Source organism: Acinetobacter sp. Marseille-Q1623 (assembly GCF_902809895.1).
Lineage (GTDB): Bacteria > Pseudomonadota > Gammaproteobacteria > Pseudomonadales > Moraxellaceae > Acinetobacter > Acinetobacter piscicola_A.
Genome location: NZ_CADDWG010000002.1, coordinates 1 through 57515, shown reverse-complemented (window position 1 = coordinate 57515; position 57515 = coordinate 1). Strand labels below are relative to the sequence as shown.

Sequence of the window (57515 nt, the reverse complement as noted above, 5' to 3'; positions counted from 1 at the left end):
CGCAACTGTATCGTGATGGTCGTTTAGGTTCAATTGGTGGTGGTGCAGATGAAATCATGCTCGGCATTATTTGTAAATTGATGGATATTTTGCCGTCAAAGCGTAAATAAGGAGAATGCGTATGACACTTTCAGCCGCTCTCACTTCACAACAATTTGATGACAGTATTGAATTGGAACAAGAGGGAAGTATTTTAAGCGTGTGGCTCAACCGACCAGAAAGTCGTAATGCCATGAGTTTAAATATGGTCAAAACTATTCAACAAGTGTTTAAAGCCATTGAAAATGATCTTTCGATCCGTGCGGTGATTCTACGTGGTAAAGGTGGACATTTTTGCGCAGGGGGTGACATCAAAGACATGGCGCAACTGCGTGGCGAAGCTGCCAGTGCAGGTTCAAACCAACCTTATGCAGATTTTAACCGTCAATTTGGCTATATGATTGAACAGGTTGATCAAGCACCACAAACAGTGGTGGCTGTGCTTGAAGGTGCGGTTTTGGGTGGTGGTTTTGGTTTGGCATGTGTGTCTGATATCGCCATTAGTCTTACTGATGCAAAGTTTGGTTTGCCCGAAACAGGTTTGGGCGTCATTCCTGCACAGATTGCGCCTTTTGTGGTGAAACGCATCGGTTTAACGCAAGCACGTCGTTTGGCATTATTGGGCAATCGCTTTGAAGGACAGACAGCGCTTAAAGTGGGGGTGGTGCATGAAGTGGCAGATCATCTTGCCGATTTAGAAATTTTATTGGCTGAAACCATTCAGCAAATCAAACGCATAGCACCGCATGCTTCTCGTGTTACCAAAGCTTTATTGCATCGTACATTGAATGAGCCACTCAACAGTTTGTTGGATGATGCCGCGCAACAATTTGCCAATGCGGTAGGTAGTGAAGAAGGCATGGAAGGTACCATGGCATTTATTCAAAAACGCAATCCAAGTTGGTTTGATGGTGGGTAATTCACATCCAAACTTATAGAACAAAATATAAAACCAAGAATAGGGAAAACGAGAATGGCATTTTCAAAAGTATTGGTGGCGAATCGTGGTGAAATTGCTGTTCGCGTAATGAAAACAGCACGGGCAATGGGCTATGAAACTGTAGCGGTGTATTCCGATGCAGACCGTCATGCACGTCATGTGCAAGTTGCCGATGAAGCTGTATATATCGGTGCATCTAAGGTTTCAGAATCTTATCTGTCGATTCAAAATATTATCGAAGCCTGTAAAAAAACTGGTGCTGATGCAGTGCATCCTGGTTATGGATTTCTATCTGAAAATACAGAATTTGCAGCCGCATGTGCTGAAAATGGCATCACCTTTATTGGACCTCCTGCGCCTGCAATTGAATTGATGGGCAGTAAGCGTCTTTCAAAAATCGCGATGATTCAAGCAGGTGTGCCATGCGTCCCCGGTTATGAAGGTGATCAGCAAGAGATTGAATATTTAGAACAACAAGCCAATCAAATTGGTTATCCATTGATGGTCAAAGCCTCGGCAGGCGGTGGCGGACGAGGCATGCGTTTGGTGCAAAGTGCTGCTGATATTGTCGAAGCATTGAAAACCGCACGTTCTGAAGCAGAAAATGCCTTTGGTTCAGGTGAGCTCATTCTTGAAAAAGCGGTAATCGCACCACGTCATGTGGAAATTCAAGTCTTTGGTGATACGCATGGTAATTATGTCTATCTCTTTGAACGTGATTGCTCGATTCAACGTCGTCATCAAAAAGTTGTTGAAGAAGCACCGTGTCCTGTCATGACTGAAACTTTACGTCAGCAAATGGGCGAGGCAGCCGTTGCCGCAGCGCGTTCATGTGATTATGTCGGTGCAGGAACAGTTGAGTTTTTACTTGACCAATCAGGTGAATTTTATTTCTTAGAAATGAATACCCGTTTGCAAGTAGAACATCCTGTGACTGAGTTAGTAACAGGCTTAGACTTAGTAGAGTGGCAACTCCGAGTTGCTAATGGTGAGACATTGCCCTTACAACAATCTGAGTTGACGTTGACAGGTCATGCGATAGAAGTGCGTTTATATGCCGAAGATCCACGTCAGGACTTTTTACCACAAACAGGGCAAGTACAGCGTTGGTTGCCTGCGCATTTACCGAATGTCCGAATTGATCATGGTTTATTGAGCCAAGATGAAATCAGCCCATTCTATGATCCGATGGTGGCAAAAGTCATTGCTTATGGAAAAACTCGTCAGGATGCGATTCGTCTTTTGGCACGAGCAGTCAATGATTGTGTGTTGTTGGGGGTAAATAGCAATAAGCAATTTTTGGTGAATTTATTAAAGCATCCCATTATTGTCCAAGGCGATACCAATACCGCTTTTATCCAAGAACATTTCCAAGATGATGTAAGCTTACATAAGCAAACTTTGGTCTTAGAGCATTTGGCGGTGAGCGCAGCATTATTCACCAATGCCTCAAGCAATCGTAGTTGGAATACAGGGATCGCTTTGTCGTTGCCATTAAAGCTCAAACATGATGATCAACAATTACAGCTTTTGGTGAAACGTGATCAAAATCAGGTTGAAGTTGAAATTTGCGGTCAGATTTTTACAATCCAAGTTCTTGAGCAAACTGCACAAAAATTGTTTTACACTACAAATGGTGTACGCCGTTCAATTGACTATGTTTTGGATGGTCATCGTCTGTACTTAGATGCAGTCAATGGCAATATTAGTATTGAAAATGTTACTTATGCTGCACCTGAAACCTCTGATGTGGCAGGGGATGGCAAGATCCGTGCGCCGATGGATGGTTCAATGATTAATATTTTGGTGAATGTTGGTGATACGGTAACAAAAGGTCAGACTTTAATTGTATTAGAAGCGATGAAAATTCAGCAACAGATTAAATCAGATGGTGATGGTGTTGTTGAGGAAATCATTGCACAAATTGGCCAACAGGTGAAAAAGCGCCAAGTTTTACTAAATATTGCATTTGCTACACAATAAAGATTGATCGAAGCGCAAAATAAAAGCCATTTCACTTGAAATGGCTTTTAAAAATAATTTATGAACTATGTGCTGCAATATTATTGCTCGCTGTTTTTAGATTATAAAGTAATTGTCCTAATAAAATATCTTTTGCGGCTAAAGTGACTAAAACCATGGGATGTTTTGCAGCAGGGACAGCAGTTAAAACTGCTTTACCATTTTCTGCATCAAGCGTAATACTATTACAACCGACCAATTCGATTTCACCTAAAAAAGCGCTGACCATGGCTAAAATAGAACTACTGACAGCTGCAAGTTTGCTTGAGTTATAGGTGTTTTTGCGATACACCGAGCATAATTCAAAACCATCGGTTGAACATGCCATAATGAAATCAATTCCTTTTACATTCATTAAAACATCATGAATTTCGGCTTTGGTAAAATCGATTAATTCATCTGGCGCACTACGTTGTTCAGCGATATTCAGCATTCTATTCTCTCTATAAATATTTAATTTCTAACGTGGTAATAACGGTTTCAAGTAACATGAGCACATCATCTTTTTGGCGAGCATCGACAAAAAATAATGGATAATTCAAATTGTTTTCGATGAGCCAAGTGCGGTATTTGTGGCTAGAGATGTCTGTATTTTTATCTAAATGACTAATACCAATCACAATGTTATCATCATATTTTTTGAAAATATCGACATAATATTGAAGTTCTTCAAGGCTGTTAGGGTTGCTATGATCAATCAAAATAATGGTGCCTATCGCACCTTGACAGATGACGCCCCACATAAAGTCAAAGCGACCTTGCCCAGGTGTGCCATATAACCCAATTTTGTTCCCATCTTCAAGGGTAATCTCACCATAATCAATACCTACGGTAGTATTAAGTTTCTGATGGCGTTCTTGGTCAGTATTATATGCTTCGGTCGCTAAAACAGGAATTTCAGATAATGCTTTGATCGCTTCGGTTTTTCCTGCCCCCATTGAACCTGCAAAAACAATTTTATATTTTTGAATAATCATCGGTGATGTTCCTAAAAGCCGAATCGACGTTTTAATTTACCGAAAAAGCTACGTAAACCCTTCACGTCTTGTTGCTGAGTTTCATTCTTTGTTGTTTGATCAAATTGGCATGCCTTAGCATTGACCAGCTCAGCATTATGTATTGCCAGATTGGCATTGATGAAACGTTGGACAATTTGGATATCGATTCCCAATTTATTTGCCACGTGTTGTACTTCCGCGCCTTGAATAAAACAGGCCGAAAGCTGCAAAATTAATTTACGGTCTGCACGTGTAGGCTGAGGCCAAAATTTAAGCTTGAAATGTGCGGATGCGTGAGGAAGTATACATAAGTCTGTCGAATTCCACAGTAATTCAAAGAGCCAATTTTCTAAATTCAGTTGTTGTTTGCGTGAAACAGCCGAAAAATCCTCAATCGTTGCGGATGCATATTGCAATGAGCCATCGGTATGTGGAAGCATCCGCTTTGGGTTAATCCAAGCAACATGCATATGATGATCAATCACTGCTAAGCTACCAAGCTGATCGAAAAGATGTACTTTTCTTTGTAAATCATGATAAATTTCAGCAATATATTGCACATTTAAAAGAGGAAAATCATGCCGTAAAGGTACTAGAGTTTCGTTTGTTTCTAAAGGCGCTTCCACAACAATATTGTGTCGATCTAAAACATGAGTTTGAATCCAATTCTTTAAAATCTGTGAATCTTGTACAGGTAAAAATAAAGTATTGTCTTGAATTGAGCCTTGGGTCAAATTATCTTTAGATATTTTTAAATATGCTAAATTATTGGAAAAAATAATTTTCTGGATGTTTTCAGTTTCAAAAAAAAATTCATGAATAAAGACAAGGTGAATCTCAGGGTCATTCATTTTACCCCAATGGATGTCAATAGATGATGGAATGACTTCACGTAATTTTGCTTTTAGTTTTTCAGTTGTAATTAAGCCAAGACCTGAAATTGCGATATTGATACGAGCTTTATTCATAATATCACTTTAAGGAAAAGTTAAAAAACGTACAATATCTTGAAATCTAAAATAGTGATAAAACCGTTTACCAACAAATATTCTCATTTAAATAAATATAAACTTATTTAAGAGAATAGTTTCTTTTCTAACCGTTTAACCAACCAAAGCATTGTTAATGTGTCAATGTTTTATTTTGTGTTTTAAGTCACGTTTCTTTGCAGTATGTGATCTTAAGCTACATTTATTTAAAAATCAAAGATATAATATGTATTTATTATATTGAATATAGTATTTAAAGCAATAAAATTTACTGACTATTTTTTTATTTTTCAGTTTAACTGAGTAATGTCTTTTTTTATTTTAGATAAACTCAATATTTTAAAATATTCCAAAATATTTTTGCCGCAAACACAACCAATTTTTGAAAAAATACAATTGTAAAATAAATATAACAACTGCAATGCTGAAATAGACAATATTGCAGTTGTATATTTCTGAAGTCCTGTAAAAAGAATTCAATTAAGCAAATGCGAATTGTAGTGCTTCAAATAAAATCCAAAGTACCACCAATGCAACAATTGGTTCACAGACTTTTGCCCAAGTTGGATTGATTGCTGTCACAGGTTTTACAGCTAAAACTTCAGCTTGAGTGTGCTCTTTTTGCGTATTTACCATTTGATTAAACTCCTTCATTGTCTCATCTAATGATAGCTCTTCTTGCATGATCGGTTTAGAACCTATGAGCACTTTTAGGTTATTGGTTGACCAAACCCAATCTTCGGCTTGACCTGAGAGATGTTCTATTTGACCTAAGATTAATTCACGTAGACCTCTTTTTCCAAAACTACCCGTTTCATCTAACTGTTTTAACTCTTTGAGTTGTAACTCCAAAATTTCAATTGTGGCATGTTCTAGGTCAGGTTTCGTGAGTTGTGATTGATTATGTGAGGATGTTGTCAAATGCCGTGCAATTTCTTGCAGATATAAATGATCCACATTTTGAATTTCTTGATAGACCACATCCTCTTTTTGTTCCCAAAGATTAACTAATTTTCCTAAAGTTAATGCATTAATTTCTAATAAATAATTCTTTCTTTCTTCAGGAGGATACTGGTTTAAAAGCTGAGGCTTTTGAATCTTAATCTGCTCAGCAAAGTATTGTACGAGATCAAAAGCCATCGAATGCTCCTTTATTCTATTCTAAAATTCTTAAACTTGGTTTTTTCTTTGGTGTTTCGTCCGTTGTTTCGGATGTCTCTGTAGTATTTGATTTTAAAGCATCTTCATTAATTTGCACATTGGCATATTCGTCAGGATCAAAGAATAAACCTTGTCCATTTTCGCGAGCATACAAACCTAATACTGCATTCATGGGTACATAAATATCTTTAGGCACACCACCAAAACGTGCGGAGAATGTGACGGCATCATTGCTCATATTAAGCATATGTACAGCGTGTGGCACGATATTCAGGACAATTTGACCATCTTGTACAAATTGAGTTGGGACATCGGTATAGGGTTGTGTTGCATCCACTAACAGATAAGGTGTTAGATGATTATCACAAATCCACTCATAAATCGCACGTGCAAGATATGGGCGAGTAGGGGTTAAGTTTAATTCTGGTTCAGACATGAGAAATTTACTCTATTCTTTGGCTAAAAATTCTTGAAAGCGATTCTTTTCTTGAAGGGTCATGGACTTCAAAAAACTAGGTCGATTAAAAATTCTTTGGCAATATAATAAAATTGGACGGCATTGCTGCTTTGGTAACTCAATTCCCATTTGTCTTAACCGTATGAAAATTGGTGCTAACATGCAATCTAAAATTGTAAAGTGTTCAGACATAAAATATGGAAAATGCTGAAACAGAGGCGTTAATGAAATCAATGTATCACGCAATTGTTTTTGTGCTTTTTTCTGTGCATCTATATTTAAGGTGTCTGGATGGCGCAGCATAATGTCTGCGAGTTTGAGCCAATCTTGCTCAAAACGCCAAATATATTGACGTTGTTCAGAACGCGGAGCCGGCGCATCTGCATACAATTTATTTTGACGATAACGGTCATCAATATATTCAGAAATAATCGCCGTATTAAACAGTTTTAAATCATTTTCGATGAGCATGGGCAATTGATTATAAGGATTTAAGCTGGCTAAATCTTCATCATCCTCGTCAACAATAATCAGATTATGTTTAATTTGTTTTTCGGTCAGAACAAAGCGTACCCAATGCGAGCGAAAATCATCTGCATGACTATAAAGTGTAATCCCTTGCAATTGTGTGTTTTCGAGGTTCATATTCCAAAAACTGAGCGACGTGAATGAGATAGGATACTAAAAATAAGCAATAAAATCATCTGCCGTTGAGCGCTTTAAGTCTAGTATCAGTCTACAAGTTTGGATTTATAAAAATAGGAATGTAGAAAATGTTAAATAAAATCATGCGCAGACATTTATATTTTAGCTGGATTGTGACATTTCTACTGAGTGCGTGTAGTGGTGTTTCAAGCTCAAAACCAGCTGAAATGACACAAGTCGCAAGACCAACTACAGCAGATATGATGGATAATGTAAAACAAAAATATGAACTTACCGATGCTTGTGCAGGAATTGAAAATTGTACTGTAGCAGTGCCATGTGAAGAGAATCCTCATGCCGATGCATGTTATTCTAGCCCAGCACAACCTGAGTTCCCTGGTGGAGATGCACATGTAAGCAATGATTAATTTTAATTTATTTGTCAAAAAAGAATGTAATGGACTCGATAAAAATATTCATTTTTTTATTTATTTTGATTGGATGTATTGGGCTTGGGACAGCCAATATCTATTTCAATCAAGCTTTCTGGCGCAGTGAGGAGTTGTGGTTAGATGACGATGATTTTGATGAAGATGTTGAGCGCTGGATGCAATATGGCACTCTTGCTTACAAAACTTGTATTTTTAGTTTTATCGTTGCGGGTATTTTAGGTGTCGTATATTGGTATGTCGGTTAGATGACTAAATTAGAAATAAAATTAGAAAATTTGTACTGCATTTAAGAGAAAATAGCGAATGCAATTGATCACATTAGCCAAGTTACTGTTTTTAATTGCTGTAGTTTTCATGGGAGTCGGCTTTTATACTGCATTGGCTGCTGCATACCAATCTGATGCCAATTTTGGTGAGGAATATCCACAAGATCAGTGGAAAGAACTATTCTGTAAAATAATGATCTTTCTGAGCCTAATCTGCTTGCTTTGTAGTTTAGGACTCTTTGTGTACCAAATTTTGACAGATTTAAATATAATTTAAGCCATAAAAAAACCTCGGCATAAGCCGAGGTTTTTTGTCCGATTCGGTAAACGAATTAACGTTTAGAGAATTGAGGACGTTTACGCGCTTTACGTAAACCAAGTTTCTTACGTTCAACTTCACGAGCATCACGAGTAACGAAACCAGCTTGACGAAGAGCAGGTTTTAAAGTTTCGTCAGCAGCGATCAATGCACGAGTAATACCGTGACGGATTGCGCCAGCTTGACCACCGATACCACCACCAGCAACAGTGATGTAAAGGTCATATTTGTTAGTCGCTTCTAAAAGCTCAAGTGGTTGGTTAACAACCATACGTGCAGTTTCACGACCAAAGTACTGTTCAAGAGTACGGTTATTGATTACGAGTTTACCAGTACCAGCTGATAGGAAAACACGTGCAGTTGCGGTCTTACGGCGACCTGTACCATAATTAGTAGCCATGTGCTGTATCCCTTAGATGTCCAAAACTTGTGGCTGTTGAGCAGTATGTGGATGCTCAGTACCAGCGTACACTTTCATCTTCTTGATCATTGCATAACCAAGAGGACCTTTTGGCAACATGCCTTTTACAGCACGTTCAAAGATTTCTTCTGGTTTGTGAGCAACTAATTTTTCGAAATTAGTTTCACGGATACCACCAGGGAAACCAGTGTGGCGATAGTATTTCTTATCAAGTGATTTTTTACCAGTCACTTGTACTTGTTCAGCATTGATCACAACGATGTAGTCACCAGTGTCAACGTGAGGAGTATAAGAAGTTTTGTGTTTACCGCGTAAACGACGAGCGATTTCAGTCGCAAGGCGACCTAAAGTTTTGCCAGAAGCATCAACAACGTACCAGTCGTGTTGAACTTCAGCAGGCTTAGCGCTGAGAGTTTTCATTAAACCACTACCTATTATAGTTGGTTTGGACTATGGAATCTGTCCAAACAAAAGGAGCGCGAATTCTACCTGAAACTTGAAGAATCCACAATCGAAATCTAATATTTCAAGCGCATTATTATATTGAGTGCTGATTAAAAATGCAAAGTTTAGTTCAAGGTATTTTGTACATGGTCATTGTGAAAGAATATGTCTGGCATCCTTTAGTAAGGATGAATATTTTTGGATAAAATATTGAGCTGAATTAAAACATTAGACTGACATTCAAATCAATACGTTGCTAGTCATAGTGATCTAGATGGAATAGATCAATAAAGTAAAATTTTCAAATGAAAATACTTTTCCCGCTTATAATAAAGCAAATGCAATGGGTGTAATGAAAAATGCTTCCTTTATATATCACTAGTGGTGAGCCTGCAGGCATTGGTCCTGATATTTGTCTGAGTCTTGCAGAGCGTGTTGATGAGCGACCAATTGTAGTATTGGCGGATATCAATATGTTGCGTGATCGTGCCGAAATTTTAAAACAAGAGATACAGATCATTGAATATATGGGGCAAAAAGATTCATCCACGCAAGGTCAACTCTATGTTGAGCATGTGCCTTTATATGAAGATGTTGTACTCGGACAATTAAATCCTAAAAATTCAGCCTATGTATTAGAACAATTACATCGTTCAGCCTATTACGCTCTACAAGGTCAAAGCGTTGGGGTAGCCACTGCGCCTGTACAAAAGTCAGTGATCAATGATGCTGGGATTCATTTCAGTGGTCATACTGAGTATTATCAAGAATGTGCAGAAGTTGACCGTGTCGTGATGATGTTAGCCACTAAAACATTACGTGTGGCATTGGCAACAACCCATTTAGCACTGCGTGACGTTGCAGATGCGATTACCAAAGAAAGATTACATCAAGTAATCGACATTTTGATTCATGATTTAAAAACCAAATTTAAAATTGAACATCCTAATATTCTGGTGTGTGGGCTTAATCCCCATGCAGGTGAGGGCGGGTATTTAGGGCATGAAGAAATAGATACGATTAACCCTGTGCTTGAAAGCTATCGGGTACAGGGTGTCAACATGAGTTTAAGTCTACCTGCTGATACTTTATTTACCCCTGAGCATTTAAAAGATGCTGATGCAGTATTGGCAATGTATCACGATCAGGGTTTACCTGTGTTAAAATCACAAGGATTCGGTGAAGCGATTAATATTACTTTAGGCTTACCATTTATTCGTACCTCTGTCGATCACGGTACAGCACTCTCCCTTGCAGGCACAGGACAGGCAAAAAGTTCTAGCTTAAATGTTGCTGTTGACCTTGCACTTGATTTGGCAAGACACTAATTCACGTTGGAAAATATTTTATGTATCAAATTAATGCCTTAAACCCAAAAGATGAAGGGCATCACACGCGGAAGCGTTTTGGACAAAACTTTTTACACGACCAACGTGTGATTGCCAAAATTGTACGTTCTGTTGCACCGCGTTCAGGGGACAATATTGTTGAAATTGGTCCCGGCCTTGCGGCATTAACATCGCCTTTGATTGGTGAATGCGATGCTTTGACTGTGGTTGAGCTTGACCGTGATTTGGCGGCAGGTTTACCAGGTCGAGTACCGCATCCTGAACGGTTGACCATTATTGAAACTGATGCTTTGAAATATGATTTCACTGAACTTTTTCAGGAAAATCGTCCTTTACGCGTGGTGGGGAATCTCCCTTATAATATTTCAACTCCGCTTTTATTCCATCTCTTAGAGTTTGGTGACAAAGTCAAAGACATGCATTTTATGCTGCAAAAAGAAGTGGTTGATCGTATTACTGCTTCGCCAAATACGAAAGAATATGGACGTTTGTCTGTCATGATTCAGTATTTCTGTAAGCCAACATTTTTATTTGAAGTGCCGCCAGGTTCATTCAATCCACCACCTAAAGTCACCTCTGCGGTATTTCGTTTGGAACCTTATGCCAATAAACCAATTGTGGCGAAAAATGAAAAAGCATTGGCTCGTTTAGTTTCTCATGTCTTTACTCAGCGCCGTAAAACTTTACGTAATAGTTTAAAAGGTATGCTTGTTGAAAATGGTTTTGAAAATGCAGGTGTAGATCCAATGGCGCGCCCTGAAACTTTAACATTGGCACAATTCGTTGCTTTGTCTGATCAAATGGTGGCTTAACTGATGACCCGTGCAATTCGATATAACTATGTGATTGGTGATGTACAAGGCTGTTTTGAAGCTTTGAAAATGTTGCTAAAAGAAATCCAATTTGATTCAGATCAAGATTTTATTTGGTTCGCAGGTGATCTGATTGCACGTGGTGAAAACTCAGTGGGTGCGATTCGTTTTATCAAAAAATTGTGTGAGCGTGGTGCAGCTGCAACAGTATTGGGAAATCATGATCTAAATCTTTTGGCTGTTGCACGTGGCATTAAAAAACTCAAAGATAAAGATCGTATTGACGATGTGATTCATGCGCTTGAAAGTGATGAGTTGATTGAATGGTTACGACGACAACCTTTGTGTTTATTTCCGAATGATCAGACCATTTTAACTCATGCAGGAATTCCACATATTTGGGATGCAGCTCAAACAGCTCAATATGCCAAAGAAGTTGAGGCGGTAATTTCGCATGAGGATTTTGCTGTTTTAGATGCGTTCTTACAAGAGATGTATGGCACTGAACCTGATGTCTGGTCAGAGGATTTACAAGGTCAAGCTCGCCTACGTTGTATCACCAATTATTTGACTCGTATGCGTTTAACTGACGTACAAGGACGTTTAGAGTTTAGTTTTAAAGATGCTTTGGATGAGCCGATGCCTAAAGGTTTTCAACCTTGGTTTGACTATGCGTCAAAGGCTGCGCAAACACATCAAATCATTTTTGGGCATTGGGCTGCATTACAAGGTAAAACCATCAGTCAACCCAATCAGAAACAGATTCAAAATGTAGATGGTGGTTGTGTTTGGGGACATCAATTAATTGCTTATCGTTTGGAAGATCAACAAAGCTTTAAAGTTGATAATCCAATGTTTTAACCACAATTAATCAGATCAAAATGAAGCCATCTTTTGAGATGGCTTCATTTTATTTTTAAGTATGATTATTCAACACGTACCCAAGTTTGACTACGTCCTAAAACAGATGTTCCTAAGTAACCTCTTAAGCGTAACATTTTACCAGTTTGGTTTAATTTGGCTTTTAGGCGATATATTTTTCCTGTTAAAGGATCAATGATTTTACCCTGATCATAATCTTTGTCTTGAATATGTTTTAACCCTGTAATGAGGTTTAAACCTAATACAGGTTTATTGGTATAGGGTGCAGGACAGTTCACACATAATTCTTTTGGTGTATAACCAGGTCGAGGTGTAATTTTAATAATCGTTCCCGTATAAGCACCACTACTGTCTTTTTTAAATGCAATTTGTGCTTTGGCTTCACCTGACTGATCATCAATTTGTTGCCATATGCCTGTAATATCCTGTGCAAAGAGGCTAGAGTGGGTGCAAAGTCCGATTAATAGTGCAGCAATTTTTATTTGAATTTTCATCTTACTTTCCTTGATATAAAAATTCATTGATGTAAATATCCCACGATATTTCAGCAATTTTTTGTGTATATTTCAAGTGTTGAAAGTACACTAAAATATATTGAAGTTGCCAATGAAAGTACGAAATGAATATAGGATGAAGAATTGATATAAAAGGTAGTCACTATTATTTTGAGTTGAATAATATGAAAGTAAACGATCCATATAAACATCCTTGTTTATATGGATTTGAAAAATAATACTTAATTGCTTTTGCTGCTTGATAGAACCTGCAATATTAATTTACACGTATCCATGTTTGACTACGTCCAATGGTCGAAAAGCCATAATAGCCACGAATATTCAACTTACTTCCATTTTGTGAAAGCTTTGCTTTTAGGCTGTATAAACGACCACTGTTTGGATCTAAAATTTTGCCATTTTCATATTCATAGTCATTGATACGTTTTAAGTTGGTAATTGCTTTCAGACCTAAAATAGGCTTGTTGGTATAGGGTGCAGGGCAGTTGACGCATATTTCTTTAGGTTGATAACCGACACGTGGCGTCACTTTGGTAATGATGCCGTAATATGTGCCATTTTGATCTTTTTTAATTTCTACAATGCCTTTAGGCGAGCCTGTTTTATCGTCAATGCTTTGCCAAGACCCTGTAATATCTTGTGCAAAAATTGTGCTGCTTAGACAAGTTAGAAGACACGCTGCAATCCAATTTACTGTATTTTTCATGATATTTTTCTCTTTTACATTGTATTTTCAATTGTTGAATAAAGACACAATTTATAGGGTGAGTTTGCCATATTTATTAAATATTGAGCAATTACTATTTAAAAAATATGATTTATTTCACAATATTTTATCAAAAGTGACATTTTTTGTTAATTTATAAAAATGAAAACGAACGTAAAAAAAGAGATTGTATAGAAACAATCTCTTTTAAATGAATTATTCATTATTGAATAAATAAGATAAAACTAGGTAGCCAAATGGCAGTGAAGACTGCATTGACTGCCATACCAAAGGCAGCATATCGACCAGCAACTGCGCCACGTTGCCAAGCTTGCGCTGTTCCAATCGCGTGTGCAGCCAAGCCAAGCGCTAAGCCAGATGCACGCTCATCATTGATATTGCGAAGGATAATTGAGGAAAATGCAGCCCCAATCACCCCAGATAAAATCACAATCAAAATCACCATGGACACAGGTGAGTGCAAGAGTGTGGCAATATTAATTGCAATCGGTGTGGTCACTGCACGTGTTGCAAATGCCATGACAGTGGGTTCAGACATGTGGAGTAAATAAGCCAACCCCATAGGTAAAGCTACGGCACTGATACTCGCAAAAACCAAAATGCCCACGACAGATTTAATCGGTAAGTCATCATAACGCATGGCTGCTAAAGGGATGGCAAGTGCAACAGTGACATAACCTAAGAGATGGCTGAAAATCCCATTCATTTGTGTATTGTATTGTTCATACGGTATTTTAAAGAGCATTAAAATACCAATGACAAAGAACATGGCAATCACCAATAAAGGGACTTGTGGAAATTTTTTGTTGATTGGTTTAGCTGCCAAATAGGCGGTAAGCGTAATCAAAAATCCTGTTAAAATACTGAGCATTGTCATCTCCTTATAACCATTTTTTTGCCATTTTTGCATAGACCCAAAGTGGAATAAGGGTACTGACAAACATGACTAATAAAAATAAAGGGATTTCTTTGCCCATGCTCACAAGCATCAGTAATGAACCTGCACAAATGGGTAGAAAAGCAAAACCACTTTCCTTCATGAGTTTGTTGTTGGTGTCAACTAAGCGAGATGGAATTTTTTTAAATCGACGCCAAATGATGAGAATCAGTAAAAGACTCAGTAAGCCTGTGAGGTTGCCGAGTTCAGGATGATTAAATTGCCTCATGATCCACACTGAGGCTTCTCGAAAGAAAATGATCAGGGCGATGGTGGCGATCCATGCGAGCCAATCTATATTTTTGAACAAGTCCATGGTATTTTTTAATCAACTTAATTTATCTTTCACGTTTTAACTCATTCAGTGCTTAATTTCAAATTCTTCTAAAGGTCTTGCAAACTGTTGTGCTTTATCACCTAAAATTTGATCGATCGGTAAATGCGCTTGTTTAATGAGTTGCTCAAGTTTATAAGGTGCAATATTTACTTCTAAAAGTAATTGACCATTTTCATCGTAATTTTCAGATTGAATTACATTCAAGGCATAAAGTTGATTACGTAATTTGCCATATTCAGGTTTCAGGACAAGTTGAAAGTTTTGGAGCTGTCCCATTAAACATTCTTGTACCGCTTTACGCAGTAAGTCTAAACCTTGTCCTGTATGTGCAGAGACATACACTCGGTCAGGTTGGTGAGGTCGCGCATAAATGATTTTGGCATCTTCACCCGATTGGTCAATTTTGTTATACACTTTTAAAATAGGGACATCGACGCCAATTTCTTTGAGTACAATTTCTACCGCCTCAATTTGCTCAAGCATATCAGGGCTACTCGAATCAATCACATGCAGCAGTAGACTGGCTTGTAAGGTTTCTTCGAGGGTCGCTTTAAAAGATTCAACGAGGGCATGAGCAAGATTACGGACAAAACCTACGGTATCAGCAAGGACTAATGTCCCGATGCCATCCCAATCTAAGCGTCGGAGTGTCGGGTCAAGGGTGGCAAATAATTGGTCTGCAGCATAGACATCGCTATTTGCTAGAATATTGAATAATGTCGATTTTCCTGCATTGGTATAGCCGACCAAAGACACGGTTGGAATAGCTGCTTTTTGTCGTGCTGCTCGTCCTTGGCTACGTGTTTTACGCACTTTTTCTAAACGATCTTTGAGTTGATCCATACGAATACGTAATAAACGGCGATCTGTTTCTAAAATGGTTTCACCTGGACCACGCAGTCCAATGCCCCCTTTTTGACTGTCAAGGTTACTGTGGCGGCGGACAAGGCGAGATGAAAGGTGATCAAGCTGAGCCAATTCAACTTGGAGTTTGCCTTCATGGGTACGGGCACGTTGTGCAAAAATATCTAAGATCAGACCTGTGCGGTCAATCACACGACATTTTAAAATATTTTCTAAATTACGTTCTTGTGCAGGGGAAAGGGCATGATCAAAAATGACCAATTCAACGTCTAAAGCTTCAACTTGTGCTGCAATTTCTTCAGCTTTGCCTGAGCCGATAAAGAACTTAGGGTCGGGTTTAATACGTTGTACATGCAAATGTTCTAAAATTTCTGCACCTGCGGATTTGGCTAATAATCGAAATTCCTCATGATCGATATCATCTAAAATTTGTACGGCGACACTGACTAAGATTGTTCGTTCATTGATTGGTGTTCGATTTGCATATTCCACAGATATTTAGACTCTCAAATAGATTGATTTCAATCCATTCTAAAGTAATTTCTGATAAAAAATGCAGTTATTGTCAAAGAAGTGCAATAAAAATTTTAGAGAGTAGAACCAAACTGCCACAATATAAAACAACATAACCCAGTAGTTTTCTAAATGAAAATTTGAGGTCAAGATGCTGTGAAATAGTGCTATTTTTACTGAGTTGCATTTGCTTTTTATGCCTTCTTTTTGATCACTTAATGGTTGAATTTTAGAATAAACAGGTGTAGATAAAAATGAGCTTAAGTTATCTAATTGTTGTGTTTATATGATCAATGCAACTTCTTGTATATGTGGTATACAATACGTACAAATGAATTTGATTAATACTGATTTTAGTGAGCAACTATGCCGCAACAACAGACAAATATGACCTTACCGTCAGACGCAACTAAGAAATTAAATCTATTTTCGAAAACTTTTTTATATAGCAAAAAACTCATCAAAGGCACAGCAGTTGTCTCAGAAGGTTTCTATTTGGTTTTTCGCCATCAACTCTATAAAGATCCCAATAATTCGAATAATACACGTTATGTGCAGTATTTCTGTCGCCGTCTTGCCGAGGTTTTTAATGTCGATGTTCATGTGCATGGGACAATTCCACGCGAGCCTGCTTTATGGGTAAGTAATCATATTTCATGGTTAGATATCGCCGTTTTAGGCTCAGGTGCACGGGTGTTCTTTTTGGCAAAGGCTGAAATTGAAAATTGGCCGATTTTGGGCACTTTGGCAAAAGGGGGCGGCACACTCTTTATTAAGCGTGGTTCAGGCGATTCGATTCGTATTCGTGAACAGATCGCAAAATTTTTAAGTCAAAATGTGCCTGTGTTATTTTTCCCTGAAGCGACCACAACAGATGGTACACGAGTAAAGAAAGTGCATGGACGTATTTTGGGCGCAGCGATTGAAGCGCAAAAACCTGTGCAAGCTTGTGTGATTTGTTATGTAAATCAACAAGGTCAATTAGACACAGTTGTGCCCTTTATTGGCGAAGAAACATTTATCGATAATGTTCAAGCTGTGTTAGAAATGCCAAAAGTGACCGCACATTTGCGTGCGTTACCGTTGATTTCTACGGAAGGGCATACGGTGGAAACTTTGACGAAATTGGTTCAGGAAAAGATGCAAGAAGGTTTGGCTCAGTTGCAAAAAGAAGTGTTGGGTTAGTTTTTAGCGCATGCGATTAAAAAATCTGATTGATTCCTCAATCAGATTTTTTTCTAGTACATCTTTTATTTTTACATGAAGCCTTCAATTGGCAACCATGAAATAATTTTCACACCTGCTTTTTGCCACCATTTCATTTTCGGTTCTTTACGAATGGTCCGAATTTCGGTCGGTGTGGTACGAACCCAGTGAATTTTTTGTTGCGAGTTCAGCACCAATTTATAGGCATATTTAGTCAGGTTTTTATCCATGGTTGAATGTACAGCCTGTGCTAAGGATGGACTATTTAAAATCACGCCAATTTCAGTATTTAAGTTGGCAGAACGTGGATCAAAATTAAAAGAACCAATAAAGACTTGTTTATCATCTAATGCCATGAGTTTGGCGTGTAGGCTAGAACGACTTAAACCTTTTAAACTCACTTTGGTTTCTTTGGAGAGCTTTTTAATATTTTCATCGAGTTCTTGTTCAGGAATTGCAGGTAAAAACTCATATAACTCCACACCATTTTTCAGTAAGTTTTCTCGATATTTTGCATAGAATGCATGGACTAAAGCAACATCATTGGCTTTAAATGAATTGGTGAGTACACGAACTTGTACGCCTTTTTGTGCCAATTCAATCAGGCGCTCTTCACCTTCTTTTTGTGGCACGAAATAAGCAGAAACAAGATCTACACTTTGTTCAGGTTTTTCTAAATGCGTCAGCATTTGAAAGTTGAGATGTTCTTCTTTTTTTGCTTTAGATTTAATTTTGTCAGGAGCATCTTTAATGACTTCTGCTTTGACCCAATCGAGCTGAATGTGGTGATTTAACCAATTGTCAAAATCATGAGAATGTGAACTGAGGTTCATATAATTTTGCGTGGTGATTTCTTCATAATGTTGGGTCAGTTGTTGTTTGAGTCCTTCATAACGCAAGGTATATTTTTTGTGGCTAACAATGTCACGCACAGGAAAAGCATATTCGTGGTTCCAATATTCATCAAAAGAGTGATTAATATCTTCAACCGCTTTACCGACTAACATGACATCAACATCAGAGAACTGATAATTGTCGCTGATATTGTAATATTGGTTACTCATATTTCGCCCACCAATCAAACTAATTTGTTGGTCGGCAGTAAAGGTTTTATTGTGCATACGGCGATTGATACGTTTTAAATCGATCACCATGTCAAGTGGGCGAAATGAACGAAAGCGGTAGGGGTTAAACAGTTTGACATCAATATTAGGGTGTTGATCGAGTGCTAAATAAATCGCTTCCATGTTTTGTGCGTTATTATCATCGACCAATAAGCGAACTTTGACTCCCCGATCCGCAGCTTGAATGATTTTATACAGTGCCAATGAACCGATCTTGTCATTGTCCCAAATATAATATTGTAAATCTAAAGTTTTTTCAGCTTTATCAATAAGATGAATACGTGCGGCAATCGCATCAAAAGGGTCATATAAAACATGAAAACCTGTGAGATCAGGATTTTGTGCTTTTAAAGGGTTAATGAGTTGTGCCAAAGTCGTTTGATCTGTCGGCGTGTCTTTAGCATAAACGGGAGTGATAGGGTGTTGCTGTGTAGGTAGGGTATTACACGCAGGCAAACCACATACGATAATGGCAGAAAGTAGCACCATTTTTGTATTAAAAATCTTGAGTTTGTGATGCTGTTGGTACTTTTGTCGTATCGGATTTGTGGTTTGCGTCATAATTTAATCTAAGAATTCACAGAGCTAGAGTATAATTGCCAATGTTGAAAAGATAAATAAAGTTAATCGGCGTTAGTCGCCTTTTTGAGATTCAGTATGTGGATGACAGATTCAATCATTTTTTACTTTTTCCTCTGCTTTGCCTTGGTTGCAATTTGGGGTGTGGCACAGGCTTGGATTAGTCAATCACGTACCGAAACGATTCATCCCTTTAAATCTTTCGTCCATTTGCTCGCATTCTACCTATCTTATTTATTATTTCCGTTGTTCTTTTTTAGTTTGTATGCAGGTTGGGTTGAATATTTCTCATTGCATGAAAGTATTTTTGTTTTCTTGTTATCGAGTTTATTGATTTATGCACGTTTTATTGAACCACATTTGGTTCGTGTTGATTATCAACATTATAAATTAAGTCCTGATCAGGCTTTTCAACGACCTTTTAAAGTGGCATTGATTGCAGACTTACATATTGGTTTATTTTCAGGACATGAGCGTCAACTCAAAATTATTGTTAAAAAAATTAATGCAGAGCAGCCTGATATTGTCGTAGTTGCAGGTGATTGGACGTATGAGCCTGAAAATAAACTCGCTGAAGAATTGGCTGTTTTGAAAGAGATTCAAGCCCCTATTTATTCAGTCAATGGTAATCATGATGAGCAATATCCTGGCCCACCGATTCAAGATTTATTAGCCCATGCTTTACAGGTGAATAATGTCATTGATATTGAAGGGCAGATGGTTGAGTTTGACGATTTTCGTTTGATTGGGGTAGGGGATTTGTGGGCAGGTAAAACCGATATGCGCAGTATGCCGTTATTACCACAAGATAAACCTTGGCTGATTTTGTCACATAACCCTGATACGGTTGATATGGTGCCCAAGTTACCCACACGTCCTTTAATGCTAGCAGGGCATACGCATGGGGGACAGGTGCAATTACCTTGGCTGACCAGTTATATCATGAAAAAAGTATCGATTTTGGGGCATAAAAGAGGTTTGTATCAGCATGAAAATGCAGCTGTGTTTGTCAGTGTTGGTACGGGGATGGTGGGCGTGCCTTTTCGTTTTTGTGTGCCGCCAACCATTGATATTATTGAGTTGAGTTAATATCTAAAGTTTTAGCAGAGAATGTTTGGATCAGGATTATCCTCCGAAATTTGTCGCAGAATATTTTGTTGTGTAAAGACTAAAAAGCAGCAACAACATGGAAGTTAGGACGTTCGGTGTTGACTTAAATAGATCATTTAAAAGCTAAGTTATTTGTTATTCATGATCTTAGTTGAAAAAAATTAAAGTAAATAAAAAGCCTGCATAGTTGCAGGCTTTTTATTTGGAGTAATGCGATTAGATTTGGTTATTTACATCATCATTTTTTGTTTCACGAATTGCTAAGAATGCAAGCAGTGAAAGAATCGATGCGGCCGTTAAATAATAACCCACCGCATATAAACCATAGGTTGTTGCTAGTTTCGTTGCAATCAATGGGGCAAAAGATGCACCAAAAATACCTGCAAGGTTAAAGGTCAAAGCTGAACCTGTGTAACGTACTGAAGTGGGGAAAATTTCAGACAGTACCGTACCGATTGGACCATAGGTTAAACCCATGATGGCAAGACCTGTACATAAGAAGATAAATACGACAAATGTATTACCAGATTCCAACATGCTTGAAAACACTAAACCAAATAATGCAGAAACAACACATACACCAATAGACGTTGCCTTACGACCAAATTTTTCTGCCAATACTGCAGAAAGAGGAATGAAAGCAGCAAAGCAAAGTGTTGCAAGTAATTGAAGTTCTAGGAATTCTGCACGAGAATAACCGAGTTTAGTCGTACCCCAGTTTAAAGCAAATACTGTCGTTAAGTAGAACACAACAAAGGTACAAATCGCAGCGATTGTACCAAGAATGAGCATTCCCCAGTGTTTAGTTAACACTTCTTTAAATGGAATGTTCACTTCTTTTTGTTTATTTAACACTTTTTGGAAGGCAGGTGTTTCATGTAACTTCAAGCGAATCCAAAGACCGACGATTACCAATGCAGCACTGGCAATAAATGGAATACGCCAACCCCATTGCATAAACTCAGCTTCAGACATGAAAGCGCCAAGGGTTAAGAATGAGCCTGTTGCAAGAATAAAACCAATCGGTGCGCCGAGTTGAGGGAACATACCGTACCATGCACGTTTACCTTCAGGGGCATTTTCAGTGGCAAGTAGTACTGCACCTGACCATTCACCGCCAAGGCCAAGCCCTTGTCCTAAACGACAAAGTGCAAGTAGTAACGGTGCCATGATTCCAATTTGATGATAGGTTGGCAGTAAACCGATACAGACGGTTGAAATACCCATGGTCAGGAGGGCTGCAACTAATGTTGCTTTACGACCAATACGGTCGCCTAAATGTCCAAATAAAGCCGCACCAATTGGACGTGCAATAAAGGCAATGGCGAAAGTCGCAAGAGACTGAATCGTTGCTGTGGTCGGATCTGTACTTGCAGGGAAGAACAAATGAGGGAAGATGATGACTGCCGCAGTTGCATAAATATAAAAGTCAAAAAACTCGATTGTTGTGCCTACGAGGCTGGCAAAGAGTACACGAGTTTTTGAATTTGTCTGAACTTCGTCAGTCAGAGTCGTATTAGATGACGCCATGGTGAACCTTACACTTTTAAAAGTAAAAACTAGTTTTCTAAAGCGTAATCTTTTTAAAAAAGGCGTAATTTCTTAAAAAAACAACGAGATTAATCCAAATTTACTCGATCAGGGTCACTGATATATGAATATTTAAGGATTAAATGACGTAAAGATAGATGGCAAAGAAATGTGATCCTGCCCCGATCAAAACAAAAATATGCCAAATGGCATGGGTGTATCTTACTCTTTTTAAGGCATAAAACAATGCACCAATCGTATAAGCAAGCCCACCAATGACCAATAATTTGAGTGCGCCGCTATTTAAAAAGCGTTGCATATCATCCATCACCAGTACAGCGAGCCATCCCATTGCCAAATAAGCAATGAGCGAAATTTTCTGAAAACGATGAATGAAAAATAACTTGAAGAGTGTACCAATGGCTGCAATAACCCAAAGTGCAATTAAAAGGTAATGGGCTTTAGCTGTCGGAATAGCGATTGCAAGAAAAGGGGTATAGGTTCCAGCAATCAAATAATAAATCGCCGTATGATCGAGTTTTTTATACCATTGACGCTTTTTCTCATCGACAGAAAAATGGTAAATCGCAGAACTAGAAAATAGCAATACCATGCTGAGACCATAGACCAACAAGCCTAAAAATTGCCATGCAGGTAAATAACTGCCTTTGATGAGCATAAAAATAGTTGCAATGGCAGCACAGACAGCCCCAATCGCATGGCTAATGGCATTAATACGTTCTTCTTGTGGTGCATAGGTCTGAATCAAATTTGCATTCATACGTATCATTTTTTTAAAAATACATCTGTATAGTAATGGAGTTTTACCTTTAAAGTAAGAACATTTAAAATGACAACTTGTATCTATATGAGTTTGTACTATGTCACACGTGGCTTTGATGTCTGAGCAGGAACAAAAATTTATCAATGCTGTACAGCAAGCCATTGAAAAGCAAAGTTTTGAACGTTTAATTTTGAGTCAATATAAAGGTGAGTTAGCGCAGCTTGAAAAAATGACTTTTCGTATTATTTCATTACAAGATCAGTCAATGATGAGTTGTCTATATCGTTATAAAACCCAAGATGTCACGAAAAATTATGCAATAGATGAAAGTTTTACGGTCATTCAAGAATTATTTTCACAATGCAAACAGGCGAACCTATTTAGCACCGAACAAGAAATTCAACTGAAAAAAAATAAGAAAAAAGCCTTATTAACTTATAGTAAAGTTGCACCGCAAGTGAAGCAACAGGAACAACAACATGACCGATCAAAGCATCGTTATGTCGATCAGGACAGCTATTTTTTACAGCCTTTAGGCATTACCGACAGCAAAGCACAAATTATTCCGAGCATGGCACGAAAATGGAAACAGATTAATAAATTTGTTGAAATTTTTGCAGGTGCTTTGGATAAAATTGATCATCAAGATCAAGCCTTACAAGTGGTCGACTTCGGCTCAGGTAAAGGTTATTTAACCTTTGCACTCTATGATTATTTAGCAAAAAATCAGTTTATTCCTCAGGTTACAGGCGTTGAACTTAATCCTAAAATGGTCGAGTTTTGTCAAAAAGTTGCGACTGAGGCAAATTTCCAACATTTGGATTTTTTCCAAGGTGATGTACGTACTTATGCACCTAAAAAACTAGATGTCATGATTGCGTTACATGCCTGTGATGTTGCAACTGACTTTGCCATTCATACTGGCATTCGTTTAAATGCACAGATGATCATGTGCGCACCTTGTTGTCATAAAGAATTACGTCCTCAGTTAAAAAGTCCGAAAGTACTTGCACCGATGTTGCAATTTGGCATTCATGCAGGGCAACAAGCGGAAATGTTGACGGATACCATTCGTGCATTATTGCTCAATGCTTATGGCTATGACACCAAAGTCTTTGAATTTGTGGCTTTGGAACACACCAGTAAAAATAAAATGATTTTAGCAACCAAACGTAAAAAATTTACTGCGCCCGATAAGGATGTTTTGGCACAGATTGCGGCATTAAAACAGATGTATGGTATTCAACAACAGTCTTTAGAACTTTTACTGAATGACCAATGGGACCAACAAGGGATTGGTTGTAAGTGTTAATGGGATGAAAAAGATGAGTGACTCCATGCATCTTTTATTTAAAAGTTTAATCATGAAATAGTGGAGAGTTGATGTCAGATTATGTCATTCGTAGTGGTTCTTGGGCACTTTTAGCCACTGAGGCGAAAATGGTTCGTACGGATGTTTTTATCCAAGAACAAAATATTGCTGAACATGATGAATGGGATGCTGAAGATGACACCTCTCTACATTTCGTGATGTATGATCAAGAACAAGCCATTGCCACTGCACGATTGCTTAAAAATAACAGCATTGGGCGCGTTGCTGTGCTCAAAAATTACCGAGGACAGGGCATAGGGCAGCAGTTGATGCAGTATATTATTATGGTTGCAGCGACAGAACAGCGTGCTTTTCTAAAACTATCTGCACAGGTTCATGCGATTGGTTTTTACGAAAAATTAGGTTTTCAAGTCAAAGGTGAACGTTATTTAGATTGCGGAATTCCTCATGTTGATATGTTTTTGATGACTTGATGATAAGTTTTAAAATTGACACACTATGCAAAAATTCGAATCTGTTTTTCAAATATGAACAAGGAGAATAGCCGTGATAAAAGCCATTCTTTTTGATTTAGACCAGACTTTATTGGATCGAACGTACTCGCTCAGGCAGTTTATTAATTGGCAAGTTAATTTTTTTCAGCTTGTCCCACAGGCAAAAAAGTCTGAGTTTATTGAAAAATTTATACAATTGGATGCAAATGGTACGGTCTGGAAGGATGTGGTTTATCGGCAATTAATACAAGAATTTGCCATTAAAACATATACCGAACAGTTGCTATTACGATCTTATATACAAGATTTTAATAAATTTTGTTGCAGCTTCGCAGATGTGGACAGTGTTATTTTAAAACTACATCAAGCAGGGTATCTCTTAGGTTTAATTTCAAATGGTCAATCGCCATTTCAAGAACATAATTTTCAGGCTTTAGGATTAGCAGAATTTTTTTCGACAGTGTTGGTGTCTGACGCAGTTGCTTTGCGTAAACCTGATGCGGCAATTTTTCACTTGGCATGTGAAAAACTCAAAGTACAAGCAGAACAATGTATTTTCATTGGTGATAATGAAAATGCAGATATTCGAGGTGCGAATGCAGTGGGAATGAAAAGCATTTTTTTCAATCCTGACGCCAAGATTGTTTCAGCAGATGCCGATGCAAATTTAAATGACTATGCAAATTTGTGGGAGATTATTCAGAAAATACAATCAAAAGGTTTTATATCTAAAATCGATATAAAACCTAAGTGTTAATGCTTATTCATGTGTGTGATGTTCACTTGTTTCATCATGCTGCATATTCTTCATTTCAGCATCAGACATGTGGTGTGAACTTGCTGTTTGATTTTTTTGTTCAGCATTTGCCAAAGCTTCTTGAGACATTACAGGTGCGCTTTTAAAAGAAGTTTGATTGGTTTCTTGCTGCTTACTTGGCATATAATCAGGCTCATTTTGTATGGCAAGATAAAAAATTACAAGAAACAGCACACTTAAAATAAAAGCAACTAAAAGCCCTTTCCAACCTTTTTTTTCATCAGCTACTTTTTGAGACTCAACAGCATTTGACATGGGAGTATTCCAAATTGAAAAAATGAGAATCTATGTAATGTTATAACACAAAAAAGTTTAATCTCCGATATTTTTCATGTAAAAGTCTTAATAAAATTATGGTTATATAAAGTACAAATTAAATATTTAGAGCAAAGAAAAGAGGCACATTTGCCTCTATTTCTCTAAATCGATGGTGTTAAATATCAGTCAATTTTACCACTTGCAGCTTTGTCTTTGAGCATTTGTGGTGCTTTAAAACGTTCGCCATATTTGGCTTCAAGTTCATTGGCACGAGCTAAGGCTTTGTCTAAACCGTATTGATTTAAGAACTGAATTGCACCACCAGTCCATGGCGCAAAACCGATGCCGAAAATCGAACCGATGTTGGCATCGACTACTGACTCCAATACGTTTTCTTCGTAGCAACGTAAAGTATCGAGTGACTGAACAAACAAAATACGGTCAATCATTTCTTGTTCAGAAATATCAACGTCTTTTTTCCAATGGCTTAAACCCTCCCAAAGATGTTTTTTACCGCCTTCTGGATAATCATAGAAACCTGCACCTGCCGCTTTACCTTTACGGTTAAACTCATGGATCATGGTTTTCAAGACATCTTCAGAAGGAGAGTGTGGCAAGTCTTTGCCTGCCGCTTGGAGTGCCTTACGGGTTTCATTGGTGACATGTTCAGATAACGTCAATGCAACTTCATCTTGAATGGCGAGTGGACCAACAGGCATACCTGCTTTAAGTGCTGCCATTTCAATACGTGCAGGATGTACACCTTCAGCAAGTAAGCGTAGACCTTCATTGACAAATGTACCGAAGACTCGACTGGTGAAGAAGCCACGGCTATCGTTCACTACGATCGGCGTTTTGCCAATTTGCTGAACGTAATCGTAGGCTTTGGCCAATGTTTCAGCAGAGGTATTTTTCCCTTTGATGATTTCAACCAATTGCATTTTGTCGACTGGGCTAAAGAAGTGTAAACCGATAAAGTTTTTATCGTCTTTAGACGCTTTTGCTAGACCTGTAATTGGCAATGTCGAGGTATTTGAAGCAAATATACCACTATCCGCGAGGAAAGCTTCCGCTTCTTGGGTGACTTTAGCTTTAAGTTCTTGATTTTCAAAAACAGCTTCAATGATCAAATCACAGCCTTGTAGATCGGCTGCATCAGCAGTTGCAGTGATTAGGCTTAAGACTTGGTCACGTTTCTCGGCGGTCATACGACCTTGTGAAACTTTTTTGTCCAAAAGTTTTTGGCTGTAAGCTTTGCCTTTTTCTGCATTTTCAACAGAAACGTCTTTGAGTACCACAGCAATGCCTTTGGTCGCCGTTGAGTAGGCAATACCTGCACCCATCATCCCTGCACCCAATACACCGACTTTAGTCGCTTGCCATTTTGCGACATCTTTCGGACGGCTCGCACCTGCTTTAATAGCATTTAGACCATGCCAAAACGTACCGATCATGTTTTTCGCCACTTGACCTGTTGCAAGGTAAGTGAAATAACGTGATTCGATGGTGAGCGCTGTATCAACATCGACCTGAGCACCTTCAACCGCTGCTGCCATGATCGCTTCAGGCGCAGGGTAGCAACCTTTGGTTTTGTCACGCAGCATTGCAGGGGCAATCGCAAGAATCTGTGCCACTGCTGGGGTTTTAGGATCACCACCTGGGATTTTATAGCCTTTTACATCAAATGGTTGTTGTGATTTTGGATTGGCTTTGACCCATGCGATGGATTTTTCCAGCAACTCATCAAGTGAGTCCGCAGTGTCATGAATCAGACCTAAAGATTTGGCTTTATCGACACCAAATTGTTTGCCTTCCATGAGGAATGGGAATGCATTTTGTAGACCTAACAGGCGTACCATACGCACGATGCCGCCACCGCCTGGGAGTAAACCTAAAGTCACTTCAGGTAGACCAAACTTAGACTTCGGATCATTCAATGCAATACGGGCATGACAGCCAAGTGCGATTTCCCAGCCACCGCCAAGCGCTGTGCCATTGAGTGCTGCAACCACAGGTACACCTAAAGTTTCGATGTAACGTAGTTCTTTTTTCATCAGTTCAACCACAGCCATGAATTCTTTGGCATCTTCAGGGCGTGCCTGAATTAAATCATCCAAATCACCGCCCGCAAAAAAGGTTTTTTTCGCAGAACGGAAAATGATGCCTGTAATGCCTGATTCAGCTTTTAATTTTTCAACTGTTTCAGTGAGTGCTTTTTGAAAGTCAGCATTCATGGTGTTTGCAGATTGATTCGGAGAGTCTAAAGTCAGAATAACAATGCCGTCCGCATTTTTTTCGTATTGAATTGCGCTCATTCTTATTCTCCTTATACCAACTCAATAATGGTCGCAATACCCATGCCACCACCCACACACAATGTCGCTAAACCACGTTTTTTACCTTGACGCTCAAGCTCATCAAGTAAAGTTCCTAAAATCATCGCCCCTGTTGCACCCAATGGATGCCCCATGGCAATTGCACCACCATTCACATTGACTTTTTCAGCAGGAACATTCAGCTCATTCATAAAGCGCATGACTACCGATGCAAATGCTTCATTGACTTCAAATAAATCAATATCATCAATGCTTAAGCCAGCTTTTGCCAATGCTTTACGTGCAGCAGGTGCAGGACCAGTCAACATAATGGTTGGATCTGTTCCCACGAGTGCAGTCGCCAAAACTTTGGCACGTGGTTTTAAGCCTTGTTCTTTGACTGCTTTTTCAGAAGCAAGAAGCACAACCGCAGCACCATCGACAATACCTGATGAATTTCCTGCATGATGTACGTGATTGATTTTTTGTGCTTCAGGATATTGCTGTAATGCGACTGCATCAAAGCCCATGCTGCCCATCATTTCAAAGCTTGGATTGAGTTTTGCCAAGCCTTCAGCAGTGGTGGTTGGTTTGATAAATTCGTCTTTATCTAAGATCACCACCCCCGCTTTATCTTTTACAGCCACAATAGACTTGTCAAAATGACCCGCCGCTTGTGCCGCAGCCGCTTTGCGCTGTGAGTTTGCCGCAAATTCATCAACATCTGTACGACTATAGCCATCTAAAGTCGCGATCAAGTCTGCACCAATGCCTTGTGGAACAAATTTAGACTTTAGGTTGGTTTCAGGATCAAGTGCCCAAGGTCCGCCATCGGAACCCATTGGAATACGAGACATAGACTCGACACCACCTGCAACAACCACATCTTCCCAGCCTGAACGGACTTTTTGTGCTGCCATGTTGACCGCTTCAAGACCTGATGCACAGAAACGGTTGATCTGCACACCTGCGACATCATTGTCCCAACCTGCGGCAATTGCGGCAGTTTTAGCAATATCACCGCCTTGGTCAGCGATTGGGGTAACGCATCCCAATACAATGTCATCTACTTTTGAAGTATCTAGATGGTGACGGTCTTTTAATTCATTGAGTAATGTTGTGAGCAAAGTAATGGGTTTCACACTGTAGAGTGAACCATCTTTCTTTCCTTTTCCGCGTGGTGTGCGAATGGCATCAATGATATAAGCCTCGCTCATAGCTATTCCTTTTTATGACTTCTAAAATTGTTATGTATTTTGAGTGTACTTTATAAGCTTGATAGTGCAATGACGAGAACGGGAAAGTCAATTGATAGTTTTGGTCAATTGAATTCAAAGAAAAAATATACAATGAACCTTATAAGACCTTGTATTCTAATCCTGCAAGTGAATTGTTTTGTTCAAAATATTACATGTGATGAGATTTGAATGAGTTTAAGAATGAATTTTAAAGTCTCTGTGAAATGGATGGTATATCTTATTTCAATAAGCTTATTGGGCGTGCTTTTATTATTGGTTTTTTATGTTTGGATGATCTACGGTACTCATACTTCTGATGAGGGGCAGAGCAGCCTCGCCTGTGAATATGATCAAAATTTTCAAGTGACCAAGGCAGAAATGATGACCATTCAAAATGGTAAAAGAGTGTTCTCTAAAGCAGATCCATTATTGTGTGAAAAAGATCGAAATAATTTTTAATGAAATAAAAACCTGATTTATATCAGGCTTTTATTTGAAAATATTATTGTATTAATGATAACCATGCAACTGACGGTATAAACCAGGAGTGACACCTGTCCATTTCTTAAATGCACGGTGGAATGTTGAGGTTTCACTAAAGCCAACTTGTTGAGCAACATCTTCCAAAGTTAAATCAGGATTTAACAGTAAATGAATGGCAGCATCACGGCGTAAAGCATCCTTCACGCCTTGATAACTTTTACCTTCAGCCGCTAAACGACGACGTAAGGTTTGCGGTGACAAATACAACATCGACGCTACATCATTTAAGGTTGGCATTTCTTCACCAATTTGGCTCTTTAACACTTCGCGAATACGTGAAGTGAGCGAGTTGGTGTTTTTGAATTTGACCAAAAGTTGTGCAGGGGCAGCTTTTAAGAATTCTTCTAATGATGCTTCATCTTGACGAATTGGCAGATCTAAATAATCCGCAGCAAAGGTAATTTCAGTGCGCGGCATGTCAAATTGCATCACTGGCGCAAAGAATAACGCATCGTATTCATCTGCATGATTTGGACGCGGATAACCAAAATGTACACGTTCTAACGGAATACGACGTTCAATGAGCCATGATGCCAAACCATGCCAAATCATGAGCATACTTTCAGTAATAAAATGATCAGGATCCATCGTTTTTGGTATTAATGGAACTAAACGCGCTTCGTGTTTATCACGTTCAACTGCAACAGACCATTCATCGCCAAATAGCTTATAAAACTGTGAAGAAAGTTCTAAAGCATCACCTAAGGTCTTGGCATGAATGATCAATTGACACATGATCGCGAAAGAACCTAAGCGTCGTGGCTGAATATCAAAGCCGACGTGTTCATCTTGTGTCACCATCCAAAGCATTTTCACAAAACGAGTGTATTGCTCAGGTGAAATTCTCGCTTTGGGTTGACGCAATAATTCTGCTTCAATTCCGACATGTGATAATAATGTTTCGACATCCATGCCTAGGCGTTTAACACCTGTGAGGGCTGCATTCACGAAATGGATACTGATCGTATCACGACTCATGTTAAATCCTTCTGATTCTTTGATGTTCACTAGCGATTGACCTAATACACTCTAAAAAATGTTGGATTGGCGATTTACAACAGTGCGAATTGCCTTTTTACATCTTAAATTGCCGAAATGATCAAGGTAAATGGCTGAACATGACATTGTTATGTTAGTTTTATATTTCTAATATGAGATATAAATCAACCCAAATTTGGTAAAAACTATTATGACAACTGCTTTAAAAGGATTGAAAGTACTCGATTTTTCCACATTATTACCAGGACCATTTGCCACTATGTACCTTGCGGATATGGGTGCAGAAGTGATTCATATTGAATCACCAACACGTCCTGACTTGGTTCGTTTGTTTCCTCCGTATGCCAATGGGCAAGCCACTTCCCACAGTTATTTAAACCGAAATAAACAATCTGTGGCACTTGATCTGAAAGATCCAAAAAATATTGAATTGATCAAACAAAAAATTTCTGACTTTGACATCGTGGTGGAACAATTTCGCCCAGGAGTGATGCAACGTTTAGGTTTGGACTATGCAACTTTGGCGGAAATTAACCCGAAATTGATCTATTGCTCAATCACAGGGTATGGGCAAACAGGTGCCTATAAAGATAAAGCGGGTCATGACATTAACTACGTGTCTTTGTCGGGTATTGCAGGGCATAGTGGGCGTCAAGACAGTGGGCCGCCTCCAATGGGGATTCAAATTGCTGATGTCGCGGGTGGTTCTTTACATGCAGTGATTGGGATTTTGGCTGCTGTGACTGAACGCCATCAAAGTGGTTTGGGACAGTACATTGATATTTCCATGACTGATTGTGTGGTCAGTATGAATAATATGGCAGCAGCTGCAAGTTTGGCAGGAGGTCAGCCTCAAAAAGCTGAAAATGAGCAGCTGAATGGTGGCACTTTCTATGATTATTATCGTACTCAAGACGGTCGTTATCTTTCAGTGGGAAGCTTAGAGCCGCAGTTTATGAGTGGTTTGGCAGCTACTTTGGAATTACCGATTATTTTGCAAAAAGGTGCGTCTTTTGATGCAGAAGACCGTCAAGCGGTTAAACAGGCGATTCAGGAAAAAATTCTCAGTAAAACATGGGCTGAATGGAATGAAATCTTTGGGCAGTTGGACTTTTGTGTAGAGCCTGTATTGAGCTTACATGAAGCTTTAAGCTCGCCATTGGCACAGCAAAGAAATTGGGTCGTGAACGTCCCGCTAAAAGCCAATGCAGAACAAGCAGAACCCCAACTTGCTTGTCCAATTAAATTTTCTCGTTCTCAGATGCGTTATGATTATATTGGTCAAGAACTAGGTGAAGGACAATGGTAAAGCGATGCATATTTCAACAAAGTACAGATAAATAAAATTACAAAGCAGGTATTTTGTTAACAAATTAGATGATTTGTAAACCAATAAATTCAAGTAGTCTTTAAGGTCACGAGGAGATTACTTTTTTCGTTCAATATTTGAGTATATAAAAATAAGTAGATGTTTTTTAAGGTTTCACAAGGTTGTGTTGTGGCTATTTAATCTCTTGATTGTTTTGTTTTATTTTCAATTGATGATAATTTATTGTTTTAATGTGTAGTGTTTTTATTAAAAACATTATCACTTTGTATTCATGTGAGAGTATTATGAATAATTAGTTACAGTTTTGTTATAAAGGTCACTGAATATGAAAAAAATGCGTGATTGTTTATATTGGGCTGTGAGCCTTTTATCTTTAAATAGTGTTTTTCAATCTACTTATGCAGCTGATGCTTTTGATGCAAATAGCCAATGGATGTTTGGCGATTGGAATGGAAAACGAACACAATTACAGCAACAAGGTTATGATTTTAACTTTGGCTATACGGGGGAAATGGCAACCTTGTTGCATGCAAAACAAGCCTCTAGTCACGGTACGGAATATGCAGATCAATTTGCCATTGGTTCACATCTTGATTTGGAAAAAATCTTAGGTTGGCAAGATACCGAAGCACAAATCACAGTCACACAGCGCAACGGTCGCTCACTTTCACAAACCTCTGATGCATTGGCAGGACATTTAAGTTCAAGCCAAGAAGTGTGGGGGCGTGAACAAACATGGCGTTTGACTGATTTCTGGATTAAAAAGAAATTTTTAGATCAAAAACTTGATATTAAAGTCGGTCGTTTTGGTGAAGGTGAAGATTTTAATAGCTTTGATTGTGATTTCCAAAACCTTGCACTTTGTGGTTCTCAAGTTGGCAACTGGGTTGGAGATCAATGGTATAACTGGCCCGTGAGTCAGTGGGCGGCGCGGGTCAAATACAACTTACAGCCAGACCTCTATGCACAAGTGGGGGTCTATGAATATAACCCTGAAAATCTTGAACGAGGCAAAGGGTGGAACTTAAGTACAGATGGCTCGCATGGTGCAATTATTCCTGCTGAAGTGGTGTGGACACCGAAAGTAGGTACACAGAAACTTGATGGTGAATATCGAGCAGGTTATTACTACAGCACTGCCGATGCACAAAATATTAACCATCCTGAGCAAACATCGCATAAACAAGGGATGTGGGTGGTTGCTAAGCAACAACTTACCGCTCATCAAGATGACCCACATCGTGGTTTGACTGGTTTTGTCAATGTCACTGTGCACGACTCAGACACCAATACGGTCGGCAATATGCAAAATATTGGCTTGGTCTATAAAGGTGCTTTTGATGCACGGCCTCAAGATGAAATTGCTGTAGGTCTTGCTCGAATTCGTATCAATGATGATGTTAATCATCATCAAGAACGTCCACAAAATGAAGAATACGATGCAGAGATTTATTACGGTATCCATGCAGCCGACTGGCTGACGATTCGTCCGAATGTGCAATATATCCGCCATGTGGGGGCATATAAGAACGGCGAAAATGCGTGGGTGGGTGGCATTAAGTTACAAACCGCATTCTAGTTTTTAGATTGTGAATACGGATAGGTCAAATAAGATGTAATGAGTATTTGATTTTTCTTTTGATCATTATTGGTATTTAGAATCTAGAAATTTATCCATGAACACCATAATTCTTGAGAAAGAAATATGGAACATATTTAACAGATTCAAAGCATAGAGGTCGTCAATATGAGTACTCCGTCTTCAGGATCAGTGCTAAAAACCATTGCAGCAGTGATTGCTGCAATTTTTGGTTTGGTACTACTGATTGGAGGAATTTATCTTGCAGTGCTCGGTGGTTCTTGGTACTACATCATTGCAGGTTTATTTTTCCTTATTACCGCAATTTTATTACAAAAATTAAAAAGTTCCGCTTTAATTGTTTATGCAGTTCTAGTGTTAGGTACCGTGGTCTGGGGCTTGTGGGAAGTCGGTTCTGACTTCTTTGCGCTTGCACCACGGTTAGATATTTTAGGCTTATTTGGTCTATTCTTACTCATTCCTGCAGTAACACGCGGTTTTGCCAATAGCAAAGGTGCAAAAGTTGCATTAACAGGTTCATTGGCAATCACCATTGCCGTGATGATTTATTCTATTTTTAATGACCCACAGGAAATCCGTGGCACTTTAACTAGTCAACAACCTGCAACTGCACAAGCGATTGCAGGCATTGCAGAGGGTGACTGGCCGGCATATGGTCGTACCCAATCTGGTTTACGCTATTCACCTTTGACGCAAATTAATGCTGACAATGTGAAAGATCTCAAAGTGGCTTGGACATACAACACAGGTGATTTCAAAACAGACCATGACTCAGGTGAAACCACCAATCAGGTCACTCCAATTAAAGTGGGTGACAATATGTACATTTGTACGACGCACCAAAAGTTGGTGGCTTTAGACCCTGCAACCGGCAAAGCAAAATGGACGTTTGATCCTAAGCTTAAAGCGGACAATACCTTCCAACATTTAACCTGTCGTGGTGTGTCATATTTCGATGCCAACAATACCGTGGGTTTTGAAGCGAGTTTGGCTGCGAAAAAAACGACTTCTGAACAATGTCCACAAAAAGTCATTTTACCTGTCAATGATGGTCGTTTAGTTGCGATCAATGCGACAACAGGTAAGCCATGTACAGACTTCGGTCATAATGGTGAGGTTGATCTACAAAAAGATATGCCATTCCCATATCCGGGTGGCTATATCCCGACTTCTCCACCTGTGGTCACAGGAACGACGATTATCATCGCAGGTTCAACAACAGATAATTACTCTACCGAAGAACCATCAGGCGTGATCCGTGGTTATGACGTGAATACAGGTGAATTGCTTTGGGTGTTTGATACGGGTGCAGAAGATCCAAATAAAATCCCAGCTCCAGGTCAAAAATATGTCCAAAATTCACCAAACGCTTGGGCACCATTAGCATACGATGCAAAACTTGATATTGTTTATGTACCTACAGGTGTCGGTACGCCCGATATTTGGGGTGGAAACCGTACTAAATTGCATGAGCGTTATGCAAACTCAATGTTAGCCATTAATGCAACAACAGGTAAATTGGTGTGGAACTTCCAAACTACCCATCATGATTTATGGGATATGGATGTACCCTCACAACCTACACTTGCAGATATTCAAGACAAATCGGGTCAAACGGTACCTGCCATTTATGTGTTAACCAAAACAGGCAATGCTTTTGTTTTAGACCGTCGTACAGGTAAAGCAGTTGTTCCAATCACTGAAAAACCTGTGCCACAAACTGTTAAACGTGGTCCACAAACCAAAGGGGAACATTATTCAGCAACGCAACCTTTTTCTGATTTTGACCTCGCGCCAAAAGACAAATTAACCGACAAACAAATGTGGGGGGCTACCATGTTTGACCAGTTGATGTGTCGTGTGTCATTCCATAAGCTGAACTATGAAGGGATTTACACACCACCTTCTGAAAATGGGACGCTCGTATTCCCAGGTAACTTAGGGGTATTTGAATGGGGCGGGATGTCTGTTAACCCAGACCGTCAAATCGCAGTCATGAACCCGATTGGTTTGCCATTTGTGACCAAACTCATTCCTGCTGACCCGAACCGTAAACAAACCGCAAAAGGTGCGGGTACGGAAGCAGGTGTGCAGCCGATGTATGGTGTGCCTTATGGTGTTGAAATTAGTCCGTTTTTATCACCATTTGGTTTGCCATGTAAACAACCTGCTTGGGGCTATGTAGCGGGTGTAGATTTGAAAACTCATGATATTGCATGGAAGCGCCGTATTGGTACGATCCGTGACAGTTTACCGGGTATTCCATTACCACCATTTAAAATGGGTGTGCCAATGCTCGGTGGCTCAATTTCAACAGCAGGTAACTTAATGTTTGTTGGTGGTACGCAAGATAATTATATTCGTGCGATCAATGTGACAAATGGTGATGAGTTGTGGAAAGGTCGCTTACCTGCTGGTGGGCAAGCAACGCCAATGACCTATGAGTCAAACGGTAAACAGTATGTGGTGATCATGGCCGGTGGTCATGGCTCATTTGGTACGAAAATGGGTGATGCTTTAGTGGCTTATGCCTTACCTGATCCAAAATAATAGATGCAATTTGAGAGTTTAAATTGAAATAAAAAGTCTGATTCGTCAGGCTTTTTTTATTGTGTGTCTATGTCGCTATAAAATGTTGAGAAAGATTGTGTATTGACTAGAAAATGAGTAATAATCAAAATCTAGACTAAAGTCTAAGAATTTTTAAAACGAAGGATTGGGTTAAAAATGGATTTAATACAGGCGAATGGATTACCTCGTTATGGGCGTTTCACCACTTTACCCACTTCTATTAATATTGATCGTTATATTTATAAAACCCCTTATGGAAAAACCTTAAAAGGTTGGCGTAAAAATTTAAAATATAAGAAATTTAAATTTTGTAGTATTCAGCATGAACACTACAGTATCGGCTTTGCAATTGTCGATATCGGGTGGGCTGGACATGCTTTTATTTATATTTATGATCATGCAAATGATGACGTTTTAGAATGGAATGCGAATAATATTTTAGGACATCATACATCGGTTGATGAACAACCTCTTTACAATCAAAGCTTATTTAAAAAATCGCCTTTTCAAATCGAGATGCAACATGCCAATGGTGTGCGATATATCAATATCACTAAACATGGCGATGAAAAACTCAAAGCACGTATTTTTTGCGCTGCTACAGATCCTTTAAGTTTATGTAGTCCGACAGGAATTAATGGCTGGACTTATACACAAAAGCTCACGACTTTGGGAGTAGAAGGTTTTTTCATCAATAAGCAGAATGAAAAGATATATTTCAATGAAAAAAGCTTCGCATCTTTGGATGATACGTGTGGGTTTTTGCGTCCTGAAACAGCATGGTTTTGGTTATCCTGCAATTTTTGGGATCAACAAGGTCAACGTGTGGGTTTAAATCTTGCTTCAGGTGTCAATGAAAGTTTTGGCAATGAAAATTGTCTTTGGGTGAATGGTGTATTATACCCTTTGAGTGATGTGCTATTTGAAAAAGTATCCGACCAACATTGGACGATTCGATCATTAGATGAAAAATTAAAGCTTGAAGTGCTGATTGGTTGGCGCCGTTTTGAAAATTTAAATCTACGTTTAGTTGGTAGCCAGTTTAGTCAGTGGCAATCTAAAATTAGCGGCACAATTGCAACTGAAACAGGTGGAATTATTTATTTAAATCAAGAGTATGGTATGTTGGAGCAGCATTATGCCAAGTGGTGATCGGGCTTGTTTTAAGTTTTTCAAATAATTTAAAATTGCATATAAAAAACGACATAAGAGAACATTCATGCTTATGTCGGGGAAAGTATTTTGAAATACAGGCTTTTATTTAAAAGTGGCTTATAAAGCCGCTTGCCAAAATGCTTCGCCAGCTGCAATAGGGTCATTGCTTTGGGCTAAAGTGTCAACCCACACGTGATATTGCGCAATAATTGGATGCTGACTTGGATGAAAATCCTTTTTGTACCAATCCATATAGGGTTTACGCATACGAGTAAACACACCTTGTTTACCAAATAACCATGGCATACCTGTGAGTGCGAGTTTTAGACGTTGGGTGCGACTAAAACCATCATGTGCCAACATGACATTAGCACGATATGTGGTGAAGCTCATCATTGCAACAGTGGTTAACGCTAAGGTAAATTTTCTTAAATATTCAGGTACTTCACCGACTTGTTGCATGACATCAAATGCCACATCACGATGTTCCATTTCCTCAATTGCATGCCATGCAAATAATGCGCGTACATAGGGATGTGCATCGCTTAAGGTTGATTTATGGCTATAAAAAGTATCTGCCATCAATGCCGTCAAATGTTCCGCTGCTGCTGTCATGGCAATATTGTATTGTGGAGAGCGATTTTTCAGTTCAGATTTAAACAGGCGTTGTAAAAAGTTGATGAATTGATCAAGTGGCATGCCTTGTTTCCGCATTTCTTCATTCATTTTGTCATGGGCAATACCATGTTGTGCTTCTTGACGAATAAAATCTGCAACACGTTTTTGCAAGTCGGGATCTGTAATTTTGTCGCGAAATAAGCGCACACATTCAATAAAATAACGCTCGCCATCAGGAAAAGTCAGGCTCAGTGCATCAAACATACGTGTTTTAAATGGGTCGCCACCGAACCAAAAGCGCGGAACTTCATCTAATTTAAAATTGAGTTTGCTTCTGACCACGGGATCGACTTGATATTGAACTAAAGCATTCATTTTATTTTACTCACATTGCTTTCATGTTTTGAGTATGTCGTGCTTCGTCTAGTTTGTTTTGACAGTTATTGCCAATTTTTATACATTTTACGACAAAGTAAAAATCCATCATGTCAGACTGCATGATAAAAAAGTGAGCAATGCCATGCAAGAATTAAAAATACCCAATGGTTATTATCACCTTTGGCAAACTTATTTGAATGTACAAGGTTTAGAGATTCTAAGCCTGCCATTTTTGCCTGAAGAACAACTTAAATTAAAACAAGTCTTGAACCAAGCGATAGATGCTCAAAGTTCTTATGGTTTCTTTATGCAAATTATTGAAAAAACAAAAGAAGAACTGGATTGCCCACATTTAGCCTTTGAAATGGCACAGCATGTGCGAGCGGAACATTTTGGCGTATTAGGTTATATGGCGACACGCAGTAATAGTATTGCTGAAGCTTTGCAGTACATTTTGCGTTTTAGTCGTTTGGTGATTGATGGTGATGAAATTAAACCGATGCAAATGTTGCAAACAGGGCAAAATATTCATTTGTTTTGGCCTTTTTTACATGAAAAATATTGTTTTATTAATGAGTTGACCAATGCCTTAATGGTACATTTAGCACGCAAAATGATGCCGCTAGAGTTATTTCCCTTGTTATGTGTCAATTTTGCTCATGCACCTCAAATGGCGATTTATCATTATCAAAAGTTTTATGCTTGCGAGGTAAATTTTAATCAACCTGAATACAGTTTTGTACTGAGTTTGGATGCTTTAAATTTAAAAATTGAAGATGCAGACCCCTCTTTGACGCAGTTGTTGGTTCGGCAAGCAGAGGAAGCGATAGCCTCTAAAGCTCGTTTCGACAATATTGTGCAACATTGTCATCAATGGGTTGCTGACGATTTAAGGCAGCATGAACATGCGCCTAAAATTGAAGATCTTGCAATACATTTGAATATTTCAGTGCGTACTTTACAACGTCAATTAAGTGATTTGGATTGTTCTTTTAAGAAGATTTTAGAAGTTGAACGTATGAAACGTTGTGAGCAATTACTTTTGGATAATGTCAATCTGACAGAAATCGCCATGCGTTTGGGGTATTCTGACCAATCTGCTTTGGCGAGAGCATATAAAGCCTTTAGTGGGCAGACTTTATTACAAAAAAAACAACAATTGAAAGAATAAAACCCAGATGAGTATAAGGAAAAATATGAATACTTGGCATGAACAACATTTGGCAGAAGTCAGCCAATTGATTTTTGATGAATTATTTAAAAAAGTCCATGGTAGGTAGATGAATGAAGTTAAAAAAAACCTCTTCGTAGTTTACAAAGAGGTTTTTAATTTGCTGTACTTTTCTCAGTTAAGCTGTTTTTAACTTTGGAATTCTAAAAATAATCGCGATAATTGCAAATATCGCCAAAATCCAACAATAATAAATTGAGCCAATTAACTCAATAGGTGACAGTTTTGCAATAGAACATGCCAACAAAAGCTGTGCACCGTAAGGAATAATGCCTTGTACCACACAGGAAAAAATGTCCATTAATGCTGCGGCACGTTTAGGATCAACCCCATATTCGTGGGCAACTTCACGTGCCATATCGCCTGACAAAATAATCGCAACAGTATTATTTGCGACAAATAAATTGGAAAAGATCACCAAAAAACTGATGCCAATTTCACCTGCACGTTGTTTACCCACTTTAAAACAACGTGTTATGGCATAAATACGTTGAATCAACCATTGCAAACCACCTTCTTTTTGCATGATGGCAGATAAGCCACCTAAGAACATGGACAATAATGCAACTTCAAACATACCCACAAAGCCGTCATAAATGGCATTATTAAATTTTAAAATTTCAAAATTTGGTTGTGCAACTAAACCGATGATACCCGACAACACGATGCCGATGGTGAGAACGGCAAGCACATGTAAACGGGTAAATGCCAAAGAGAAGACAGCTAAATACGGGAGCATTAACCAAATGTCATATTCTTTATATTCAATATGCTGCGATGCTTGAGTATTTAAAATATAAATCAGAATGGTGAGGATTGCCGCAGGCAGTGCAATCCATACATTGACCCGAAACTTATCTCGCAATTCAACATTCAAACTCCGTGTTGCTGCAATGGTAGTGTCTGAAATCATGGACAAGTTATCGCCAAACATAGCACCACTCACCACAGCACCAATGGCATAAATAGGCTGAATGTCCGTTGCTTGTGAAAAACCAAAAGCAATGGGAGCACAGGCAGCAATAGTACCCATTGAGGTTCCCATTGCTGTGGCAATAAATGCTGAAATGACAAATAGCATCGGTAAGACAAACTCAGGTGAGATGATCGATAAACCAAATTGTACGGTTGCATCGACACTGCCAATGGCACTCGAAACACTGGCAAATGCACCAGCGAGCATAAATACCATAAACATCAAAATCAGATTAGGGTGGCTTGCTCCTTTTAAAAACGCATCAATCGCTGTGTTGATTTTTCCACGATAAATTAAAATTGCTAAAATAATCGCAGGAAGTGCGGCGACAGGGGCTTTCATTTGATAAAAAGCGAACGCAGTGCCAATGATTGAGTGGTAAATACCACTGCCTAAAAATATGGCTAAAAATACAATAAGTGGCAGTAGCGCAAGCCCACGAGCTTGCACTTTACTGTGTGTGGGAGTGGTCATATTCAAAAAATAAAAAACATTAGCCGCTATAGTATAAACAGCTTTTGCAATTTCTTAAAAATTAAAATGTATACCGTTTTATACTGTTTATGATGCTATTTAAATGATTTATTTTAAATTTTTATATTTAATTGCGAATTTTAAAAAAGCGAAAAATAGGTAGCTTTGATCATTGTTCAAAAAACATAAATAGCGCTAAATGTATGCCATAGGTTGTTCGTTATTTTGTATTAAGATGAGATAACATTGTGCTACTGAGTTACTCTATTCAATGAGTAAAAAATAGCGTTACAATGCAAAGTCTTGTATTTATACAAAATCAACTCCTCAAGTTTAACAATTCAAGGAATGTACAACTCTATGTCACGTCTAGCCACCCGATTTGCACAGCTTAAATCACAACAGCGTAAAGCATTGGTTTCTTATGTTATGGCGGGTGATCCTCAACCACATGTAACAGTACCCTTGTTACATCAAATGGTTGAAGCGGGCGTAGATGTTGTTGAACTCGGATTACCATTTTCCGACCCAATGGCAGATGGACCAGTGATTGCACTTGCCGCAGAGCGTGCTTTAGCGGCAGGAACAAATACCCTTGATGCTTTGAATATGGTCAAAGAATTTCGTCAAAAAGACACAACAACACCTGTGGTTTTAATGGGGTATTTAAATCCTGTTGAAGTCATCGGGTATGAAAAATTTGTGGCTTATGCGAATGACTGTGGTGTGGATGGTGTACTTTTAGTGGATTTACCACCAGAAGAAGCAGCAGATTTTGATGCCGTATTACAAAAATACAGTATGGATCAAATTTTCTTGCTTGCACCTACGTCAACAGATGAACGTATTCAACGTGTAGTAAAACAAGCGAGTGGCTTTATTTATTATGTGTCATTAAAAGGGGTGACTGGTGCAGCGACACTCGATACCACAGAAGTTGCAACACGTATTCAAAAAATCAAAACCGTGACAGATATTCCTGTTGGTGTGGGTTTTGGGATCAGTGATGCAGCTTCTGCTAAAGCGGTTGGACAGGTTGCCGATGCGGTCATTGTGGGAAGTGCATTTGTCAAACCATTTGCAAACTTAGCACCCGAACAAGCTGCTGAACAAGCAGTGAATAAAGTCAAGGAGCTTCGAGCAGCGCTCGATGAGTTAGTATGAATCAAGAAGTGAAATCAGGGAAAATTCTCAGCCCAGTGACGCCGTGGACTGAACGTTCGATTCCAGGCATTCATTTGCCTGATCAACAACAAACACTCAAAGCAACATTTACAGAACCAACGATTGAGTGCCCTGAGTGTCATGCTTTAGTGACTCGTACAGCGATGTCGTTTAACGCCTACGTATGTCCATCGTGTGATGAACATTTAAAAATGAAGGCACGTGATCGCTTAAATTGGTTTTTTGACAATGTGACTGCGGAACTTGGTCAAGAATTTGTTGCCAAAGATCCATTACATTTTGTTGACAGTAAAGCTTATCCCGACCGTATGAAAGAAGCGCAGGATAAAACAGGTGAGTCAGAAGCACTTGTGGTGATGCAAGGTCAGCTAAAAAATATTCCTCTAGTGGCATGTGCCTTTGAATTTGACTTCATGGGTGGTTCAATGGGTACCGTGGTCGGTGATCGTTTTGTGCAGGCTGCTGAAAAAGCGATTGCTGCCAAACAACCATTGATCTGTTTTGCAGCTTCTGGTGGTGCGCGTATGCAAGAAGGCATGTTGTCTTTGATGCAAATGGCACGTACTTCTGCTGCGATCCAAAAAATGAAAGATGCACATCTTCCGTATATTGTGGTATTAACCCATCCAGTATATGGCGGTGTTACCGCATCATTGGCTATGTTAGGTGATGTGCATATTGCAGAACCGAAAGCAATGATTGGTTTCGCAGGTAAGCGTGTCATTGAACAAACTGTACGTGAAAAATTGGAAGAACCATTCCAACGTGCAGAATTCTTGCTTGATCATGGTGTGGTCGATCAAATTGTTCATCGTCATGCATTACGTGATACTGTATATCGCATCGTAGCGAAACTGATGAACTTGCCTTGAACAACATTGCTCCATTAAATACTGATAGTTTACAAACATGGCTCGATTATTGGAGCCATGTTCACGTTACAGGGATTGATTTAGGCTTAGAACGGGTCATTCCTGTCGCAGAAGCATTGGGTGTAACCAAGCCCAATGCCAAAGTTTTTACGGTTGCAGGAACCAATGGTAAAGGTTCAACCACTACGACCTTGGCTGCGATTCTGAATGCACAAGGTTTTAATGTTGGACTGTACCAATCCCCACATATTTATCGTTTTAATGAGCGCGTCAAACTAGCAGGACAAGAAGTTTCTGATCAGACCTTGATTGATGCTTTTGTTTTAGTTGATGCAGCACGTCGTCAGTGTGATCTGAGTTTATCTTTTTTTGAAGCAACCACTTTGGCTGCTTTTGTCATTTTTAAGCAAATGAATTGTGATGTTTGGGTGCTTGAAGTTGGACTTGGTGGTCGTTTAGATGTGGTGAATGTCATCGACCCTGATGTTGCGGTTATTACCAATATTGGGCTTGACCATACCGATTGGCTCGGTGATACCATTGAAAAGATTGCTTTTGAAAAAGCAGGAATTATTCGTCCAAATATTCCTGTGGTTTTTGGTGGTTTACAGCAGCTCCCACTTGCCATTAAAACAAAAGCACAACAGTGTCAGGCAAAATTACATGTTGTGAATCAAGATTATTTCTATGATTATGCAGCAGATGGTCAAACGTGGAACTTTGCCACATCAGGTTTAACGCTAAAACTGCCGCTTGGTCAGCTTGCATTGGAAAATATTTCTACAGCCGTTGCCGCGATTTTACTCAGTGATTTAATCGTGACACAACACGCGATTGCACAAGGTATTTTGCAGGCACGTTTACAAGGTCGTTTTGAAGTTGAAACGATTCATCATAAAACCCAAGATAAAACTGTCATTTTTGATGCAGGACATAATCCGCACGGTGTTGAATTTTTGTTAAAGCAATTGCGAAAATTCATGGAATACAATAAACAGTACACAGAAGTTGTCACTGTTTTTTCAATGTTGACTGATAAAGATATAGAAACCGTCGTCAAGTTATTGAAAAACACTGTATTAAAGTGGAAAATTGCGCCATTGACTGTGCCTCGTGCGGCATCGATGGATCAATTAAGATCGGCTTTGCAGGATGAAACAGTTGAACAGTTTGAAAATGTACAAGCTGCCTTTTTATCAGCGCTTGAAGAAACAAAAAATAATCAACTGATTTTGGTATGTGGTTCATTCCATACCTTAGAAGCGGTCTGGGAGTATTTAGAAGAATGTCAATGAATAACAAGCAACGCTGGATGGGTGGTGTTGTTTTATTAGGTGGTGGTGTTTTATTAGCGGCATTGCTTCTAAAAGGTAAAGATGAAATTTATCAAGATCAGACGCCACCGCCTCCTGCTGCTCATGTCCAACAAAACGGTAAACCTGCACCCGCTGAGGAGACTGTACAATTACAGCCACTCACGGTTGATGTGGCAACTGAAAAACGTTTGCTTGAAGAACAGCGCCGTTCACGTGAAAAAGCAGTCGCTGAGCAAGAAGCAAAAGCCGCTGAATTTTTACGTATGCAACAACAAGCTGAAGCGGATGCTGCACGTAAAGCAGCGGAAGAATATGCTGCTGCTAATTCACGCCGTAAATCTGCACAAGAAAGTTCAGACAATATTCCACCTGAGTTGAATGTAGACGATAAAACCAAAGCACAACAAAAAGCAGATGCAGATAAAAAATTACAACAACAAAAAGCAGAAGCAGAAAAAAAGCGAGCTGAGCAGAAGCGTCAAGCTACCGCAGAAGCAGATAAAAAAGCCACTGAAGCACAAAAGAAAGCTGCTGAGGAGAAAAAACAACGTCTAGAAGAGCAGCGCAAAGCGGATGAGAAAAAGGCTGCTGAAGAAAAAAAACGTAAGCTAGAAGAGCAGCGCAAAGCAGATGAGAAAAAAGCTGCTGATGAGAAAAAACGTAAAGCTGAGGAAGCCAAGAAAAAGGCAGAAGCTGATAAAGCCCGTAACTTATTAGAAAATGGCGATAAGCAATGGATGGTACAAGTGGCGTTGGCGGCAAACGAAGCGAATGCTGATGCGGTTGCTGCAAAATTACGTGCCAAAGGTTATAAAGTAACCAAGAGCCCAACATCAAAAGGAATCCGTATTATGGTTGGGCCTGCTAAAGACCGTGAAACTGCGGATAGTACACGTAAGAAGATCAATTCAGATGCAAGCTTAGGAATGAAATCTGCGTGGGTGATTGATTGGGTTCCTTTAGATCGCCGTTAAGTAAAATGAGAGAAGGGGGATAGTGCTTTAACATAACCCCATACATTAGACTTATGTTGTTTACATCGATGGATTCGTGAGTTGATCACGGATCCATTTTATATTTTCAGGGCTAAACTGTTTGTCGATATTGACCCAAATCGGGTGAAAACCATAACCACCATGCTTCATTTCGTTTAAGGCAGCTTCAGTTGACCAATTTTCAAAAATAATGCGGTACATCGCAATACTTGCACCTGTACGGTCAGAACCATGATAACAATGAATCAATACTTTCTGATTTTGCTGTTGCGCTGTTTGAATGTTTTGCATCACTTGGAGTAAATCGTATTTATCCAATGCCCATGTATGAATTGGAATATGGATCAGTTTTAAATTTTTTCCTGCCAACGTTGTACGGTCTTGATCACGACTGCGTAAATTAATGACCACATCAATTTGATGCTCTTTAAGCAGAGGGATCAGTTGAGCATTGGGTTGTTCACTGCGAAATACAGTGTCACTCATTTGATAAAAATTAGAAGACTTTTGGATTAAATCTCCCCACTGTTGTGGACGTTGTTGTTGTGGCAGTGCTGATGAGGTGATACACCCTGTTATCATGCTAGAGGTGAGTAAAATAGCTAAAAAATGTAATTTCATAAAGTCGAATAACGCTGTAATTCAAAAGGGTCGTGTGCACACACGAGTTCAATGTGCGGTTCATTCTGTGCCAATGTTTGAATGGCTTTTAAGCTATGTAGGCGTTGTTGATTATTCAATGCAAAGAGACGTTCCATTAAATTTAACCCAAAAGCGTTATACTGTGGATTAAGCTGCAAGTGTGAATAATAAGCATCACCACAGAACAGTAGCCATCGATCTTTCTGACGAATAGCAATACCACAATGTCCTGCTGTATGCCCAAGCAGGGGAATCATCAAGATTTCATCTTTAAATATATTAAAACCTTGCACGCGATTAAAATTAAACCAAGGCTCACCTGCTTCATGTTCTAAAAAATGCCAATAAGCATGATGTTTGAATTGTTGTGGGCGATAGCGCAATTTATTTTTACCTGACAAAGATTGTGTGGCATTCAATTCATTCGACAGAATATGTACTGTTGCATTAGGGAAGTCACTTATTCCACCTGCATGGTCAAAGTCTAAATGACTCAGCAAAATATGCCGAACATCACTCGGCTGAAAACCCAATTTTTGAATTTGGTGAAAAGCTGACAAAGTCGGATCAGTTATGAGTGCACTCATTGTATAGATCAGTTTGCCTAAGCGTTGTTGAGGATGTAAATAGTCTTGTAACCCCAACCCTGTATCGACTAAGACCAAACCACGATCGGTTTCAATCAACAGGCAATGACAGACTAAATTGGCTTTTAAACCTTTTTGTCCAAATAAGGTTGCACATAAAGGACACAGACTGCCACAGTGTAAATGGTGAATGTTATAGATCATCATCGCGAGTTTTAAATTTTTCTAAATCATTTATATCTTATTTTTAAGTCAGAACCAATGCTTACAAAATAAGCAAAATAAATTTTTAATTTCATATTTTTATGTCACATACTGTACATAAAAGAACAATCATAAGGAGCAGGCAGATGCAATTATACTATTCCCCTACATCACCTTTCGCTCGTAAAGTTCGAGTTCTGATTAATGAATTAAAAATTCAAGACCAATTCGATTTGTTAGCTGTGGATCCTTGGACTGACCCGAATTTAAGACCAATCAATCCCTTGTCCAAAATTCCGACTTTGGTGCTGAACCATAAAGAGGTTTTATTTGACTCAGCATTGATTTGTGAATATTTGAGTACGCTAAAAGATAAAAAGCTTGGTTGATCCCACAGAGCATGTGGCATATTTTAAAAGTTTACGTCTGCAAGCATTAGCAGATGGAGCAATCGCATTCGTCGGGTGGTTATATGCAACATTACAGAAAACTGAGCAATTACAAGCACAAGAAATGATGCAACGTTTTACTGCAAGCCAATACAGCACATTATCGTGGTTAGAACAGCATTTGGATAATTTTACTGAGCATTTAGGAATAGGGGAGATTGTGGTTGCATGTTTGCTTGAATATATTGATTTTCGTTTTCCTGAAAAGTGATTGGAAAAATCAGCATCCACAATTAGCTGCATGGCTTGAACACGTCGCACAACGCGAATCTATGCAAAACACACGCTTTCATGCGTTGTAGTAAATGTGTCTTAAGTACGAATCGAATAACAAATTTTCTGAAGCATGTTTATAGGAAGGTTAAAAATAAAAAAACTCCTATCGTAAGATCGGAGTTGATGGAAAAAATCGCACTTTTTTATTTGATGTATTGATGTATTAAAAATTAGTTTTTATTCGGCTGTGGTGTTAAACGTAGATAGGGTTTAACCGCCGTATAACCTTTTGGGAAGCGTTCTTTTAACTCAGCTTCATCTTTAATCGAGGGCACGATCACGACATCTTCACCTTCTTGCCAATTGGCAGGTGTTGCCACTTTATAATTATCTGTAAGTTGTAGTGAATCGATCACGCGTAAAATTTCATTAAAATTACGCCCTGTAGATGCAGGGTAAGTGATGATTAAGCGCACTTTTTTATTTGGATCAATGATCACTAAAGAACGTACAGTCAGCGTCTCACTCGCATTGGGATGAATAAAATCATAAAGTATTGAAACTTTTCGATCTTTGTCTGCAATAATCGGGAAATTTACTGTCGTATTTTGGGTTTCATTAATGTCTTGAATCCAACCCTGATGTGATGTTACATCATCGACAGACAGGGCAATTGCTTTTACACCACGTTTGCTGAATTCATCTTTAAGTTTTGCTGTGTAGCCGAGTTCAGTAGTACAGACGGGCGTATAGTCGGCAGGGTGGGAAAATAAAATTCCCCAATCATTGCCTAAAAAATCATAAAAATGAATCTTACCTTCACTTGAGTCTTGCTCAAAATCAGGTGCAATATCACCTAAGCGAATCGTCATTAGATTTACCTCAAAATTTAGAATAGTTAAAATCGGTCTTTGCTCGTCAAAATCACTATCGCTTAAATTTCTTATAATTAAAAATAGTGTTTTTATATTTCTTTATGATAATTTTTCATAAACCAGTGTGAACTTATATAAAAAAAGATGAAATTCTATCAACAGAGTCTATCTGTCTATCGTGCAAATTTGCTACATTAGACCGCCTAAACTCATACACGCGAAAGTCGGTGTACAGATTTTTTTAATTGGTTTTGTGTAAAAACCTTGTACTTCAAATTTCTAACACCATAATAACGTCTGAGAAAAATTTATTTTGATAAGCAAGTTTTAGAGAGTCTATATGTTGGCAAGCCTGATCGGAGGAATCTTCGGTACTAAAAACGAGCGTGAACTGAAACGCATGCGTAAAATTGTCGATAAGATCAATGCGCTTGAGCCGACCATATCTGCTTTAAGTGATGCTGACTTATCTGCCAAAACTGAAGAATTCAAACAAAGATATAAAAAAGGTGAAAGCTTAGATCAGTTGATGCCAGAAGCATTTGCTGTGTGTCGTGAAGCAGGTAAGCGTGTGATGGGCATGCGTCATTATGATGTGCAGCTGATCGGCGGTATTACCCTGCATGAAGGTAAAATTGCAGAAATGCGTACAGGTGAAGGTAAAACCCTCATGGGCACTTTGGCTGTGTATCTCAACGCGATCAGTGAACAAGGCGTTCATGTGATTACCGTGAACGATTACTTGGCACAACGTGATGCTGAGTTAAATCGTCCACTTTATGAGTTCTTAGGTTTAACGGTCGGCGTGATTTATTCTATGCAAGCGCCTATGGAAAAAGCCGAAGCCTATCTTGCAGACATCACTTACGGTACCAATAACGAATTTGGTTTTGATTACTTACGTGACAACATGGTTTTCTCCATGGCTGAGAAAAAACAGCGTGGATTGGCCTATGCCATCATCGATGAGGTCGATTCAATCTTGATTGATGAAGCACGTACACCGTTGATTATTTCGGGTCAAAGTGAAGATTCATCTCAGCTTTATCAGTTGATCAATACTATTCCACCAAAACTAACTCCACAGAAAGAAGAAAAAGTGGCTGATGGTGGTCATTTCTGGATTGATGAAAAACAACGTTCTGTTGAAATGACGGAAGTCGGTTATGAAACAGTAGAACAAGAACTCATTCAAATGGGCTTGTTGGCTGAAGGTGAAAGCTTATATTCAGCAGGTAATTTGAACCTTGTTCATCACGTTTCAGCAGCAATTCGTGCACATTTTTTATATCAACGTAATGTACAGTATATTGTTAATGATGGCGAAGTGATCATCGTCGATGAAAATACGGGTCGTACGATGCCAGGTCGTCGTTGGTCAGAAGGTTTGCATCAAGCGGTTGAAGCGAAAGAAGGCCTAGAAATTCAACCTGAAAACCAAACATTGGCGACAACGACATTCCAAAACTATTTCCGTTTATATAAAAAACTTTCAGGCATGACCGGGACAGCAGACACTGAAGCTGCGGAAATGAAAGAGATTTACGGTTTAGATGTCGTATTAATTCCAACACATCGTCCAATGGTACGTAAAGACCTGAATGATTTAATTTATTTAAATCGTGCGGGTAAATACAACGCGATTATTGAAGAAATTCAGAAAATCCATGCTGCAGGTGTTGCGCCGATTCTGATTGGTACAGCAACCATTGAAGCGTCTGAAATTTTATCGGACAAGCTTAAAGAAGCAGGCATTCACCATGAAGTTTTAAACGCAAAACAACATGAGCGTGAAGCAGATATTATTGCCCAAGCAGGTGCACCGAATGCTGTGACTATTGCCACTAACATGGCGGGTCGTGGTACAGATATTTTGCTAGGCGGTAACTGGAAAGCATTATTGGCTAAAATTGAAAATCCAACTGCTGAAGATGAAGCTCGCCTACGCGCAGAATGGGAAAAGAATAATGAAATGGTGTTAAGTTCAGGTGGTTTACATATCATCGGTTCAGAGCGTCATGAATCACGCCGTATTGACAACCAATTACGCGGTCGTTCAGGTCGTCAAGGTGACCCTGGTGTATCACGCTTCTTCTTATCACTTGAAGATGACCTAATGCGTATTTTCGCAGGTGATCGTGTGATTGCGATGATGCGTGCAATGGGCTTGCAAGAAAATGAAGCTATTGAACATAAAATGGTGTCACGCTCGATTGAAAATGCGCAACGTAAAGTTGAAGCACGTAACTTTGACATTCGTAAGAACTTATTAAAATACGATGACGTCAACAATGAACAACGTAAAATCATTTATTCACAACGTGATGAAATTTTAGAAGAAGCAACACTTCAAGATTATATTGAAGAGATGCATCAAGAAGTGATGAAAGGTTTAATCGAAACGTATATTCCACCAGAGTCAATTCACGACCAATGGGATATTGAAGGTCTAGAAAATGCCTTGCGTATGGATTTCGGTATCGAGCTTCCTGTTTCACAATGGCTTGAAGAAGATCGTCGTTTAGATGAAGAAGCTTTGGTTGAACGTATCAGTGATGAAGTGATTGAACGCTATCGCCAACGCCGTGAAAATATGGGTGCTGAGTCTGCTGCAACTTTAGAGCGTCATTTCCTATTGGGTTCATTAGATCGTCACTGGAAAGACCATTTGGCTGCAATGGATTATTTACGTCAAGGGATTCATTTACGTGGTTATGCACAGAAAAATCCTGAGCAAGAATACAAAAAAGAAGCATTCAACTTATTTGTAAATATGCTTGGTGTGATTAAATCAGATGTCGTAACAGATCTTTCTCGTGTCCATATTCCAACTGCGGAAGAGTTAGCAGAGATGGAAGCACAGCAACAGGCGCAAGCAGAAGCGATGCGTTTAAACTTTGCACACGATGATGTAGATGGTTTGACTGGCGTAGTTAATACAAACGTCCAAACAGAAGATGAGCTAAATCTGAATAAAACAGAAAAAACATTTACACCGCCTGAAAGCCGTAATGCGCCATGCCCATGTGGTTCAGGTTTAAAATACAAACAATGTCACGGTAAAATTTAATTTTTTACTGAGTTTGAATCAAGTGTAAAAAAGCAGAACAAATGTTCTGCTTTTTTTACAAGTTATTACATGCGGTGAATATTGATTGCACCATTCACAATTAAATGTTATTTACTTGCTCAACCCATTTTTAAAGATTTAGGAACGATAATGAAAATACAATTCAAAGCATTATTTGTCGCAGCTTTAGCAATGCCAGTGCTTACTTTTGCCGACACCCAACCACAAACGACTACTGTTGCAAACTTGCAAGCAGCAGCAGGGACTGTGACTGCACAAGCCGAAGTAAAAAATGATTCAACAACAGTGATTAGCCCACGCACAGGCATTCGTTATACCTTGGGAAATACAGGTGGTCGTCCAATCATTTTAAAAACAGCAGCAATTGCAGCAGTGACGCCTGCAACCATTAATCGTGTGGTTGCTTCAAATCCAGCATTATCGGTATCAAGTCAAGAAAAAGTAAAACAAGCACTTTTACCAACAGAACAAACTGTTGCTCAAGTACAGGCTCAACCGCAAGCAGCCGCTCAGCAATAATTCCAACGTTGTATCATTTTCAAAGTCAGTGCTCAGGTTGAATGCTGACTTTTTATATCGTATATGCCGTATTTATCATATTGTTTCACTTTGATTTTTTAAATATTAACCATAAAAATAACTCAAAATCGCTCGATTGATAATAAAAAACAATTCACTTGGGAATAGGCTCGATTTTTTATGCATTTTCTAATAAGCTGTTGTTTTCTTAATTTCATTCCGGATATTTAAAAATGGCGGTTGGTGACGTAACTATGCCACACATGCATGTGGTACAAGGTGTAAAAATTGGCTCGGCAGAAGCGTATGTACGTTATCCTAATCGACGTGATTTAGTTATTTTTGAATTTTCTGAAGGTACAAATGTTGCGGGTGTATTTACCCAAAATGCATTTTGTGCTGCACCTGTACATGTATCTAAAGCACATTTAGCACAAGCTAATCCCCGTTATTTAGTGATTAATACAGGCAATGCCAATGCAGGTACGGGTAAGCTTGGTATGCAAAATGCACAACTGACATGTTTGAAACTTGCTGAATTGGCACAGATCGAAGAATATGAAGTTTTACCTTTTTCTACAGGTGTAATCGGTGAACAACTGCCGATTGAACGTTTAACACAAGGTTTACAGCCTGCATTAGATTCGCTGAATGAAAATGCTTGGGTGGATGCTGCAACAGGTATTATGACCACTGACACGACACCTAAAGGGGCATCTGAGCAATTTGAGTTAGATGGTGTGGCATATACCATGACTGGGATTTCAAAAGGTGCGGGTATGATTCGTCCCAATATGGCGACGATGTTAGGCTTTGTGGCAACCGATGCACCTATTTCACGTGAATTAACACAGCAGATGTTAAAAACTGCTGTAGATCAATCATTTAATCGTATTACTGTCGATGGCGATACGTCGACCAATGATTCATGTATTTTTGCAGCTACAGGACTTGCTGGTGGTGCAGAAATCCAGTCGATAGATGATGCTCGTTATAGCGTTGTTGTGGATGTTTTAATACGTGTGATGAAACGTTTGGCACAACTCATTGTACGCGATGGAGAGGGTGCAACTAAATTCATGACTGTTGCAGTTGAGGGTGGGCATAATACGCAAGAGTGCTGCGATATTGCATATAGCATTGCACATTCACCTTTAGTAAAAACTGCATTTTTTGCATCAGATCCAAACTGGGGGCGTATCCTTGCTGCGATTGGCTATGCGGGTGTGAAAGATTTAGATGTGGAAAAAATTCAAGTCTGGTTGGATGACGTGCAAATCTGTAAAGATGGTGGTGCAGCTGTAGATTACACTGAAGCAGAAGGTGCACGAGTTATGGCACAGACTGAAATTACCATTCGTGTCGATTTAGGGCGTGGACAGGCTAAAGATACAGTTTATACCTGTGATCTGTCGTATGACTATGTCAAAATTAATGCAGATTATCGCTCTTAAGATTTAAAAATATAAAAAAGCCTCCGTTGTGAGGTTTTTTTATAAGTGGATGTTTTTTTAATAACTGGTCAAATTAGCCAATGCCAAATTGATCAGTGAATTACTTGAAACGCTTGTTGAGTGACAAGCATATGGATAGAGAATACCTTTTATGAATGATGCGACCAATTTAATTGCCAATGAAGCAAAATCAATTGTCACAGCACATTTGGATCGATTAGGAGAGCCAAAGGACAAAACTTTAAGTCCTGAGCTAAAACAGCAAAAATTTGCCCAAATTAAAGCGGAATTAGACAAGCGTGATGCGGTTTTAGTCGCGCATTATTACTGTGATCCTGAAGTACAAGAGTTAGCAGAGCTGACTGGAGGTTGTGTTTCTGATTCATTGGAAATGGCGCGTTTTGGACGTGATCATGCTGCATCAACGTTGGTGGTTGCAGGGGTCAAATTTATGGGGGAGACATCTAAGATTCTATCCCCTGAGAAAAAAGTCTTAATGCCTACACTTGAGGCGACTTGCTCACTTGATTTGGGTTGTCCTGTGGATGAGTTTACAGCGTTTTGTGATGCACATCCTGATTATACCGTTGTGGTCTATGCCAATACTTCAGCTGCTGTAAAAGCCCGTGCTGATTGGGTTGTTACATCAAGCTGTGCAGTGGAAATTATTGAACACTTAGATAGTTTGGGTGAAAAAATTATTTGGGCACCTGACCAACATCTAGGACGCTATATCCAAAAGAAAACAGGTGCAGATATGTTGCTGTGGGATGGTTCATGTATCGTGCATGAAGAATTCCGTGCACGTGGCATTGCCAACATGAAAGCATTATATCCAAATGCAGCTGTACTGGTACATCCTGAATCACCCGAATCAGTCATTGAAGTGGCAGATGCAGTTGGAAGTACATCTCAACTTATTAAAGCAGCTCAAACACTACCGCATGACACATTGATTGTGGCAACAGATCGTGGCATTTTCTATAAAATGCAACAAGCTGTGCCAAACAAAACTTTGATTGAAGCACCAACTGCAGGAGAGGGGGCAACGTGTCGCTCATGTGCACATTGTCCGTGGATGGCAATGAATGACTTGGATGGTATTTTGGAAGTTTTGCAAAAAGGCGATCAAGAAATCTTTGTGGATGCACAATTGGCAGAGCGTGCCAAACTTCCACTTGATCGTATGTTGAACTTCAGTGCGAGTTTAAAGCGTTAAAATTGTATAAAAAATAATAGAAATGCTTGATAAATATACACTTGATGATTTTTTTTAGTTTTTTTTGAATATAGGTGTTGACGTTCAAGGGCGTCACGCCTAGAATGCACACCGTACCGAACGACATGTTCGATACAAAAAGCTGAGATGAATCGGAGCATAGCACAGCCTGGTAGTGCACCTGGTTTGGGACCAGGGGGTCGTAGGTTCGAATCCTACTGCTCCGACCAATTCTTCAAGGCAAAGGTTTATTGATAGTGAAAATTATCAGTCATGCGCCTGTAGCTCAGTTGGATAGAGCATCCGCCTTCTAAGCGGATGGTCACAGGTTCGAATCCTGTCAGGCGCACCATTGTTGCTTGATATTGTAGAATCTAAAGTTTGTTGTGATGGTGGATGTAGCTCAGTTGGTAGAGCCCCGGATTGTGATTCCGGTTGTCGAGGGTTCGAGCCCCTTCATTCACCCCAATTCGGAGCATAGCACAGCCTGGTAGTGCACCTGGTTTGGGACCAGGGGGTCGTAGGTTCGAATCCTACTGCTCCGACCAATTTAAGTTTATCTAAGTTGAAAACTTAAATGTAAATTATCCGCTGATTAGGCGGTTTTTTTATGCCTGAAATTTGATACTCCAATCTTTGAATATAAAAAAAGGTCTATTAAAGACCTTGAATAGTTAAAATAAAGTTATGGAATAATAATGATGGATACGCGGCGGTTTTCTGCACGGTGCTCTTCGCTGTCATTGGCTTTAATCGGTTGCTCTGCACCTTTACCGATAATCTGAATATTATTGGGATTGAAATGCTGCGAAATAAAAATATTTGCTACGCTTTGGGCGCGTTTTTGAGACAGTGCTGTATTGTAGTTAGCAGAGCCAACATCATCGGTATGTCCCACAATTTTAACTTTGGTTAGGTTGTATTTCTGCAACTGTTTTGAAAGATGTAGAATAGAGTCGCGGTTTTGAGTTTTGATTTCAAATTGATCAAAATCAAATAATAATCTTTCAGGAAGTCCTAAACTCCAGCCTTCGTCTGTTAATACAAAGCCTTCTTTTTTTAATGCGCGGACTTGATTGTATTTTAAGCCGCCTAAATTTAGACAACCTGTAAGTGCTAAACATAATAAAGCAAGAATTGGAAGTTTTAGGTGCGTTACAGACATACGATATACCCTGATAAAGTTAATTATGATAAATGAACCAATGATGAGTTAATGATTTTGCTTTATACATGGCCTGATCTGCCTGAGAAATTAAATCTTCAGGGGAAATGGCTTGATTAGATAAAGCTATTCCTAAGCTGAAATTAAAAGTTATACTTTGATTTTTATACACCAAAGGTTTTTCGCAGCTTTTAATTAAATTTTCAGCAATTGAAATTAAATGATCTACGCGTTGGATGGAGCTTAAGATAATGGCAAACTCATCGCCGCTTAAGCGGGCGACAAAGTCATCCTGTCGAATATTTTGCTTTAAGCGAGTCGCCATTTCTTTTAAAACAGCATCACCTGCCTGATGACCATATTGGTCATTAACGACTTTGAAATTATTAGCATCAATAAAAAGCAATGCAATTTGTTGTTTTTCTCGGGTATTTTTAAATAAATTAACAAGAACTTGATAGAAATAATTACGATTTGGTAGACCTGTTAAATGGTCATGCTGAACCTGATAGGACAGTTGTTGATTTTCATTTTGTAAATGTGTATGCCATGATTGAATTTCTTCAAGTAGTTGGTTAAATACACTATTTACATGATTAAACTCTTGAATATCATTTTTTGGAAAACGTAAATTATAGGCGCTTTGTGTGCTGACTAATTGCGCGATTTGTACCATAGGTGTGATGGATTGCATAATATGCCGATAAGTCAGATTTACTGACCACCATAAAGCAAGGATCATGAATAGCATTCCAACGCCTAAACCAATGAAAATCTTGATGATAAACATCATGATTTCATTTGAACTGCCATATAAAATAATTTTTCCAACATAATTTCCATTATGTAGTACAGCTACATCGATTGGATTACGCAAAAAGAGATGATCAAACAAATTTTGTAATGCAGAATAATGATCTATATCTTTAATACTTTCATATATTTTTTGATTTTGTGTATCGTAGACTTCAATCAAGCGTACGGAATGTTGTTGTGTGTACTCATGCAAAATTTGCGATAAAGCTAATTTATCTTGAAAGACTAAGGCAGGTTGAATACGTTCAGAAACGGTACGACTGATCAACTGTAAATTTTGTTCCGCATAAGACTCAACGGTAAAAACTGAAATTGTGGCAAAGGTAAATGTACAAATTAAAAAAGTAATCGCAAAAATTGTGAATTGGGATTTACGGAATAAAGTTTGTAAAGAAGTCGATTGATAAAATTTATGAATCATCTGTATTACTCCGAATTCTTAGCTAAGAGTAAAACACGAGGATCAACATGCACTTTAGCGCGTGCTAGGCTGTCTAAATTTACTTTAAAAATGGTATTGCCATTTTTTGTATTTTGTAAGCAAAAAGAACTTCCGATTTCACAATCATTATTACTTGTACTAAAAGACAGTATATTTGGTTTCAGTGAGCTATTAATTAATTTTTGCTCTATTGAAGCGGATAGATTAGAAAAAAATACCGCATCACATTCAATATTTTTAAGCGCGTCATGTGAAATACTTTTTACACTAAACGGTGAATTTTGAGCTTTAATAGATAAACTGAATTGTTTGGCAGCATTATTATTATCTACCACGCATAAAGTAGGTGACTGATTATCCCACTTTGCATAACTTAAAATAGAAAGCGTCATCATATAAAAATTATGCGTAGAGTTTGCTAAAGAAAAATTACTGAAACTCAGTAAAACCCCTATAGCTAGAAACAGTCTAAATTTACTTAACTGCATAATCATAATGAAAGTGGAATAATAATATTTTTATTCTAATGAAAAAGGAGATATAGTTCAAAAAAAACTATGTAAATAGAAAAAAATTTAGAAGATGGATTGTTAGTGATCATAGATATTAAAATTTAAATAGTATTTTATATGTACATAAAAATAATAAAAACATCTAAAATTGTAGAATAAATAAGCAAGCGATAAGCTTTTTAAAAAATAAATCAAAAAAGGGGT

General features: G+C 38.7%; 57 protein-coding genes, 4 tRNA genes and 1 pseudogene (1 of these 62 running past the window's edge). 34 read left to right on the top strand and 28 right to left on the bottom strand.

What is annotated here, in order from left to right:
• The 3 genes in view from HUV91_RS12885 to HUV91_RS12875 are tightly spaced (at most 54 nt apart) and all read left to right on the top strand, a layout consistent with a single transcriptional unit that may run on beyond the window.
• Positions 1–110: the 3' portion of an acyl-CoA dehydrogenase family protein gene (locus HUV91_RS12885; RefSeq protein WP_174493679.1), read on the top strand. The gene continues 1048 nt to the left of window position 1, outside the view; only the last 110 of its 1158 coding nucleotides appear in the window; the start codon falls outside the window, past its left edge; it ends in the stop codon at positions 108–110.
• An 11-nt stretch (positions 111–121) separates the two neighbouring features.
• Complete coding sequence (locus HUV91_RS12880; protein ID WP_174493678.1) at positions 122–958, top strand: enoyl-CoA hydratase/isomerase family protein; 837 nt, start codon at positions 122–124, stop codon at positions 956–958.
• 54 nt (positions 959–1012) lie between these two features.
• Positions 1013–2962 carry an acetyl/propionyl/methylcrotonyl-CoA carboxylase subunit alpha gene (locus HUV91_RS12875; protein ID WP_174493677.1) on the top strand — a complete coding sequence of 650 codons (1950 nt, stop codon included), beginning with the start codon at positions 1013–1015 and terminating at the stop codon, positions 2960–2962.
• Between the two features lie 58 nt (positions 2963–3020).
• Here HUV91_RS12875 and HUV91_RS12870 read toward each other — a convergent pair whose 3' ends face one another.
• From HUV91_RS12870 to HUV91_RS12845, 6 genes are all read right to left on the bottom strand, one after another.
• The gene (locus HUV91_RS12870) at positions 3021–3434 is read right to left on the bottom strand and encodes a roadblock/LC7 domain-containing protein (RefSeq protein WP_130074991.1); all 414 of its coding nucleotides are present in this window, start codon (positions 3432–3434) and stop codon (positions 3021–3023) included.
• Positions 3435–3444: 10 nt separating this feature from the next.
• Positions 3445–3978 carry a GTP-binding protein gene (locus tag HUV91_RS12865; protein WP_130074992.1) on the bottom strand — a complete coding sequence of 178 codons (534 nt, stop codon included), beginning with the start codon at positions 3976–3978 and terminating at the stop codon, positions 3445–3447.
• A gap of 11 nt (positions 3979–3989) precedes the next feature.
• Complete coding sequence (locus tag HUV91_RS12860) at positions 3990–4967, bottom strand: hypothetical protein (RefSeq protein WP_130074993.1); 978 nt, start codon at positions 4965–4967, stop codon at positions 3990–3992.
• 501 nt (positions 4968–5468) lie between these two features.
• Entirely contained in the window at positions 5469–6128 is a 660-nt protein-coding gene (locus tag HUV91_RS12855; RefSeq protein ID WP_174493676.1) for a hypothetical protein, read from the bottom strand.
• Between the two features lie 16 nt (positions 6129–6144).
• Positions 6145–6585 (bottom strand): ClpXP protease specificity-enhancing factor, encoded by a 441-nt coding sequence (locus HUV91_RS12850; protein WP_130074995.1) that lies wholly within the window; start codon positions 6583–6585, stop codon positions 6145–6147.
• A gap of 12 nt (positions 6586–6597) precedes the next feature.
• Complete coding sequence (locus HUV91_RS12845; protein ID WP_130074996.1) at positions 6598–7251, bottom strand: glutathione S-transferase N-terminal domain-containing protein; 654 nt, start codon at positions 7249–7251, stop codon at positions 6598–6600.
• 128 nt (positions 7252–7379) lie between these two features.
• On the opposite strand from HUV91_RS12845, the gene HUV91_RS12840 reads away from it, so the two are divergent.
• From HUV91_RS12840 to HUV91_RS12830, 3 genes are read left to right on the top strand one after another with little or no spacing between them, the layout of a single operon-like run.
• Positions 7380–7679 (top strand): hypothetical protein, encoded by a 300-nt coding sequence (locus HUV91_RS12840; protein ID WP_130074997.1) that lies wholly within the window; start codon positions 7380–7382, stop codon positions 7677–7679.
• A 29-nt stretch (positions 7680–7708) separates the two neighbouring features.
• The gene (locus tag HUV91_RS12835; RefSeq protein ID WP_174493675.1) at positions 7709–7948 is read left to right on the top strand and encodes a hypothetical protein; all 240 of its coding nucleotides are present in this window, start codon (positions 7709–7711) and stop codon (positions 7946–7948) included.
• Between the two features lie 58 nt (positions 7949–8006).
• On the top strand, positions 8007–8246 hold the full coding sequence (locus HUV91_RS12830; protein ID WP_174493674.1) for a hypothetical protein: 240 nt from the start codon (positions 8007–8009) through the stop codon (positions 8244–8246).
• Between the two features lie 55 nt (positions 8247–8301).
• Here HUV91_RS12830 and rpsI read toward each other — a convergent pair whose 3' ends face one another.
• Together rpsI and rplM are read right to left on the bottom strand one after the other, a co-directional pair.
• Positions 8302–8688, bottom strand: a complete 387-nt coding sequence (gene rpsI, locus HUV91_RS12825; RefSeq protein ID WP_068886068.1) for a 30S ribosomal protein S9 — start codon at positions 8686–8688, stop codon at positions 8302–8304.
• A gap of 12 nt (positions 8689–8700) precedes the next feature.
• Complete coding sequence (gene rplM, locus HUV91_RS12820) at positions 8701–9129, bottom strand: 50S ribosomal protein L13 (RefSeq protein ID WP_004722943.1); 429 nt, start codon at positions 9127–9129, stop codon at positions 8701–8703.
• A 383-nt stretch (positions 9130–9512) separates the two neighbouring features.
• Between rplM and pdxA the strand changes: the two genes are divergently transcribed.
• From pdxA to HUV91_RS12805, 3 genes are read left to right on the top strand one after another with little or no spacing between them, the layout of a single operon-like run.
• A complete protein-coding gene (gene pdxA, locus HUV91_RS12815; RefSeq protein ID WP_174493673.1) occupies positions 9513–10481 on the top strand; it encodes a 4-hydroxythreonine-4-phosphate dehydrogenase PdxA in 969 nt (322 codons plus the stop codon).
• A gap of 20 nt (positions 10482–10501) precedes the next feature.
• Positions 10502–11314 carry a 16S rRNA (adenine(1518)-N(6)/adenine(1519)-N(6))-dimethyltransferase RsmA gene (gene rsmA / locus HUV91_RS12810; protein WP_130075001.1) on the top strand — a complete coding sequence of 271 codons (813 nt, stop codon included), beginning with the start codon at positions 10502–10504 and terminating at the stop codon, positions 11312–11314.
• A gap of 3 nt (positions 11315–11317) precedes the next feature.
• The gene (locus tag HUV91_RS12805; protein WP_174493672.1) at positions 11318–12175 is read left to right on the top strand and encodes a symmetrical bis(5'-nucleosyl)-tetraphosphatase; all 858 of its coding nucleotides are present in this window, start codon (positions 11318–11320) and stop codon (positions 12173–12175) included.
• Between the two features lie 65 nt (positions 12176–12240).
• Here the strand turns inward: HUV91_RS12805 and HUV91_RS12800 are convergent, their stop codons facing one another.
• From HUV91_RS12800 to hflX, 5 genes are all read right to left on the bottom strand, one after another.
• Positions 12241–12690, bottom strand: a complete 450-nt coding sequence (locus HUV91_RS12800; RefSeq protein WP_174493671.1) for a DUF2147 domain-containing protein — start codon at positions 12688–12690, stop codon at positions 12241–12243.
• A 277-nt stretch (positions 12691–12967) separates the two neighbouring features.
• The gene (locus tag HUV91_RS12795; RefSeq protein ID WP_174493670.1) at positions 12968–13417 is read right to left on the bottom strand and encodes a DUF2147 domain-containing protein; all 450 of its coding nucleotides are present in this window, start codon (positions 13415–13417) and stop codon (positions 12968–12970) included.
• 223 nt (positions 13418–13640) lie between these two features.
• Positions 13641–14309, bottom strand: coding sequence for an LrgB family protein (locus tag HUV91_RS12790; protein ID WP_174493669.1), 669 nt, complete (start codon positions 14307–14309; stop codon positions 13641–13643).
• A gap of 10 nt (positions 14310–14319) precedes the next feature.
• The gene (locus HUV91_RS12785; protein ID WP_174493668.1) at positions 14320–14691 is read right to left on the bottom strand and encodes a hypothetical protein; all 372 of its coding nucleotides are present in this window, start codon (positions 14689–14691) and stop codon (positions 14320–14322) included.
• 45 nt (positions 14692–14736) lie between these two features.
• Positions 14737–16068 (bottom strand): ribosome rescue GTPase HflX, encoded by a 1332-nt coding sequence (hflX, locus tag HUV91_RS12780; RefSeq protein WP_174493667.1) that lies wholly within the window; start codon positions 16066–16068, stop codon positions 14737–14739.
• A gap of 408 nt (positions 16069–16476) precedes the next feature.
• On the opposite strand from hflX, the gene HUV91_RS12775 reads away from it, so the two are divergent.
• A complete protein-coding gene (locus HUV91_RS12775) occupies positions 16477–17274 on the top strand; it encodes a lysophospholipid acyltransferase family protein (RefSeq protein ID WP_130075041.1) in 798 nt (265 codons plus the stop codon).
• A 71-nt stretch (positions 17275–17345) separates the two neighbouring features.
• Here the strand turns inward: HUV91_RS12775 and HUV91_RS12770 are convergent, their stop codons facing one another.
• Entirely contained in the window at positions 17346–18980 is a 1635-nt protein-coding gene (locus HUV91_RS12770; protein WP_130075008.1) for a phospholipase D family protein, read from the bottom strand.
• A 96-nt stretch (positions 18981–19076) separates the two neighbouring features.
• On the opposite strand from HUV91_RS12770, the gene HUV91_RS12765 reads away from it, so the two are divergent.
• Positions 19077–20087, top strand: coding sequence for a metallophosphoesterase (locus tag HUV91_RS12765; protein WP_130075009.1), 1011 nt, complete (start codon positions 19077–19079; stop codon positions 20085–20087).
• A 237-nt stretch (positions 20088–20324) separates the two neighbouring features.
• Here HUV91_RS12765 and HUV91_RS12760 read toward each other — a convergent pair whose 3' ends face one another.
• Both HUV91_RS12760 and trhA read right to left on the bottom strand, forming a co-directional pair.
• Positions 20325–21638, bottom strand: coding sequence for an MFS transporter (locus HUV91_RS12760; protein WP_174493666.1), 1314 nt, complete (start codon positions 21636–21638; stop codon positions 20325–20327).
• A 139-nt stretch (positions 21639–21777) separates the two neighbouring features.
• Positions 21778–22419, bottom strand: a complete 642-nt coding sequence (gene trhA / locus HUV91_RS12755) for a PAQR family membrane homeostasis protein TrhA (RefSeq protein ID WP_165353100.1) — start codon at positions 22417–22419, stop codon at positions 21778–21780.
• 100 nt (positions 22420–22519) lie between these two features.
• Between trhA and HUV91_RS12750 the strand changes: the two genes are divergently transcribed.
• From HUV91_RS12750 to HUV91_RS12740, 3 genes are all read left to right on the top strand, one after another.
• Positions 22520–23734 (top strand): class I SAM-dependent methyltransferase, encoded by a 1215-nt coding sequence (locus HUV91_RS12750; RefSeq protein ID WP_174493665.1) that lies wholly within the window; start codon positions 22520–22522, stop codon positions 23732–23734.
• 71 nt (positions 23735–23805) lie between these two features.
• Complete coding sequence (locus HUV91_RS12745; RefSeq protein WP_130075013.1) at positions 23806–24228, top strand: GNAT family N-acetyltransferase; 423 nt, start codon at positions 23806–23808, stop codon at positions 24226–24228.
• A 73-nt stretch (positions 24229–24301) separates the two neighbouring features.
• Entirely contained in the window at positions 24302–25006 is a 705-nt protein-coding gene (locus HUV91_RS12740; protein ID WP_416377020.1) for an HAD family hydrolase, read from the top strand.
• A gap of 170 nt (positions 25007–25176) precedes the next feature.
• On the opposite strand, the pseudogene HUV91_RS16755 reads toward HUV91_RS12740, so the two are convergent.
• The 3 genes and pseudogenes from HUV91_RS16755 to HUV91_RS12725 all read right to left on the bottom strand — a co-directional run.
• Positions 25177–25321: pseudogene (locus HUV91_RS16755) on the bottom strand (hypothetical protein); the annotation flags it as partial.
• A 185-nt stretch (positions 25322–25506) separates the two neighbouring features.
• Positions 25507–27639, bottom strand: coding sequence for a 3-hydroxyacyl-CoA dehydrogenase NAD-binding domain-containing protein (locus HUV91_RS12730; RefSeq protein WP_174493664.1), 2133 nt, complete (start codon positions 27637–27639; stop codon positions 25507–25509).
• 11 nt (positions 27640–27650) lie between these two features.
• Positions 27651–28856, bottom strand: coding sequence for an acetyl-CoA C-acetyltransferase (locus HUV91_RS12725; protein WP_130075017.1), 1206 nt, complete (start codon positions 28854–28856; stop codon positions 27651–27653).
• A 222-nt stretch (positions 28857–29078) separates the two neighbouring features.
• On the opposite strand from HUV91_RS12725, the gene HUV91_RS12720 reads away from it, so the two are divergent.
• Positions 29079–29336, top strand: a complete 258-nt coding sequence (locus tag HUV91_RS12720; RefSeq protein ID WP_174493663.1) for a hypothetical protein — start codon at positions 29079–29081, stop codon at positions 29334–29336.
• 51 nt (positions 29337–29387) lie between these two features.
• Here the strand turns inward: HUV91_RS12720 and HUV91_RS12715 are convergent, their stop codons facing one another.
• Positions 29388–30398: an AraC family transcriptional regulator gene (locus tag HUV91_RS12715; protein WP_130075019.1), complete on the bottom strand. Its 1011-nt coding sequence runs from the start codon at positions 30396–30398 to the stop codon at positions 29388–29390.
• Between the two features lie 211 nt (positions 30399–30609).
• On the opposite strand from HUV91_RS12715, the gene HUV91_RS12710 reads away from it, so the two are divergent.
• The 4 genes from HUV91_RS12710 (at position 30610) to HUV91_RS12695 (ending at position 37072) form a co-directional block, all read left to right on the top strand.
• A complete protein-coding gene (locus HUV91_RS12710; protein ID WP_174493662.1) occupies positions 30610–31728 on the top strand; it encodes a CaiB/BaiF CoA transferase family protein in 1119 nt (372 codons plus the stop codon).
• Positions 31729–32083: 355 nt separating this feature from the next.
• Entirely contained in the window at positions 32084–33328 is a 1245-nt protein-coding gene (locus tag HUV91_RS12705; RefSeq protein WP_416377023.1) for a carbohydrate porin, read from the top strand.
• A gap of 168 nt (positions 33329–33496) precedes the next feature.
• Entirely contained in the window at positions 33497–35899 is a 2403-nt protein-coding gene (locus tag HUV91_RS12700; RefSeq protein WP_174493660.1) for a glucose/quinate/shikimate family membrane-bound PQQ-dependent dehydrogenase, read from the top strand.
• A gap of 177 nt (positions 35900–36076) precedes the next feature.
• Positions 36077–37072: a DUF2804 domain-containing protein gene (locus HUV91_RS12695; protein ID WP_130075023.1), complete on the top strand. Its 996-nt coding sequence runs from the start codon at positions 36077–36079 to the stop codon at positions 37070–37072.
• Positions 37073–37192: 120 nt separating this feature from the next.
• Here the strand turns inward: HUV91_RS12695 and HUV91_RS12690 are convergent, their stop codons facing one another.
• Positions 37193–38068, bottom strand: a complete 876-nt coding sequence (locus HUV91_RS12690) for a metal-dependent hydrolase (RefSeq protein ID WP_130075024.1) — start codon at positions 38066–38068, stop codon at positions 37193–37195.
• 145 nt (positions 38069–38213) lie between these two features.
• Between HUV91_RS12690 and HUV91_RS12685 the strand changes: the two genes are divergently transcribed.
• Complete coding sequence (locus HUV91_RS12685) at positions 38214–39242, top strand: AraC family transcriptional regulator (RefSeq protein ID WP_174493659.1); 1029 nt, start codon at positions 38214–38216, stop codon at positions 39240–39242.
• 178 nt (positions 39243–39420) lie between these two features.
• Here the strand turns inward: HUV91_RS12685 and HUV91_RS12680 are convergent, their stop codons facing one another.
• A complete protein-coding gene (locus HUV91_RS12680; RefSeq protein WP_130075026.1) occupies positions 39421–40752 on the bottom strand; it encodes a Na+/H+ antiporter NhaC family protein in 1332 nt (443 codons plus the stop codon).
• Positions 40753–41112: 360 nt separating this feature from the next.
• On the opposite strand from HUV91_RS12680, the gene trpA reads away from it, so the two are divergent.
• From trpA to HUV91_RS12660, 4 genes are read left to right on the top strand one after another with little or no spacing between them, the layout of a single operon-like run.
• Positions 41113–41916, top strand: coding sequence for a tryptophan synthase subunit alpha (trpA, locus tag HUV91_RS12675; RefSeq protein WP_174493658.1), 804 nt, complete (start codon positions 41113–41115; stop codon positions 41914–41916).
• Positions 41913–42809, top strand: a complete 897-nt coding sequence (gene accD / locus HUV91_RS12670) for an acetyl-CoA carboxylase, carboxyltransferase subunit beta (protein ID WP_130075028.1) — start codon at positions 41913–41915, stop codon at positions 42807–42809. Before trpA ends, accD begins: the two co-directional genes overlap by 4 nt.
• Positions 42806–44104, top strand: a complete 1299-nt coding sequence (folC, locus tag HUV91_RS12665) for a bifunctional tetrahydrofolate synthase/dihydrofolate synthase (protein WP_174493657.1) — start codon at positions 42806–42808, stop codon at positions 44102–44104. The genes accD and folC overlap by 4 nt, the downstream gene beginning before the upstream one ends.
• Positions 44095–45099: an SPOR domain-containing protein gene (locus HUV91_RS12660; protein ID WP_130075030.1), complete on the top strand. Its 1005-nt coding sequence runs from the start codon at positions 44095–44097 to the stop codon at positions 45097–45099. The genes folC and HUV91_RS12660 overlap by 10 nt, the downstream gene beginning before the upstream one ends.
• A gap of 60 nt (positions 45100–45159) precedes the next feature.
• Here HUV91_RS12660 and HUV91_RS12655 read toward each other — a convergent pair whose 3' ends face one another.
• Positions 45160–45741, bottom strand: a complete 582-nt coding sequence (locus HUV91_RS12655) for a dual specificity protein phosphatase family protein (protein ID WP_174493656.1) — start codon at positions 45739–45741, stop codon at positions 45160–45162.
• A complete protein-coding gene (locus HUV91_RS12650) occupies positions 45738–46553 on the bottom strand; it encodes an MBL fold metallo-hydrolase (protein WP_174494000.1) in 816 nt (271 codons plus the stop codon). Before HUV91_RS12650 ends, HUV91_RS12655 begins: the two co-directional genes overlap by 4 nt.
• 146 nt (positions 46554–46699) lie before the next feature.
• Between HUV91_RS12650 and HUV91_RS12645 the strand changes: the two genes are divergently transcribed.
• Both HUV91_RS12645 and HUV91_RS12640 read left to right on the top strand, forming a co-directional pair.
• Positions 46700–46942, top strand: coding sequence for a glutathione S-transferase N-terminal domain-containing protein (locus HUV91_RS12645; protein ID WP_174493655.1), 243 nt, complete (start codon positions 46700–46702; stop codon positions 46940–46942).
• Positions 46935–47213: a hypothetical protein gene (locus tag HUV91_RS12640; RefSeq protein WP_174493654.1), complete on the top strand. Its 279-nt coding sequence runs from the start codon at positions 46935–46937 to the stop codon at positions 47211–47213. The genes HUV91_RS12645 and HUV91_RS12640 overlap by 8 nt, the downstream gene beginning before the upstream one ends.
• Before the next feature lie 235 nt (positions 47214–47448).
• Here HUV91_RS12640 and HUV91_RS12635 read toward each other — a convergent pair whose 3' ends face one another.
• A complete protein-coding gene (locus HUV91_RS12635) occupies positions 47449–48090 on the bottom strand; it encodes a peroxiredoxin (protein ID WP_174493653.1) in 642 nt (213 codons plus the stop codon).
• A 343-nt stretch (positions 48091–48433) separates the two neighbouring features.
• Between HUV91_RS12635 and secA the strand changes: the two genes are divergently transcribed.
• The 8 genes from secA (at position 48434) to HUV91_RS12595 (ending at position 54924) form a co-directional block, all read left to right on the top strand.
• On the top strand, positions 48434–51163 hold the full coding sequence (gene secA / locus HUV91_RS12630; RefSeq protein WP_174493652.1) for a preprotein translocase subunit SecA: 2730 nt from the start codon (positions 48434–48436) through the stop codon (positions 51161–51163).
• Between the two features lie 150 nt (positions 51164–51313).
• Positions 51314–51703, top strand: a complete 390-nt coding sequence (locus HUV91_RS12625) for a hypothetical protein (RefSeq protein WP_130075036.1) — start codon at positions 51314–51316, stop codon at positions 51701–51703.
• Positions 51704–51936: 233 nt separating this feature from the next.
• Positions 51937–53157: a bifunctional glutamate N-acetyltransferase/amino-acid acetyltransferase ArgJ gene (gene argJ, locus HUV91_RS12620; RefSeq protein WP_174493651.1), complete on the top strand. Its 1221-nt coding sequence runs from the start codon at positions 51937–51939 to the stop codon at positions 53155–53157.
• Between the two features lie 151 nt (positions 53158–53308).
• Positions 53309–54376 carry a quinolinate synthase NadA gene (nadA, locus tag HUV91_RS12615; protein ID WP_174493650.1) on the top strand — a complete coding sequence of 356 codons (1068 nt, stop codon included), beginning with the start codon at positions 53309–53311 and terminating at the stop codon, positions 54374–54376.
• A gap of 153 nt (positions 54377–54529) precedes the next feature.
• Positions 54530–54606: transfer RNA gene (locus HUV91_RS12610), tRNA-Pro, on the top strand.
• Positions 54607–54651: 45 nt separating this feature from the next.
• Positions 54652–54728 (top strand) — tRNA-Arg (locus HUV91_RS12605).
• Positions 54729–54768: 40 nt separating this feature from the next.
• Positions 54769–54844 (top strand) — tRNA-His (locus HUV91_RS12600).
• Positions 54845–54847: 3 nt separating this feature from the next.
• Positions 54848–54924: transfer RNA gene (locus tag HUV91_RS12595), tRNA-Pro, on the top strand.
• A gap of 137 nt (positions 54925–55061) precedes the next feature.
• Here the strand turns inward: HUV91_RS12595 and HUV91_RS12590 are convergent.
• From HUV91_RS12590 to HUV91_RS12580, 3 genes are read right to left on the bottom strand one after another with little or no spacing between them, the layout of a single operon-like run.
• Positions 55062–55541 (bottom strand): OmpA family protein, encoded by a 480-nt coding sequence (locus tag HUV91_RS12590; protein ID WP_130075039.1) that lies wholly within the window; start codon positions 55539–55541, stop codon positions 55062–55064.
• A gap of 19 nt (positions 55542–55560) precedes the next feature.
• Positions 55561–56778, bottom strand: a complete 1218-nt coding sequence (locus tag HUV91_RS12585; protein ID WP_174493649.1) for a sensor domain-containing diguanylate cyclase — start codon at positions 56776–56778, stop codon at positions 55561–55563.
• A gap of 5 nt (positions 56779–56783) precedes the next feature.
• Entirely contained in the window at positions 56784–57287 is a 504-nt protein-coding gene (locus tag HUV91_RS12580) for a YfiR family protein (protein WP_228721873.1), read from the bottom strand.
• Between the last annotated feature and the right edge of the window lie 228 nt (positions 57288–57515).

Excerpts from the sequence above, each read along its gene's own strand:
- pdxA (WP_174493673.1), top strand. The coding sequence starts at position 9,513 with ATGCTTCCTTTATATATCACTAGTGGTGAGCCTGCAGGCATTGGTCCT.
- HUV91_RS12585 (WP_174493649.1), bottom strand. The coding sequence starts at position 56,778 with ATGATTCATAAATTTTATCAATCGACTTCTTTACAAACTTTATTCCGT.
- HUV91_RS12855 (WP_174493676.1), bottom strand. The coding sequence starts at position 6,128 with ATGGCTTTTGATCTCGTACAATACTTTGCTGAGCAGATTAAGATTCAA.
- HUV91_RS12840 (WP_130074997.1), top strand. The coding sequence starts at position 7,380 with ATGTTAAATAAAATCATGCGCAGACATTTATATTTTAGCTGGATTGTG.
- HUV91_RS12745 (WP_130075013.1), top strand. The coding sequence starts at position 23,806 with ATGTCAGATTATGTCATTCGTAGTGGTTCTTGGGCACTTTTAGCCACT.
- HUV91_RS12710 (WP_174493662.1), top strand. The coding sequence starts at position 30,610 with ATGACAACTGCTTTAAAAGGATTGAAAGTACTCGATTTTTCCACATTA.
- HUV91_RS12865 (WP_130074992.1), bottom strand. The coding sequence starts at position 3,978 with ATGATTATTCAAAAATATAAAATTGTTTTTGCAGGTTCAATGGGGGCA.
- HUV91_RS12800 (WP_174493671.1), bottom strand. The coding sequence starts at position 12,690 with ATGAAAATTCAAATAAAAATTGCTGCACTATTAATCGGACTTTGCACC.
- HUV91_RS12690 (WP_130075024.1), bottom strand. The coding sequence starts at position 38,068 with ATGAATGCTTTAGTTCAATATCAAGTCGATCCCGTGGTCAGAAGCAAA.
- HUV91_RS12775 (WP_130075041.1), top strand. The coding sequence starts at position 16,477 with ATGACCTTACCGTCAGACGCAACTAAGAAATTAAATCTATTTTCGAAA.
- HUV91_RS12835 (WP_174493675.1), top strand. The coding sequence starts at position 7,709 with ATGGACTCGATAAAAATATTCATTTTTTTATTTATTTTGATTGGATGT.
- HUV91_RS12845 (WP_130074996.1), bottom strand. The coding sequence starts at position 7,251 with ATGAACCTCGAAAACACACAATTGCAAGGGATTACACTTTATAGTCAT.
- HUV91_RS12760 (WP_174493666.1), bottom strand. The coding sequence starts at position 21,638 with ATGGCGTCATCTAATACGACTCTGACTGACGAAGTTCAGACAAATTCA.
- HUV91_RS12795 (WP_174493670.1), bottom strand. The coding sequence starts at position 13,417 with ATGAAAAATACAGTAAATTGGATTGCAGCGTGTCTTCTAACTTGTCTA.
- rplM (WP_004722943.1), bottom strand. The coding sequence starts at position 9,129 with ATGAAAACTCTCAGCGCTAAGCCTGCTGAAGTTCAACACGACTGGTAC.
- HUV91_RS12860 (WP_130074993.1), bottom strand. The coding sequence starts at position 4,967 with ATGAATAAAGCTCGTATCAATATCGCAATTTCAGGTCTTGGCTTAATT.
- HUV91_RS12765 (WP_130075009.1), top strand. The coding sequence starts at position 19,077 with ATGTGGATGACAGATTCAATCATTTTTTACTTTTTCCTCTGCTTTGCC.
- HUV91_RS12660 (WP_130075030.1), top strand. The coding sequence starts at position 44,095 with ATGTCAATGAATAACAAGCAACGCTGGATGGGTGGTGTTGTTTTATTA.
- HUV91_RS12580 (WP_228721873.1), bottom strand. The coding sequence starts at position 57,287 with ATGCAGTTAAGTAAATTTAGACTGTTTCTAGCTATAGGGGTTTTACTG.
- HUV91_RS12590 (WP_130075039.1), bottom strand. The coding sequence starts at position 55,541 with ATGTCTGTAACGCACCTAAAACTTCCAATTCTTGCTTTATTATGTTTA.
- accD (WP_130075028.1), top strand. The coding sequence starts at position 41,913 with ATGAATCAAGAAGTGAAATCAGGGAAAATTCTCAGCCCAGTGACGCCG.
- HUV91_RS12830 (WP_174493674.1), top strand. The coding sequence starts at position 8,007 with ATGCAATTGATCACATTAGCCAAGTTACTGTTTTTAATTGCTGTAGTT.
- HUV91_RS12750 (WP_174493665.1), top strand. The coding sequence starts at position 22,520 with ATGTCACACGTGGCTTTGATGTCTGAGCAGGAACAAAAATTTATCAAT.
- HUV91_RS12635 (WP_174493653.1), bottom strand. The coding sequence starts at position 48,090 with ATGACGATTCGCTTAGGTGATATTGCACCTGATTTTGAGCAAGACTCA.
- nadA (WP_174493650.1), top strand. The coding sequence starts at position 53,309 with ATGAATGATGCGACCAATTTAATTGCCAATGAAGCAAAATCAATTGTC.
- HUV91_RS12785 (WP_174493668.1), bottom strand. The coding sequence starts at position 14,691 with ATGGACTTGTTCAAAAATATAGATTGGCTCGCATGGATCGCCACCATC.
- HUV91_RS12700 (WP_174493660.1), top strand. The coding sequence starts at position 33,497 with ATGAGTACTCCGTCTTCAGGATCAGTGCTAAAAACCATTGCAGCAGTG.
- HUV91_RS12725 (WP_130075017.1), bottom strand. The coding sequence starts at position 28,856 with ATGAGCGAGGCTTATATCATTGATGCCATTCGCACACCACGCGGAAAA.
- HUV91_RS12625 (WP_130075036.1), top strand. The coding sequence starts at position 51,314 with ATGAAAATACAATTCAAAGCATTATTTGTCGCAGCTTTAGCAATGCCA.
- HUV91_RS12790 (WP_174493669.1), bottom strand. The coding sequence starts at position 14,309 with ATGCTCAGTATTTTAACAGGATTTTTGATTACGCTTACCGCCTATTTG.
- HUV91_RS12730 (WP_174493664.1), bottom strand. The coding sequence starts at position 27,639 with ATGAGCGCAATTCAATACGAAAAAAATGCGGACGGCATTGTTATTCTG.
- secA (WP_174493652.1), top strand. The coding sequence starts at position 48,434 with ATGTTGGCAAGCCTGATCGGAGGAATCTTCGGTACTAAAAACGAGCGT.
- trhA (WP_165353100.1), bottom strand. The coding sequence starts at position 22,419 with ATGAATGCAAATTTGATTCAGACCTATGCACCACAAGAAGAACGTATT.
- HUV91_RS12720 (WP_174493663.1), top strand. The coding sequence starts at position 29,079 with ATGAATTTTAAAGTCTCTGTGAAATGGATGGTATATCTTATTTCAATA.
- HUV91_RS12680 (WP_130075026.1), bottom strand. The coding sequence starts at position 40,752 with ATGACCACTCCCACACACAGTAAAGTGCAAGCTCGTGGGCTTGCGCTA.
- HUV91_RS12770 (WP_130075008.1), bottom strand. The coding sequence starts at position 18,980 with ATGACGCAAACCACAAATCCGATACGACAAAAGTACCAACAGCATCAC.
- HUV91_RS12655 (WP_174493656.1), bottom strand. The coding sequence starts at position 45,741 with ATGAAATTACATTTTTTAGCTATTTTACTCACCTCTAGCATGATAACA.
- rsmA (WP_130075001.1), top strand. The coding sequence starts at position 10,502 with ATGTATCAAATTAATGCCTTAAACCCAAAAGATGAAGGGCATCACACG.
- argJ (WP_174493651.1), top strand. The coding sequence starts at position 51,937 with ATGGCGGTTGGTGACGTAACTATGCCACACATGCATGTGGTACAAGGT.
- HUV91_RS12805 (WP_174493672.1), top strand. The coding sequence starts at position 11,318 with ATGACCCGTGCAATTCGATATAACTATGTGATTGGTGATGTACAAGGC.
- HUV91_RS12870 (WP_130074991.1), bottom strand. The coding sequence starts at position 3,434 with ATGCTGAATATCGCTGAACAACGTAGTGCGCCAGATGAATTAATCGAT.
- HUV91_RS12705 (WP_416377023.1), top strand. The coding sequence starts at position 32,084 with ATGCGTGATTGTTTATATTGGGCTGTGAGCCTTTTATCTTTAAATAGT.
- HUV91_RS12875 (WP_174493677.1), top strand. The coding sequence starts at position 1,013 with ATGGCATTTTCAAAAGTATTGGTGGCGAATCGTGGTGAAATTGCTGTT.
- trpA (WP_174493658.1), top strand. The coding sequence starts at position 41,113 with ATGTCACGTCTAGCCACCCGATTTGCACAGCTTAAATCACAACAGCGT.
- HUV91_RS12850 (WP_130074995.1), bottom strand. The coding sequence starts at position 6,585 with ATGTCTGAACCAGAATTAAACTTAACCCCTACTCGCCCATATCTTGCA.
- HUV91_RS12650 (WP_174494000.1), bottom strand. The coding sequence starts at position 46,553 with ATGATCTATAACATTCACCATTTACACTGTGGCAGTCTGTGTCCTTTA.
- HUV91_RS12880 (WP_174493678.1), top strand. The coding sequence starts at position 122 with ATGACACTTTCAGCCGCTCTCACTTCACAACAATTTGATGACAGTATT.
- rpsI (WP_068886068.1), bottom strand. The coding sequence starts at position 8,688 with ATGGCTACTAATTATGGTACAGGTCGCCGTAAGACCGCAACTGCACGT.
- HUV91_RS12685 (WP_174493659.1), top strand. The coding sequence starts at position 38,214 with ATGCAAGAATTAAAAATACCCAATGGTTATTATCACCTTTGGCAAACT.
- HUV91_RS12695 (WP_130075023.1), top strand. The coding sequence starts at position 36,077 with ATGGATTTAATACAGGCGAATGGATTACCTCGTTATGGGCGTTTCACC.
- HUV91_RS12715 (WP_130075019.1), bottom strand. The coding sequence starts at position 30,398 with ATGAGTCGTGATACGATCAGTATCCATTTCGTGAATGCAGCCCTCACA.
- HUV91_RS12645 (WP_174493655.1), top strand. The coding sequence starts at position 46,700 with ATGCAATTATACTATTCCCCTACATCACCTTTCGCTCGTAAAGTTCGA.